The following is a 56607-nucleotide window of genomic DNA, read 5'->3' as shown; positions in this document are numbered from 1 at the left end:
CCTAAGCGATTGCTGGTTTTCATGAATTGGCTACGAGAATGCGCACATCAATCATCACCTCTGGATGAGAACGACGACCTGTCCTGATGAGGCAATCAAGCCGGCATCTGTTCGGTAAACAGCGTCACGGCGATGATGATCATGATCGCTCCGGAGAAACGACTGACCCACTGAGCGGCGGCTGGGCGTGCCTTTAGAACAACCTGTGAGCCAAAACCGACCAAGAGATAAATAACGCCACAACTGACGGTGTGGACAAGCCCGAGCGCGATCATCTGCGTCGGTACAGGCCAGGGGGCAGTGGCATCGGCAAACTGGGGCAAGAGCGCCAGGAACAGCAGGAACACTTTCGGATTCAAGCCGCTGACGCAAAGCCCCTTGAGCGCCCAGCGCAACCATGAGCCTGACGCCTGAACTTCATCGGTGTGGGGTGTGGAGGGACGGGTGAGCATGTTGATGCCCAACCAAAGCAGGTAACCCGCCCCGGCCACCGTCAGCACTGACATGACCCCAGGATGGTTGGCGACCAGGGTGCCGACACCAGCGGCTACCACCAATGTGGCAATCAGGTGGCCGGACAGCAGTCCGCCCACAGCCGGTATGACGACGCGATGCTTCAGGCCAGCGGATATCGCGTAGGCCCAATCCGCTCCGGGCGTAACGACGAACAGAAACGACACCGCCCAGAAGGCAACAAAGACACTGAAGGTCATGGCGTCACCCACGCCCGTTCATCAATCATCGCGTTATTCATCATCCCGCCTCTCATAGGCCGCCCCTCTTGTTTCCTGAAGAGGAGTACGGCTGTTAATGGATGGGGGAAGATTAATGAAATGTTGTTAGAATTAACTTTCAAATGTGGTCGTATTTTCGTCACAGTGAGGGAGATTATTCTACGTGGACAGAGCTGACCGGAAGATTCTTGCCGAGCTGCAAAAGGATGGCCGTCTTTCGGTCACTGAACTTGCCGAACGCGTCGGCTTGAGCCTTTCACCCTGTCATCGGCGAGTGCGGGCACTGGAGGACTCCGGTGTATTGCTGGGCTACCGTGCGCAGCTTGATCCCGGTGCACTGGGCCTGAATTTTTCCGCAATGGTATTTGCCACGCTCCGCGAGGGTGACCGGCAAGCCGTCGAGGCGTTCGAGGCGGCGCTCATTGAAATACCTCAGGTGGTCGATGCCCAAAGGCTGTTTGGGGAGCCGGACTACCTGCTGCACGTCATTGCCCAGGACTTGCCCGCCTTTCAAAGGCTTTACGATGAGAGCCTCTCGACATTGCCTAATGTGCAACGGCTCACCTCGACCCTGGTCATGAAGCGGGTCATTCAAGACAGACCGCTACCTTTGTGATCGGCGCGGCACATCTTCTGTTTATTTCAGGATTTTGTGGGGGGAGGCTGCTTCTGACCGGTTCTGTTGAAAAAGTGGTTCCCTTGTCTGTCAGTACAGGTGCTTCTCGGGCATGCAAAAAATGGGTATGACCGTTGAATCCACAGCAAGCAGACGTTTATCGCCGCATCACTCAGGCAAATGCAGCTTCTACAAATGCCTCTAGCGCCTTTTCTTCCAGGATTTCGATAGAGAAGTGCCCGAAGCGCTTGGGCAACCAGATAATGCGTGTCCCGGACGGGGATTGCAGGTTCGCGCGGGCCAATGGCTTTCCGTTTTCGTCTTCTGGCTGGACACCGGCGACCATCAGTTCGTCATAGGCCTTCTCGATGTCCGGCGTCGAATAGCAGTGGCGATAAATCATCCCTTCACCCGAGGAGTCCAATAGCTCCCTCAGGTTCCCGGCCAACGGCTGTACTAACATGAAACGCTCTTGACCGATCAGCGCAATCGCGTAGCGCACGTGCAGACCACCTCGCTCCCAGACAAGCGTTTTGGAGATCTTGGCGTTCAGTATCTGTACGTAGTAAGCACAGGCTTCGTCGAGATTCTTGACCAATACATCGATGTGACTGAACTTCAGTTCCATTGCATGCCTCCTGCCGCCCCTGCGTCCTATTGACCATGGATGAGAAATGGGTACCGATCTTGAGAGTGCTCAATCACAGACCGAGGTCAGCATGCCATTAACCGCTCTCTTGCGTTGCAGTGATCTTGTCGACACCAGTAATTACTACCGTGAAACTCAGTGAGTCAGAAGCAAGGGGGGGCGGCAATGCAGGCAAGAAAAGTAGGGCCGAGGGATCTGGATCATCTGTGTAAGTCATTAAGCCAGGCAGGGCTGCCCTTCAGTGATGTCAGTGAACCAGATCGACAGTTTTACCGATTCGAAGTGGATGGGGAGTGGGTGGCTTATGGAGGGCTCGAGGGTGCGGGTTCCGATCTGTTGCTTCGCTCAATAGTCGTTTGTGAGACGCATCGTGGAGAGGGGCTGGGTAAAGCGGTGTTGTCTGAACTGGAACGCTATGCGGTCTCTCAAGGCGCAGTCCGATTGCACCTGTTGACTCAAGGCGCTGCTGGTTTTTTCTCTGCCAATGGATACGAACTGCTTGGCAGGGACGAGGCGCCTGCGGCTATCACCCAGACAGTTCAATTCAAGCATTTGTGCCCTGCATCGGCGAAGTATCTGCGCAAGTTGCTTAACGGTCCCCCTTGTACTGATTAGTCATTGATGTGCATCAGCACTCCGAGTGATTGAAGCTGGCCTGATGGACGGGCTGTCGTAAAACTGTAATGTTGCGGTCATAGAATTGAAATGACTACTTAGATTTTCCTTCAGTTGGCCTTAGGCCACTTTCATGGATGAGCAAGCCCGATGCGTCGTGTCGTATTCAATCAGAAAGGTGGTGTTGGAAAATCCAGCATTGCCTGCAATCTTGCCGCTGTAAGTGCTGCCGAAGGTTACCGAACGCTGCTGGTTGACCTCGATCCCCAGGCAAACTCGACTCACTACCTCACGGGACTACTCAACGAGCGCATTCCCGCAGGCATAGCCGATTTCTTCAAACAGACACTGTCCAGCGGCTTCGAAGGCAGAAGGAATCGAGTGGCCATAACCGAGACCCTTTACGACAACCTTCACCTGGTGGCTGCCAGCCCTGAACTCTCAGACATTCAGGCAAAACTTGAGAGCAAGTTCAAGATCAACAAGCTACGCAAGTTATTGGTTGAGCTGTCCGGGGATTATGAACGCATCTATATCGACACACCTGCGTCGCTGAATTTCTACACATTCAGTGCACTGGTGGCTGCCGATCGAATACTGATTCCATTCGATTGCGACAGCTTTTCTCGTCAGGCGCTGTATCGCGTTCTTGCGCAGGTAGAAGATCTACGTAGTGATCACAACGAATCACTGGAAGTGGAAGGGGTGGTGGTCAACCAGTTCACCGAGCGCACTGGCATGCACCAAAGTCTCATTGATGAGCTGTTGGCAGAGGGTTTACCTCTGCTACCGGTTTACCTGAGCAGCTCTGTCAAGATGCGTGAATCTCACGAAGTTTCAGTCCCTCTCGTCCATTTGGCTCCTCGCCACAGGCTTTCGCTGGAGTTTGTTGGCTTGCTGGATGCCCTGGAGCGGGCCGCTTAGCTTCATCACTGATGGATTCGGCTAGCGTCGACTCAGCCGGAGTCGGCGATTCAGAACCCGTTCGTGCAGCTGAAACACTGGCGAAACATTCCAGCCTTATGATTCGCGTCACTGAAACCTGGGGGGTTGGAGATGAATCGGCCATCAAGAAGCATGCGCAAACTGCTCGACTCCGTCGCAACCAATAATGAGGTAGCGGCGCTTGATGTGATGCGCGCAGCAGAACAGCTCCAGGACGAGGTGCTTCGTCAGCGGTTGCTCAACATGATTCACCAGCTCAACCGCGATGCCAATGACTTGCGGATGGCGCGCGACGATATCCAGGGCGGCACCATAAAGCTCGCATGAGCAGTCATCTCTTCTGGATTCAGCCGGTGGATCCCGCCACCACCACAGCGAAGTTGTTCATTGTGGATTAGCGGATTGAGGTGTTGAACCGCATAGCGCGCCCACCCGATTTGTTTGTAGCCAGCACGGTCGCGTACTGGGGTTCGAAATATATTGCCACTTCATTGAGCGTGGCTCAGGCCGTCCCGAGCCACTTATCACTCAGGCGGGGAATTGGGCAATCCAGTGCCTGGCAATCTCTTCGCGCCGGCAGATCCACACCGCGTCGTGGCCTTGCACGTAATCCAGAAAACGCGCCAGCGCCATCGCACGACCAGGATGGCCACTGATCCGCCCATGCAGGCCGACGCTCATCATCTTCGGGTGGTGCGCGCCCTCCTGCCACAGCAGGTCGAAAGCATCCTTGAGCAGCCGGAAGAAGTCTTCACCGCAGGTGAAACCATTCGCCAGCAGATAGCGGGCGTCGTTGTTGACCAGCGTGTAAGGGATCACCAGGTGGGCGGGCGAGCCTGGGAGCCAATAGGGCAGGTCATCGTTGTAAGCGTCCGAGCTATAGAGAAACCCACCTTCCTCACGCAACAGGCGGCGGGTGTTCTGGCTGACCCTTCCTGTGTACCAACCTGTGGGGCGTTTACCGCAGATCTGCTCGATCACGTCGAGGGTGAGGCGGATATGGCGCCGCTCCTGGTCTTCAGGCATGTCGCGATAGTCCAGCCAACGGTAGCCATGCCCGGCAATCTCATGCCCGGCAGCGCAGAGCGCATGGCCAATCGCCGGGGTGAGTTCCAGTGCCCGGCCGACGGCGAAAGCGGTCAGCGGCAGGCCTCGGGCGTTGAACAGCTCCAGAATGCGCCACACGCCTGCGCGCGATCCGTATTCGTACATGCCCTCTACGCTCAAGTCCGGTTCCCCCACACGCGGCGGACGGCCCGGTAGCTCGTGAAGCCAGGCCTCCGACTGTGCATCGCCATTGAGGATGCATGACTCCGCGCCCTCTTCGATGTTGAGTACGAACTGGACCGCGACGCGCGCCTCACCGGGCCAGCGCGGGTGGGGTGGGCAGCCGCCATAACCGATGAGGTCGCGAGCGGACATCAGCCCAGCTCGAAAGTCGTGACGCCGAACACACGTTCGTGCGCGATCGCCGGAGGAGGGCCGAGGTACATGCGTGCGCAGCCGAAAACTTCGATCATGCCCTGTTGGTGCACGAGCGCCATCGCGGCGGGGTTGTTCTGCGGGGCATCGAGAAACAGCGGGCCACCCTGCGCAAATTCCGCCAGGCGCGCGTAGAGGGCATTGGCTGCCAGGGCGTCATCGGCGAACAAGGGGCCGATCTTGCAGCCTTCCCGGCAGCGCCTGATTACGCCATAGCCGCTTAGCCTGCCCTCGCGCCGGCAACCCACGGCGAGTGCATCGGCTTGGGCTATCCATCCGCTCAGGAAGGTTGCGCGCGCGGCGGGGAAGCAGGTGCGGTCGTAATCGACAACCTGATCGAGCGGGAAAGTGGCCAGCGGGACGATGTCCTGGTCGTCTATTTGCGAGGTCGCCGGGCGTTCGGTGATCTCGGCACGAAAACGCATGTTGCGATGGGAGAAGACGAAACCGCCCTTGGCGTAGTAGTCCTGCATCGCGAAGACGCCGTCCATGCCGATGCTCGCGCCTGGGCGCAGGCGGGCGAGGAGTCGCTCGCGGCGTGCGTGCCAGAGGGTATTGCCCAGACCTTGACCGCGATATTCAGGCCGGACGATGAAAAAGCCCATGAAACCGAATTCGCCATCGTAGGAGGTGATGGCACCGCCGCCGATCAATTCGCCGCCCCGGGACGCCGCGATGAAAGCGGCAGGGTCCGTCGCCCAGAACAGCTCGGCATCGTGGAGACCGGGATTCCAACCCTCACGGGCAGCCCAATCGACGAGCTCGTCCAGCTCGGGACGGGTCATGTTGCGTATGACCAGCTGATTCGACACCGCGAAGTTCTCCTCAGTCGCTAATCGAGCGTGTGGTCCATCCCCACTCTGAACCCTTTCGGTATAGCTTCAACCCGAGTTTTGATCCAGTTCGTCACGTCACCTGCAGAATATGTTCGGTCCCATTGAATTGTCCTGAGCGCGAGGCCCGGTTGTTTTCTGCTGCGGAAACCATGGTCGACTTTTTCAACAGAGTCGGCCGAAAGCGCTCCTTGGATGAACGTCCGGTCTTGACCAGTTCCCTTCGATACCGGCCAATTTATCCCTGCCGACCGGGTCTCTGGCAACGTTTGATAGCCAGCACCCGGCAACCCAATCCTGGGAGCGACCTGCCAACAGCGCCACATCTCAACTTCGCAAAACCCTCAAAGCAACCGTTCAATGGCAGAATCCCCTCAACTTGATCGTTTTGGAGAACACCATGCTTCGTGCGTTTGAACGAAGGCTCGACCCCTTTCCTCCTGACGAGGTACCACCGCCACCCGATGGCCTGGCTCGCTTCCTGTGGGCCTGTACGCGGGGCGCCCGCGGTTACATCCTTGCACTTGCGCTACTAAGTGCCGGTGTGTCGATTTACGAAGCCTGGCTGTTTTCCTTCCTCGGGCAGGTCGTGGACCTGCTCTCGACCTGGCAGGCAGGCGGTGAAGCGGCTGCGCAGGAAAGTCGCGTGTTGTGGGGCATGGGCATCGTAATGGTGACCAGTGTCGGGCTGGTGGCGTTGCGCACCATGGTGCAGCACCAGATATTGGCGATTAACTTGCCGTTGCGGCTGCGCTGGGACTTCCATCGCCTGATGCTGCGACAAAGCCTTTCGTTTTTTTCAGATGAGTTTTCCGGCCGAGTCACTACCAAGGTGATGCAGACTGCGCTAGCGGTGCGCGACGTGCTATTCACCCTTATCGAGATCGCACCCGGGATCGGGGTGTATTTCATTGCGATCATCGCACTGGCCGGTGGCTTCGCTCTGAAACTGATGCTGCCTTTCGTTGCCTGGGTCGTGTTGTTCGGCCTGGCCATGCTGTACTTCGTGCCCCGTCTGGGGAAAGTCGGGCAGGAACAGGCTAATGCGCGGTCGATGATGACCGGGCGTATCTCGGACGCCTACACGAACATCACTACGGTGAAGCTGTTCTCCCACTCCAATCGTGAAGCGCACTTCGCGCGCGCAGCAATGGAGGACTTCAAGCACACCGGCTTTCGCCAGATGCGCCTGGTAAGCCAGTTCGAAATCGTCAACCAGGCATTGGTGGTGGCGTTGATCATGGCAGCAGGTGGTTATGCCCTGTGGCTATGGCACCAGGGTGAGGTCGGCGCAGGTGCCGTGGCGGCAATCACCGCCATGGCGTTGCGTATCAATGGCATGTCGAACTGGATCATGTGGCAAATGACCTCGCTGTTCGAGAGCATCGGCACCGTGCAGGATGGCATGGCGACGCTGACCCAGGGCACCAAGGTGCAGGACGCGCCGGGTGCCGGCGTGCTCGTGACCTCCGGCGGCGCGGTAACCTTCGATAAGGTGAGCTTCAATTACAATGGCGAACGCCAGGTGCTCGATGGTCTGAGCCTGAGCATCCGCCCGGGCGAAAAAATCGGCTTGGTTGGCCGCTCTGGCGCCGGCAAATCCACGCTTATCAACTTGCTGCTGCGTTTCTATGACGTCGACAGCGGGGAGATTCGCATCGACGGCCAAAACATCGCGCAAGTGACGCAAGACAGCCTGCGCGGCTGCATCGGTATGGTCACGCAGGATACCTCCCTGCTGCACCGTTCCATTCGCGACAACATCGCCTACGGCCGTCCCGATGCGACCGATGCGCAAATCCGCAGCGCCGCGGCCAGTGCCCAGGCCGATGAATTCATAAGCCAATTGAGCGACCGGCAAGGCCATACCGGCTACGACACCCTTGTGGGGGAGCGGGGCATCAAGCTGTCGGGCGGCCAGCGCCAACGCGTCGCGATTGCCCGGGTGATGCTCAAGAACGCCCCGATCCTGCTTCTTGACGAGGCCACCAGCGCGCTGGACTCGGAAGTCGAAGTGGCCATTCAGGAAAGCCTCGATGAAATGATGCAGGGCAAGACGGTGATCGCCATCGCCCATCGGTTGTCCACGATTGCAGCCATGGATCGGCTCATTGTCATGGATGACGGACGCATCATCGAACAGGGCACCCACACCGAATTGCTCGGGAAGAATGGCGTCTATGCGCGGCTTTGGCAGCATCAAAGCGGCGGGTTCCTGGGGGAGGATAAGGGCGTGGTAGAAGAGGCTATGGATCAGGCGTGAGTGTGAAGGGTGCGCAGCAGGGGGAGGGGCGCCGACTGGCCGATAGCTGCCTGACGCGATGGGCAGCTACCGACCGGTTGAATCCACAACCCAAAGCTGACGGTCGGCTTGGCTCAGATTCAGGTTGAGCAAGCCGGTCTCTCACCCAACCGCTCTACCAACCTTACGAGATAACCGTCGGGATCCTGGACGATGAATTCGCGCTGGCCTACTTCTACATTGTCCGCCCGATACCAGGTGTCTTTGCATTCTCGATAGAGAGGAAATCCAACCTGATCAAGTTTTTGGATGACGGGTGCGACAGCCTCAACATCAATCTGCAGGTTGATGCCTCTTCCAAACGGCTTAGTCAACGGCGCAGTCAGCCATTGACCCGCGTCCGAATCAACCTGCTCAAGCATTACTTGAGCACCATTCAAATCAAGGTATGCAAATCCATCTTCCGGGCGTTGATAAGCTACTTTGAACTCCAGGCAATAAACCCAAAAAGCCAGGCTGCTATCCAGGTTGCTTACCATTAACTCCGGAACCAGTTTGTTACGTTCGAACATGAGATGACTTCCATTTCAAAAGGCTCATTTTTGCGGGCGGGCAGGTTCTGCACTTATGGCTTCGATTCTTCCCTTCCGAAAATCGTGCAGGAATTTACCCCTCGTGGCCGGTGACGGAAAAATTGAGTCCATCAGGCTGATCAGGGCCTGACCCGAAAGCTCAGAGCACCCCGGGCACCACCAGGGTCAACCAGGCAACACAGGGTCCCACCAGGGCAACCACCGCGCTATAGATCAGCAGACTGCGCAACACTTTTTCTCGCTCCAGCGGGGGGGTATTGGCAACCACCAGCGCACCATTGGTGGAGAACGGGCTGGTGTCGACGATGGTGGTGGAAATGGCGATAGCCGCGACCACGCCGACCGCACTGATGTGGCCCTGGCTCAAGAATGGCACGGCCAGGGGAATGATCACCCCTAGCAACGCCGTGGACGAAGCGAAGGACGAGATAATTGCGGCAGTGAAGCACAGCAGCAAAGCGACCAGCAGCGGTTCACCCAAGCCGGAGATGCCATGGGCGACATAGTCGATGGTACCGATGGTCTGCATCACTCCGATGTAAGTGATGATCCCGGTGATCAGCAGAACAGTCGACCAACTGACCTTGTCAATGGCCGCCTTCTGCGCCTTAGGTGCGAACATGGCCAGGACTACCGCGACCGTCATGGCCACCAACCCGATATTGAACTTGAACACTAATGCCGAGATCGCCAGGGCCAACAGCCCGACCAGCGTCGACAGCTTGGCCCCGTCCAGGCCGCTGAGGGTATGTAGCGGCGCACCGGCACCTGTCAGGTCAGTACGATGATAAGCAGGGGACGCCGGCGTACCACCGTGGCCAAGAATGGCCAGCGATGCACCGGCAGCATGCAATTCGGGACCGGATGGGACCACCACCAATGACAGGCGAGCGCTACGTAAACCACCGAAGACTACGAATACCACCATGGCAATCCCCAGGTTGAACAGCAGGCTGGCGATGAACAGAGTGAACGATGCATAAGGCAGCCCGGAGGACGCAACGATCTGATTGGTTATGCCACCGAAAATACTCACAGGGGAAAAACTGCCGCCTTGAGCGCCGTGAATCACCATCAGTCCCATGAGCACGGGGTTGATGCGGTACTGCACGGCGAAGTTGAGAGCAATAGGCGCGAGGATCGCAGCCACCGCAGGGCTCAGCGCACCGAAACCGGTGAGCAGCGCCGCCACCACGAACATCACCCAGGGTATCCAGGCGACATGGCCACGCACCATCAACACTGCCCGTTCGATCAGCCAGTCGATGGTACCGTTGTTCTGGGCGATGCCGAATAAATAGGTGACACCGACCAAAGTCAGGAACAGGTCACTGGGAAAACCGGCGAAAATGGTCGCCGGTGTCATGTCCATTATCACCGAACCGACGATAAAGACCGCCGCGAACGCCAGCGCGCCCATATTGATGGGCAACACGCTGGCGATGCCGAAAATGACCACTAGCACTAAAATCGACAGAATTTCATTATTCATTTCAATCTGACTCCCCGCATTCGGACGGTCCCGCAGGTACCGTCCTTGTTGTTATTGTCTCGGGATGTTTAGCAATCGACTCGCGTCGGGCCGAGCGTGACGAAACGAGGAAGCGTGGCTGGCCTGCGAAGTCGATCGTACAAACACAGAAGCTTTCAACGCTGTCGTGCTAATTGCCATTAAATGCTGCTGGTCGGCGCTCGGCAAAGGCTGCCAGTCCTTCGCCAAAGTCAGCGCTTTCGCAGGCTTGTCGGCGCAGTTCGGCAATCTGCTCCATCGCCTGCACCGGAATCGGTTGCAGGTCTTCGAGGATACGCAGCTGTTCCTTGACCGCCGCAACGGCTAGCGGCGCTTTGCAGGCGATGCCGTGCGCCAGTTCCAGCGCGGTCGCTTCCAGCACATCAGTGTCGACCAGTCGGTTGACCAGACCAAACCGTTCCGCCCGCACCGCATCGAGCTTTTGTGCAGTGAAAAACATTTCCTTCAACACGTGAATCGGCAAATTGTTGAAGAAGCGCAGCAATCCACTGGTGGTGTAGGGCAATCCAATGTTCACCGGAGTCATGGCAAAGCTTGCGCTGCGGTCCGCGACGACCATGTCGCAGCTCATTACCAGATCCACCGCGCCGCCCCACACCGAGCCGGACACCAGGGCAACCACCACGCCGGGATAGGCGCGGATGCGGCGCAATACCTGTTCGAGCGGTTTGCCATAGGCAATCGGGTCGCGGTCGTGTTGCAGTTCGCGGATATCGTGGCCGGCACTCCACACGGATTGGCCGACTTCGCTGCCGAGGATCACCACCGGGATGCGTTGTGACGCCAGTGCGATGAGACTTTCGTCGAGCGCCGTCAGCAGTTGCGCGCTGAGTGCATTGCGGTGTGTGGGGTTGCTGAAGACCAGCCGCGCGATGCGTTCATCGACCCGGTTGACGGTCACTGTTGTGGAAGAGGCTGAATTCATTGTGCGGCTCCTGTCGATTGCACGCCGGTCATGTCATCGGAATTCTGGAACACTATTTTAGCGGCGAGCAGTGCGTTGATTGATGCAGCGTCGAAACCGGCTTCGCGCAATACTTCGACGGTGTGTTCGCCAAGCAGCGGCGGTGGGCGGCTGACAACGCTGTCATTGGCGCAGAACACCGGGGTCACTACCTGACGCAGTGCACCAAGGGTCGGGTGCGTGAGTGTCTCGGTCAGTTGGCTGTGCAGCACCTGCGGGTCGTCGAAGACCTCATCGAGAGTGTTGATCGGGCCGGCGGGTAATCCTGCATCGACGAACAGCGAGGTCCACTCGCGTTTGCTGCGGGTTTTCAAACGACTTTCCAGAATCTCTCTCAATTCGTCACGACGTTCGACCCTCGCTTCATTGGTGGCGAAGCGCGAATCATCCGGCAGCTCGGGCAAATCGAGCAGTATGCACAAACGCCCCCACATGGCCGAGGTGATCGGCGCCAGATTGAGCGGGCCATCCTTTGTCTGGAACACTCCGTAAGGTGCAATCACCGAATGGGCGTTACCGGTGCGGCGCGGCACATCCCCCAGGCTGAGGTAGCGTTGGCCGTGCACACTCAGCAACCCGACCAGACTGGCCAGCAGCGACGTGCTGACATGTTGGCCACGCCCGGTGCGCTCGCGCTCGAGCAGCGCAGCCAGCACCGCTGTCACCAGCCACATGCCCGAAGTCAAATCGCCGATGGCGGTGCCGGTACGTGTCGGGTCGCCATCGACGAAACCGGTCAGGCTCATCAGCCCCGAGTAGCCTTGGGCGATCTGGTCGAAACCCGGCCAACTGCTCATCGGCCCGTCGGCGCCAAAGGCGTTAATGCTGCCCAATACCAGTCGCGGATTGCGGGCGCTGAGCACCTCATAACCGAGGCCCATGCTTTCCAGCGTGCCAGGTTTGAAGTTCTCGATGACGACATCGGCGTCATCGATCAACTGCTGGATAGTGGTCAACCCTTCGGGGGTGCGCAAGTCAATGCACATGCCGCGCTTGTTGCGGTTACACGATAAGTAGTAGGTGCTCACGCCACGGTCGAAGGGGCCCCAGGTGCGGCTCATATCACCAGTCGGGCCGGGCTCGATCTTGATCACATCGGCACCGAGGTCTGCCAGCACCATGGTGCAGAACGGCCCGGACAGTGCGCGACTCAGGTCGACGATTTTCACGCCTTGCAAAGCTTGCAAAGGGTTCTCCATTGAAGGGTTGAATACCGGCCATTGCACTAAGGCCTTTGAAGCGCCATTCGCCTGTGATGACCGTTAGCGCTTCGTGTTGTGAGACGAGTCTAGGCGCCGTATCTCATAACCTTCAAATATGATATTCCTCTACACTCATCGGAAAATCATATGGCTTGGGAGGTGCACATGGACCTGCGCCAGTTGCGGTATTTCATCAAGGTGGTCGAGTGCGGGAACATCACCCGCGCCAGTGAAACGCTGCATATCGCGCAGCCAGCCATCAGCCAGCAGATGCGCAACCTGGAACAGGACATGGGCATGCAACTGCTCGAGCGCAGCGTGCATGGCGTTGTTCCCACGGCGGCTGGGCAAACGCTTTATCGGCATGCCATCGAACTGCTGCGCCAGGCCGACGGCACCCACGAACTGCTGCGCCAGGACGCCGAATTCCCGCAAGGCAAAGTCTCGGTCGGCATGCCGTCGAGTACGGCGCGCATGCTGGCAATTCCGCTCGCACGCACGATTCGCAGCCGTTATCCGGGTATCAAGTTGGAATTGATTGATTCTCCGAGCGCCGAACTCGGACGTCTGATCACGGTAGGGCGAGTGGCACTGGCGGTGAATGTCGATGTGGTCGAAACCCGGGGCATGGCTTTCCGGCGGCTGTTAACCGAAACGCTGTACTTGGTGGCGTGGCCGGAGTTTTCATTACCGGATGAACCGGTGTCGATTGAGGCATTGGCGAAGATGCCGCTGGTGCTGCCCTGTGCTCCGAACACCATTCGCAGTCGGGTCGAATTTGCACTGCAGGAGGCCGGCCTGAAATGCGAGGTTGAATTCGAAGCCAATTCCACCGACCTGTTGTTCTCAGCCGTCAAGGCGCAGCTCGGTGTCACGATCCTGCCGTGGGCCGCGGCCCATGTTGAGCTTGTGCAACACAGGCTCAAGCTGGCCAGGATCGATCATCGACTGTTCAAGCGGGATCTTTCGCTGTGCTGGCATGACACGGTTGTAGAGAGCAATGCCGTGCAGAAGGTCAAGTCGACCATTTTCGAGCTGTTCGAGGCGTTCGAGCGGCAGCCGGGGTGGGCAGATGAACCTGTCAAAGGAAGGAACCTCCAAGACTACTGACAGGCTTTATTGGGTCGGAAGTAGTCGTTCGTGAGCGGCTGCTTTTTGCCGATTGCTGCCTGCCACGCAGGGCAGCAAATGACCATAGCGGACATGCAGAACGGCCATTACGGTGTCGGCAATCCTAGTCGATGTGCTTCTTCGCTCACATTCATCCTTGCGCCCTCCTGAAGGGGCCTCAAAATTCTATTAGCGCCTGGCTAGGGAACAACTCGAAGCCCAGGTTCAGGCAAAAGCTCAAGGTGCGGGTAAACCGGAATTTGAATGTCGGATTCTCTGAACGTTTCGCTCAGGACGGTGTAGTGGGCAAGCTCAGCGTCTTTGCTTCGAGCATTTACCCACCTGTCGTATCTTTTGCCACCTCGTCACTCAGAGAAGTTTGCACAGGAGCAAATTGAGCTTCGTTGTTGTCGATTGAACAGCGGGCAAGGTTTAGTGATAACAAAAGCACACCTTCGCCGCGCAATTTCATTCAGGTTGAGAGGTGAAAATCATGAACAGCATCATCTACATTGTCGGATTAGTAGTGGTGGTCGCGGTTGTCCTGTCGTTCCTGGGATTTGCATAACTTGTGCGTTAATCCCTCAACGTTATGTCCATTTTTTTGTCGTGGACGTTCACCTCATTATGCTTTGCGTTGATGAATGGGCGTCCCGTCTTAGGTCCCATTTGCGCAACCGAAAGACCTGGCTATGGCACGCCGGTCTGTATGTTGTTCGTGGGTGTCATCATCAATCCTTCTGACTGGGAAATGCCACACGTCGTCCTTGGTGAACATTCCGCTGCTCGCATGGCTCTATCGCAACAAGGGCTTTGGGAGTCGTAATCATGTACGAAGACCGAAAAGCGCAAGCGCTTGAGACATGGCAATCAATGCTGGCTATGCCCGAAATTCGAGCGACTGCTCAAGAGCAATACGAAGAATTACTTCGGCTTGCCGAGGACTATTCAATCAAAGGTTTCATCAATCGTGACGAGCGAAAGGGCTTGGTTATGGAGGCCACGAAGCGATATGCCCATTCGGTGGAAGATGTCCATAAAGGAGCATGAAGGCTAAAAATTTTCGCCTCGTCGTAATAGCTTCTGGTCGAGCACGCCCGGTTCTCAATCGTCAACTTTTGGCCAATTGATGCCTATCACGAGGGGCAGAGTACATCCCAAGCCATCAAGCGATTAGCAGCCGATCATGAAGGGCTGCTTCTGGCCGATTGCTGCCCGTCGCGAAGGGCTGCCATCGACCAAAAAACCATTTTTACGCATCAACCAGCGATTAGCTGCGTTCAGGTTTTCCTGCGTTTTTTATCCAGGTATCAAGCTCCGTAACCATTTTACTGACCTCGCTATCTTCCCGTTCCGAGGGGCGAACGATTGCGTTCCAGGCGATATCCAGGCCGTCATTCAGGGCCGCCCACGCAAGCTCCCCACGCTCCAGGCTGGGGGTTACCAAATCCCGTTGCAATATGCTGATTCCGTATCCTGAGCGGACCAGTTCAACGATGGCTTCGATCAACTCCACCGTGATCATGCGGCGCGGCAAGATGCTGGCGGGGGCGAAGAAACGGTCATACTCCCAGCCACTGGCGCGATCGGTCGAATACGTCACAAGGTTGTAAGTCTTGAAGTCTTCCGCATAGATATTTTTCCTTCCCGCAAGGGGATGATCGGTTGCCATGATTGCAATCAAGTCGTCCCGAAAAAGTGGCAACTTCGCGACACCGCTAGGCACCATGTCGTCATCGATAATGGATACATCCAGTCTGCCTTGCATCAGACTCGCGTAAACGTCGTTACGGGGCACGGTCACCAGTGTGATTTCGATGTCCGGCCGAAGACTTGAGTAGTGCTTGATGAATTTTGGAATCCAGCGAAATGGGCCGTAGGAGGTGACACCCATACGGACAAACGCTGTGACGCCACCAGCCATGGACCGGGCCTCGGACTCAGCCTCATTGAGTATGGCGATGATGTCTTTGGCGGCCCGTTCCAGGCGCACGCCGGCAGGGCTGAGTCTGAGCTTTCCTCCTGATCTTTCCGTCAGGCTCACGCCTAGCCGCCGCTCCGCTTCGCGTATGCGGTGACTGACGGCTGAAGGTGTCAGCCATAAACGTTCGGCCACCGCGGTGATCGAATCGACTTCCGACAAGGTTTGCAACATCACCAAGTGATCCAGCGTCAGTCTCATGGGTATACGACCTGAAAATAATTCACAAAATTGCGTAAAATTATGAGCGTGACTTGTTTTTGGTGCCGATGCAATCTGAATCCAGCAGAGCCAACGGAGACCAACAACAATGACTACCCTGCCTTTCACACCTGCGCTAACCCTGGGCGATCTCGTCGATCTCGAGCGTTACCCAATCACCGATCGCACCAGCCCCGCTTATCTCGCACTGGTCACTCACAGTCAGTCGTTGCTGGCACAAGAGGGCGTTGCGATCTTTCCGGGTTTTGTTCGCAATCCATCGGTTGTCGCGATGGCGCAGCAGACACTTGCACTGCACTCGCGCATGTTTCATTTTCGGGAAAGCCACACGGTTTATTTCAAACCTCAGGACGAAAGCGTTGATCCGGAACACCCGCTACGACGCTTGATGAACACGGCAAAAGACACTGTTGCCTATGCCGATATTCCTGCCGACCATTTGATCCGGCAGATCTATGGATCGGACGAAGTCCTTGCTTTCATCAAAGATGTTTTGGCTCTGGACACGCTCTATCGTCATGCCGATCCATTGGCCGCCCTTAACTTGCAGGGCTTCACGGCAGGGCAGGAGTTGGGGTGGCACTTTGATCGTTCCGACTTCAGCGTCACGCTGTCGCTTCAGGCTGCAAGCGCCGGTGGGGATTTCGAGTATGTGCGGATGCTGCGCAATGAAAGCGACGATTGCTATGACGCGGTCAGGCAATTCCTCGATGACTCGCAAACACAGCAGGTAGAGGTTCTGCCTCAAGTGCCCGGCACCCTGACATTGTTCCGCGGCCGCTATTCATTGCACCGGGTCACGCCGGTGGAAGGGGACAGGCTGAGGCTCAACGCGGTGTTTGCGTACGTGGACCAACCCGATGTCGAGTTCAGTGCCTATGCGCGCCAGTTGTTCTACGGGCGTACTTCTGTTGATCCATTAGCTTGAGCTTCGCCAATAACAATAAATGCAATTGATTCACGCCTTTGTTTCACGTGTTTGCGCACGCACTTGTCCATGCTAAATCTGATGGACTCGTTTGCTCCTGTGTCGCACACAACAGTTCGCTGCCCCCAATAATAATGATTCGGAGCGTCTGATCATGAAAAACAGGAAGAGTTTGTTGGCCTCTTTGCTCACCCTTGGCTTGCTTGTCGGTAGTGCTTCAAGCCAGGCCTCAGGGTGGTGTGAATCGGGCAAGTCGGTGAAATTTGCCGGGTTGAACTGGGAGAGCGGGATGCTCCTCACCGACATCATGATGATCGTGCTCAAGGATGGTTATGGCTGTACAACGGATCAGTTGGTGGGTAACACCATCATTCTCGAGACCGCACTGGCCGGCAACGACATTCAGGTGTTTGGCGAAGAGTGGATGGAGCGCAGCGAAGTCTGGAAAAAGGCGGCGGCGGCCGGAAAGGTTGTCGGGGTTGGCGCTCCGATCATTGGTGCGACTCAGGGCTGGTATGTGCCGCGTTACGTCGTTGAAGGGGACGCCAAACGTAACCGGCCGGCGCAGGCGCCCGACCTCAGGACAGTCGCGGACCTGAGCAAGTACGCGAGTGTTTTTCGCGATTCGGAAGAACCGTCCAAAGGCCGTTTCTACAACTGTCCTGCGGGTTGGATCTGTGAGCAGGACAATACCGAGATGTTGAAAGAGTATGGTCTTGAAAACACGTTCACAAACTTTCGTCCAGGTACCGGTGCGGCATTGGATGCGGCTGTCCTGTCCAGTTACAAACGCGGTGAGCCGGTGCTGTTCTACTACTGGTCACCGACGCCGCTGATGGGGCAGATCGATGCGATAAGGCTGGAGGAAAAGACCGGCGCCAACAAAGACGTCATCACCATGGTGGGACTCTCCAAGGCATTTCATGAACAGGCTCCTGAACTGGTCGCAGTACTGGAGAAGGTCAACATTCCGATCGACTTGTTGAATCAGAACCTGGCGAGGATGACCCGGGAACGCATCGAATCGCCGAAGCTGGCCAGGATGTTCCTCAAGGAACACCCGGAAATCTGGCATGCCTGGGTCGACGAATCCGCAGCAAAGAAGATCGAGGCATCGCTCTAATCGGCCTCAAGGGCAAGGACGCCCGCCCTCTGTAACGCTCCTATGAACACAATCTCTTGACTGTTTCTACACAGGAACGGCGCCTCTTTGCGTCCGGGAAATCACGAACATGATCAAATCACGAGCGGCCGTCGCCTTCGCGGCGAACCAGCCTCTGCAAATTGTCGAAGTCGATGTAGCGCCGCCGCAAGCCGGTGAGGTGCTGGTACGCATTGTTGCGACAGGTGTCTGCCATACCGATGCGTTTACGTTATCCGGCGCCGATCCCGAAGGGATCTTCCCCGTTATTCTTGGCCACGAAGGTGGCGGTATCGTCGAAGCGGTTGGCGAGGGGGTAACTTCACTGGCGGTGGGCGACCATGTGATCCCGCTCTACACCCCGGAATGTGGCGAGTGCAAATTCTGCACCTCCGGCAAGACCAATCTTTGTCAGAAAATCCGTGCCACTCAAGGCAAAGGTTTGATGCCAGATGGCACCAGCCGATTCTCTTACGAAGGGCAGCCTGTCTTTCACTACATGGGCACCTCGACGTTCTCCGAATACACCGTGCTTCCCGAAATTTCCCTGGCCAAAATCCCCAAGGATGCGCCACTGGAGAAGGTCTGCCTGCTCGGTTGCGGTGTGACCACCGGCATTGGCGCGGTGATCAATACGGCCAAGGTGGAGGAGGGAGCCAGCGTGGCAATCTTCGGTCTGGGTGGCATCGGGCTGGCAGCCATTATCGGTGCGACCATGGCCAAGGCCGGCCGGATCATCGCGATCGATATCAACCCGGCCAAGTTCGAGATTGCCAGGCAACTGGGCGCTACCGACTTCATCAACCCCAAGGATTATGACAGGCCGATCCAGGACGTGATCATCGAGATGACCGAGGGCGGTGTGGACTATTCCTTCGAATGCATTGGCAACGTCCATCTGATGCGCGCCGCCCTGGAGTGCTGCCACAAGGGCTGGGGTGAGTCGGTGATCATTGGCGTCGCTGGCGCCGGTCAGGAAATCAGTACCCGTCCTTTCCAACTGGTGACCGGGCGCATCTGGCGCGGCTCGGCATTTGGCGGTGTGAAAGGACGTAGCGAGCTACCCAGCTATGTCGAGAACGCGCAAAAGGGCGACATTCCACTGGATAGTTTCATTACCCACACCATGGGGCTGGAGGAGATCAACAGAGCCTTCGACCTGATGCGCCAAGGCGAAAGCATCCGCACCGTTATCCATTTCGATCGCTGACTCAACAGGTTTGGCGAAACCCGTCAGGGCCAGTCAAAGGCGCGAAAACCTGCAACATCAACCCAGCATATCTACACCAAAGAGAGCACAAAGATGACCATTTTCACTCATGTGACCGTCGGTACCAACGACCTGCAAAAAGCGCGCAGCTTCTATGACAATGTCCTGGGTACCCTGGGCCAAAAACGCATCGCTGATCTGGACGACAAGGGGTCGATCTGGGGGGAGAGCGCTCCGTCCTTCTTCGTGCTGAAACCGGCGAACGGCGCCCCGGCCAGCGTGGGTAACGGTGTCACCATCAGCTTCGAAGCGCCGAATCGTGCGGCCATTGACGCTTTCCACGCCGCGGCGCTGGCCAGTGGCGGCACCGACGAAGGTGCACCGGGTCCGCGAGGCTGGGCACCTGACGCCTATGCGGCTTACGCGCGGGATCTCGATGGGAACAAGCTGGCTGCGTACTGTTTCAAGCCTGCCTAAGCTTCAAGACGAGGCATCATTAGATGCTTCGTCATTAGCCCTTACTCGCAAGGATTAGTAATCCGTAAGGTTGCAATGGTGGCTTGAACAAGCCCGTTTAACCTTGGTGTTCGAACGACAGCTTCTGGCCGATTTCTGCCTGTCACGAGGGGCAGCAATATGCAATTACCCAGCTGATTGAATCGTTGCTCAAGGCTTTCTTTTGCAATGCGACTTGGGCGCACCGTATCCCCAAGTGATTATGGTCTCGGCCTGATGCTCCCAAAGCGTTTCATTGCGCCCAAGGTACTTTATGCCACTGCCACTTGGCTGCTGGTACATCAGCGATACGCTGTCGCCACGCTCGGCGATTAATGTCGGCGGATCGGTTTTGAAGAACATGACAGTCACCTCTCTAGCAGGGTTGCCGTCGCATTCGTAATAGACAGGCCCAGTGCCCGAGACCAGTCGGTAGCGTGCTTGCAACTCGGCGATGCGGTGCTGGTATTCCATGCGCAAGCATGCACTGACGTCATCACTCTTCCAGCACTCGTCGCGTCCCTTGATCCATCCACGTTGTTCTGCTTTTAGCCGGGGAGGATGCTCGTTGCCGGCCTTAATACTCGCACTGGCATAAACTGCCGACAGATTGCGATCGAGCGCGGATAACGCCTTGTCCTCACATATCATCGCTTCGATACCGCCAGGCTCCACTCTGGCGCAATCGTATGAAGGGCCAGGTGTCACATTGGCAGTCGACGATTTTTCCGTGCCGCCCCCAGTCGGCTGCATTGCATTGATATGCTGATCAATGTACTGGCACCACTGTTCGGAGCTTCGTTCAGGGACGTTTGCTCCATCGCGAACCCCTAACTTGAATTCGATCACCGATTTCCATTCGTCGGAGCCTATATCTGGCCCGTGCCCTTGCGCATCGGATGTGTGCAGTATCTTATCGATCGATTGATACCACGGGTAAGTGCATATGGATTGCGCCTGAGCAACGCCTGTGGCGCCAGCCAATAACAAAACCAAATATTTGCTCATGCGCGGTCCCTTTTGATTTATGCAGTCGCCAAGCACCGAGCGACCAAGGCGGACGTTCACGGGGACAGCGCTCTGACCGCAGGCAACGGCCGTACTATAATTAATTTCTGTCAATGTTTGCGTGACGAGCGCTCCAAAGCGAATCAGGTATCCATAGCGTTCACCTGACAGGCAGAGGGCGACACAGCAAATGGGATGGACGGTACGTCTGATTAAGCGACAGAGGGTTCAGCCATGAAAATTCACTCCTTCCAGCATTACTCCCATGGTCTGGAAATGGCCGTTCACGATGCATGGATTACCGCCAAGGTGAAGTCGGCCCTGGCATTTTCCGATCCGACCCTTAGCCTGCATATCAATGTCAAAACCCATGCGGGCATAGTGGGGTTAAGCGGCCGCGTCAACACTCATAGACAGTGTGAACAGGCCATTGTTCTGGCTCGTTCGGTTCATGGTGTCGCCGAAGTCGATGCCAGCGACTTGCAGACCCATGTGTTCACGCCAGGGAGTTTTCCAGAAGCGCCCAACGCCGAAGAGAGCACTGAGCGCCGGCCACAATCGTCAACAAAGATGGACGACAAATGATAATGGCAACATTGTAGGCGCCGCGCTCCCGGTCGGGAACCGAGGGCGGAGGGAAGCTGAATGCCAATGTGCCCCAGAGTGAATCGCCCATGGTTTCGTGGACATTTCCGACTGGCTGCTTATGGCCGGTTTCTGCCGGTCACCACCGGCGAGACGTGTGGACTGGTCAAGCGGCGTTCCAACAGACCATTCGTCTCACCAGGGTCTGTTGACGTTTCGCTCCGAACCGCCGCGATCAGGGAAACATGACTGCCGCCACGAGGTACAGCAGCAACGCCAGCAGCAACACCACGGTGAAACCCAGGTGGATCGCCAGCAGGGTCGCCAGCACGGCCGCCACCACCGATACGCTGGCGTTGACGCCCCAGGCGATCGGCACCAGTGCTTCGGCGCGCGCGGAGACGCGCCCGAGTCCGAGCGGAAACGGCATGCCCATGGCGAACGCCAGCGGCGCTACCAGCGCGGCGCAGATGCCGAACCTGGCGAGGGTCCCCACCGGCGCCAGCAGCTGGAACAACGGGGGCAGGGCGATCAGGTAGAGCAGGGCGATCGCGCAGATCGCCAGGACTGGCCGTGCGAGCGGATGACGGGGCCCCACACCCGTTCCAATGTCCCCCCGCCGCCGGCCGGAGTAACGGCTGCCGAGGCCAGCGAAGATCAGGAACGCGCTGAGCGTTACCGCCACCGAATACAACGGGTGGCTGAGGAACAGGGTGAACTTCTGGATGAAGGCGATTTCCACGAACATGAAGGCGAAGCCGATGGCGGCGAAGTAGGACACGACCCGAAGTTCGAACCTGGCCAAAGCCGCATTTCGAGAGCGCCGCTGGCGCCGCCGCGCCACCCATAACGGCGCCAGGATCAGCAGCACGGCGGCCACGCTGGACTGCAGCAGCGTGGCGATCAGCACCGGATAGCCCCACTCCAACATTGACAGGCCGCCCTGCGCCTTCAGCGCCAACAGTTCCGGCAGCGAGCGCCACTTGAAGAAGTGGAAGAAATACGGCCGATCATCCGTAGTCGGACGCACGTCGAACTTGTAGCGCGCCAGGAACTCCGCGCGCTCGCCGGACAGCAGGGCCTGCGCCGCTTCGAAGAACCAGGGCCGGTCGAGCAGGTTGTAGCGGTTCGCCTCGGCCACGGTCATCCCGGGGTAGTAGGCCAGGTCGAAGGAGCGCGCCCGGCAGAATTCCCGCAGCACGGCGATGCCGGCGTCGTCGAAATCCCTGTTGCTGACCAGCAGCGTCGCGGTCTTCCAGCCGCGGATCATGACGATGCGGCGCGCCGCGCTGGCCTGCCCGTCGCGCTCGATGGCCGCGGCCGCGGTGGCCAGCAGCCTGGGAACATCGCGCGGCGGCAGGGTGACCCAGCGGGTGATGGCCAACAAGCCGCCGGGCGCGAGATGGCGCAGGTACTCGGCGAAGGCATCCACCGTGTACAGGTAGTTCTCGGACAGCGCATGCAGGCCGCCCGAGGCAGTGCCGAAGGAGTCCAGCAGGGCGATCTGGATCAGGTCGTAAGGCACGCCGCGCGAAGCCACCAGGCCGCGCGCCTCGCCGATCAGCACACGGACGTTGGGCGCGCTGTACGGCTTGCCGGAGAAGTCGGCGAAGCGGCGCTGGACCAGATCGATCACCTGCGGGTTCAGTTCGATGGCATCCACCGCGCTGGCGTCGTGGTAGATCGCCTGCAGCACATCGGCGCCGGCGCCGCTGCCCAGCACCAGCACGCGGGGTTGGCGCAGCAAGTGATAGGGCAGAGCTGAGGTCAGGTAGTCCAGGTAGGCGAGCGGCTCGCGGCGCCCGTCATAGCGGTTCAGCACGGAAAGGCCGTCGCCGTCGGTAAAGATGGCCAGTTGTGCGGGCGGTTCCTGTGTCGCGTTGAGGCTTAGGCCAGGCGCGTAGCGCAGGGGAATGGTCGGGCTGTCGACGACCGTGAGCAGACCCAGCGGACTCCAGGTCTGGGCGATTGCGCGCGCATCCTTGATACGCAGCGTCTGGCTCAGTTCCTTGTACTCGGAGGGCGACAGGGCGATCCAGCGCCCGGGCACGCCGGCCGGCACCGCGACTGCCGCCGCCAGCAGCAACGGCGCGAGCCAGCGCCTATGCCCGGTGCAAGCCATTCCGGCCAGCGCCCCGGCGGCGATGCCGGTGCCGCCCAGCAGCCGCAGCGCATCGACGGGCGTCAGGGCGAACAGCGCGGCGACGACCGCCAGGCTGCCCACGCCGGCGCCGAGAATGTCGAAGGCGTAGATCCGGTGAATCTGTTCCTGAAAGCAGGTGAAGGTCAGGCAGATGCACACCGCCGCGCAGAAGAACGGCACGAACAGCAGCAGGTAGATCATCAGCAGGCGTGCCGACTGCCGCGCGTCCCAGAGGATCTCGAGGGGATTGAACGGAACCTGCTGGGCCAGGCTGAAGCAGGCGATGGCGCTCAGCCCGAACAACACCGCGCCGCCGATGAACACGCCGTGGAAGCGCGGCGCCAGCACAGGCCGTGCCAGCGCCACAGCGGTGCCGGCAGCGCCGTAGCCGAGCAGCGCGACGCTGATCATCATGTAGGCGAAATGGTGCCACTGGATGATCGAAAGCAGTCGCAGCAGCAGCACCTCATAGCCGAGCGCGGAGGCAGACAGCAGTGCCAGGGCGAGCAAGGGCGGCGAATGCATGCTCAACCGCCTCCGACCAGCGGCACGAAGCTCACAGGCAGCACCTGCCGGGTGGACACACTGCCATCGCCGGCCTTCTCGATCAGCAGCAGGTACTGGATCATGAACGGCGCGCCGACCGGGATTACCATCCGTCCGCCGGCCTTGAGCTGGGCGATCAGTGGCGGCGGCACATGGCTGGCGGCGGCGGTGACGAGGATGGCGTCGTAAGGCCCGTGCTCGGGCCAGCCGTGGTAGCCATCGCCCAGCCGGGCCTGCACCTTCGCATATCCCAGACGGCCCAAGCGCTCCCCGGCCTGCACTGCCAGCGGCTCGATGATCTCCATCGTATAGACCGCCTGCGCCAGCTCGGCGAGGATCGCCGCCTGGTAGCCCGAGCCAGTGCCGATCTCGAGTACCACGTCGCCGGGCCCGACCTGCGTCAGGTCGGTCATCAAGGCGACGATGTACGGCTGGGAGATGGTCTGGCCGTAGCCGATCGGCAGCGGACGATTTTCGTAGGCGTAGGGCACCTCGTCGGGCGGGACGAACTTATGGCGTGGCACCTTGGCCATCGCGGCCAACACCGGCGCGGCAAACTCGACTCTGCCGGTTTCGTCGCGGGTGACGGACGACATGTTGGCGATCTCCCACACCATGGCATCGCGCAACGGCGCGAACGGGTCGTCGGCATGCAGACCGGCAGATGCCAACGCCAGAGCGATGGCAGGCGCCAGGATGCGCGTCAGGAGCATCACCGGCTTCACAATGACTCCTCCGCCTGAGGAATAGTCGAATCGTATGGCCGGCGGGCTGACTCGGCAAGCCGGGGGTGCCGGCGACCAAATCAGGCTGCGGCGACTGCCCGAGAAAACATCGCAACCCGTAACTGCACTGATAGCACCCAGCCAGTTCAAGCGGTGATACAAAAGTGAATGCGATTGTCAGCCGATTGCTGCCTATAAGGAGCCCTTCGCACTGACCTCATAACACTCCTCCAACCCCTGGAATGACCAGCAGCGCCGCCAAGCCGATCAGTGCCGTGCCAATGAGTCTGTCGATAACCTGCTGCTTTTCCAGCATTCGCCGGCGCAACGCTTCAGCGGAGAAAAACAGTGCCACGAAACTGAACCACGCCCAATGGGTGAACGACATAAACAGGCCGTACGCAAAGTTTGCGGTTAGCGAACTGCCTGTGTGCACCACTTGGCTATATGTCGCCACCACGAACAACATGGTTTTAGGGTTGAGCGCGTTAGTGAAAAAGCCAGTACGAAATGCTTCCCAGGATGAAGGGGCTGAGGCGTTGGCGCCACCAAATGTCAACGAAGAAGTACTGGTCAGGGACTTGATACCCAGATAAATGAGGTATCCGGCGCCCAGCAACTTCATTGCCATGAACAGCAAGGGTGATTGAGTGAAGATCACTGCAGCGCCGAACACTGTGTAGAAAACGTGAATCTGGACGCCACAGGCGATACCCAGTGCGGCCATCAAACCGCTGCGTCGTCCATATGCATAACTGTTGCGGGTGACCATGGCGAAGTCAGAGCCGGGGCTGATAACTGCCAGGATGGAAATGGCAGCAACTAGAAGCAATTCGTTCATGAAGACTCTCCGGCGCAATGGATGCCCATGCCGCGAACGGCAGTAATTGCACTTGCGCTACGTTTTTGCACAGATTGAGGGTGGGTGGCAGCTTCACTTGCTCGCGGCACTTACATCACCCAGTGGTATTTGGCTTCGCATAACATTCATGCAATGCCTGTAATCATTGATGGTTGTGCGTGCAGATGGGGCGATTGGAGGTCATGATGGAGAATTGCCACCGATAAAAAAAACGATTTATAGTCCTCGAAACCTGTGAGTAATCATCGTCAATATGAATTTGCCTCCTTTGGCTGCGTTTCGTTTTTTCAACGTTGCGGCCCAGACTCAAAGCTTCGTGAGAGCCGCTCAGCAGCTGCACGTCACCCATGGCGCAGTCAGCCGCCAGGTTCGATTGTTGGAGGAGGCAATAGGGGTCGAACTTTTTGATCGGCGCAACCGTGCGATCTTTCTCAACCGTGCTGGCCGCCTTCTGTACGACGTTACCGGGCCCATGTTCGAACAATTGGAAAGTGCTGTTTACCGGTTGCAGGGAGAAGTCCGTGAGGACGTACTCGTACTATCGTGTGAACCTACCATCGCAATGAAATGGCTGATCCCGCGACTGCCTGACTTCCATGCCGCTCACCCGCACCTTCAAGTCCAACTGTTGGCGGCCGGTGGTCCTATAGACTTCGCGCGCTCAGGTGCGGATCTGGCCATTCGACGTGATGATTTTCACTTGGATCAATCAATCCACAGCGTGACGATTTGTGAGGAATGGATTGGACCTGTGTGCACCCCGTCCAATAGTCTCGATAAAAGGAAATCGCAAGGAGTGCGCTTGCTACGTAGCCAGACACGCCCGTTGGCCTGGGACAACTGGCTGCGCCTTTCGGAAATGGCTATGCCTAATGCTGGCTCGGTCGACTATGAGCATTTCTATCTGTGTATTCAGGCAGCAACTGCGGGGTTGGGGATCAGTGTGGTGTCCTTTCTCATGGTTCAGGATGAACTCAGGTCCGGACAACTGATCGCACCGTTTGGCTTTATCCAGGACGGGTCGGCCTATTGCCTACTGTCACCCAGGCCTTTTGAGGAAAGTGCCAAGTGCACCGCTTTCAGGGATTGGGTCACAAAGCAGATGGGCCTATGCACAAAACAGATCAAGAGTGATTTGGGCCGAGCGTGAGTAGTGCGAGCGTCTTTTTTGCACGCGGCTACGTCACTGGGCCCTGAATCTTCTGCGCAAAACACGGATTGCAATCACAGGCACGAACTTTTCTGCGGTGGAAACCGAAGCTGACTTTCTCAACAGAATCGACCCAAATCCGACACTCATAAAATACTCCTTCTGCTCCGAGAAGCAGCCAATCACGTCAGGCAACGATCCAATAACTGCCTGCAGGAAGTGTCTATAGAGTTTGGGTCAATTCAGCGAGCCAGCGACAACGCGCAGAAAGTCTGTCGTAGTTCAGCGCATGATCATGCCTTTGCAAACAGGGTGGTTGCTAACAAGCTCCGTTCAACTTCACTTGCAAGTCTGAGGATGGTTTCCTCGTCACCAAATTTGCCAACTATCTGCATCCCGATTGGAAGGCCGTTCTCCATGATCCCGACGGGGATACTGATGGCCGGCTGGCCGGTCAAGTTGAAAACTTCGGTGAAGGGAGAAAATGCGTAAGCGTTTTTATACCACTCGTCCAGATGCCTTTCCCCTGTGGCGACAAAACCACCAATCAGTGGTGGAGCAAGCGCTACCGTTGGCGTGATGAGGACGTCGATATCGGTGAAGCTATCGGCCATGTCGTGGCTTACTTTGTTCTGGGTGGCCCGTGCATGGTGTACATCCAGTGCCGTTCTCTGAGTCGAGCATTTGTAAAACTCATAGGTAATCCATTCAACATCTTTTGCCGAGATCGGATAACCGCGAGTTTGGGCTTTGTGTTCCATCAAGGCCTCAATTTCCATCTGCCAGAATAATGCAGCAGCTGCACCGGCTTTGGTCATGTCTGGCCAATTGAACGGGCGTAATTCATGGCCGTCTTTACTTAAAAAATCCACAGCATTCAATATGGCTTTGTGGATGGTCTCATCGATACTCGAGCCATCTGGACGGGCGCAGGCAAAGGCGATTTTGAGTCGTGGCGACCTCGTCTTCAGGCATTCGAGCCAAGAGGGAGGGGCGGGGGGAGCAGCATAAGGCGCGCCTGGTTCATAGCCAGACAGGACATCCAGCAGCAATGCGCTATCGCGGACGGTCCTGGTCAGTACATGCTCGGAATCAAGGCCACCAACAAACTCACCGACATGAGGACCTACAGGGGTGCGTCCCCTGCTTGGCTTCAGTCCAACCACACCACAAACGGAAGCCGGAACCCTGATCGACCCGCCACAGTCGGTGCCGTGTGCAACGGGCACCATGCCTGCGCCCACGGCACAGGCGGATCCTCCACTTGACCCACCAGAAGCGTACTGCGGATTCCTGGGGTTTCGACAAGGGCCTTGCCATTCAGGCTCTGTCACAAAGTCTCCTGCAAACTCAGGTGTTTTGGTTTTCCCGAGAATGATTGCCCCGGCATTACGCAATCGACTCACAAACTCACTGTCGACCTGAGCGGGGACGGCATCTTCGTACAATCGCGAACCGTGCCTGGTTGCAAAGCCTTTTACATCGATATTGGTGTCCTTTATCAGGATCGGCACACCTGCGAGTGGTCCTGCCTTGGGATCTAGCGCCGCTCGCTGTGCGCCTTCGATATCGATTGCAACGACCGCGCCCAAGGCAGGGTCCTGGATTTCAATTTCTCTGGCTGCCAGGTTGACCAACTCCAGCGGAGTGACTTCACCGGACTTCAACCGTTGAACGAGGCCCACGGCATCAAGACTTTTAAACTCTTCAGGTGTCATTTCTACGCCTCCAGATCATAACCAAGTACGTTGTTGAGGAACTCGTAAGCCAAACGACGCGAATCATCGATCGTGTCCGGGTTGCAATCGACCGCAGCCCTCAACCATAAGCCGTCGATGAAGATCGCGATCATTTGCGCCTTGGAATGGGCTATTGCCTTGTCCATGCTTTTTGACAAGGCATGGAAAAGTAAGGAGTGGCTCCTGCGCGCAACGATGTTCTGTACCCGCTGCAGTTTGGGGGACTGCGGTACCTGGGCCCAGAAAGCGAGCCAGGCCGCAACATTGTCTCGCGTCAGGTTCAAGGCACTGACGTTCCCGTCCACAAACGCGAGAACACGCTCAGCGGGTGTTGCGGACTTCCGCAGGCGCGCAAAGATCTCGGCATTTATGCGTTTGTTCAGCTCTCTCAAGGTGGCTTCAAGCAAAGCATTCTTGTCCGAGAAATAGTGGTGGACGATGCCGTTGGCCAACCCCGCACGGGCGCTGACCTGAGCCATGCTGGTACCCGCCATGCCTTGCTCACCAATGAGGGTGAGCGTCGCCTCAACGAGCTGCTTCCTTCTGATTTCCTGCATTCCGACCTTTGGCATGGGGGGCTCTCTTTTTTCATTGGACACTCAATGAAAAAAAAGTTATCACTAGATTCTCCAAAAAACAAGAGAATGCAAGGGGATCCGGTATGAAAAGCAGTGCTATCGGTTGTGCCGTGCTGTTGATGACATTCCAGGGGATTGCCGGCGCCGCGGACCCTGTGGGGTGTCGCGCGCCTCAGTTCGCAGAGGTGGGATGGACCGACATCACGTTGACGACGTCTTTGACCACAGCAGTATTGGAAGGACTGGGCTACGCCCCAAAAGTCATAACGTTATCGACGGGAATTGCCTACAAGGCGATGGAAGGCAAGAGTATCGACGTGTTCCTCGGAACATGGGATCCCGCATTGATCGAGGCGGCTCAGCCTTACTACAACAACAAGTCGATTCAGACAGTGCGAGTGAACCTCACGGGCGCAAAATTTACCTTGGCGGTTCCGCGATACGTCTATGAGCAAGGTGTAAAAAGCTATGCTGACCTGGATACTTACAAGTCAAAGTTTGGCGGGAAAATCTATGGAGTAGAGCCAGGCGGAAACAAACCGATCCAGAACCTCATCGCGGATAACGCGTATAACCTGGGTAGCTGGAGCCTGGTTGAGTCCAGTGAGAAGGGCATGCTGACTCAAGTCGGCAGGCAAATCAGAAAGAACGACTGGATTGTGTTTCTGGGCTGGGCACCTCACCCAATGAACAAGAATATTGAACTGGAATATTTGTCAGGCGGTGACAAGTACTACGGAGCAAATTTCGGCGCATCGTCGGTGCGGACCGACGTACGTACGGGATATCTGGAGGAATGCCCTAACGTGGGCCAACTCCTGAAAAATCTGGAGTTTTCCATCGATGCCGAAAACACCATGATGGACTACGTAATCAATGGTGGCCTTGACCCACGCTCTGCGGTAAAAAAATGGCTGAGTGCCCATCCCGAATGGCTTGATAGAACGTTGCTTGATGTTCAAACAGTGGAAGGTCAACCTGGGCTCGCGGCGGTAAAGTCTTATATGGATACTGCGTCCAAATAGACGACACTTCTCAACAAATTGAATCTCCCCGGGCTCTATAGACCGGGAGCATCCTTATCGGCGCAGCGCCTAGGCCCCATGTGCTAGGCGCGAGCGGCGTATCGATCCGGCTACCGCCCAACCGCAATGTCCAAAAATGAATTCCCCTTGGGGTTTCAAACACTTTTGAACCTTTAAGCCCCCCTTCCCACAACTCAGCAGCGACCTGCCAGCCGCTCGACAGAAGTCGCAATTCAATCCCGAGCAATCTTGTCATTTGCCAAGGCTTAGGGCAGGGTCGATACCACTGAGATCCCTGCCAAAGGAGTCACCCATGTCAAAGCTATATCCCAGTATCGATCCCGAGGGGCTGGTCGAGTACTCAGTGGTCTACACCGACCGCTCGCTCAACCACATGTCGCAGTCATTTCAAGGCGTGATGAAGAACATTTCCAAGACCCTGAAACAGGTCTACAACGCCCAGGCTGTTGCGGTGGTCCCGGGCAGCGGCACATTCGGCATGGAAGCGGTGGCACGACAGTTTGCCACCGGCCAGCAATGCCTGGTGATACGCAACGGCTGGTTCAGTTATCGCTGGAGCCAGATCCTTGAGATGGGCAACATCCCGGCGGCCACCACGGTGCTCAAAGCCCGACCGGTCGACACTGGTCGCCAGGCTGCCTACGCTCCACCTCCTCTGGACGAAGTGCTGGCAGCCATTGCGGCGCAGAAACCGCAGATTGTCTTCGCCCCCCACGTTGAAACCTCATCAGGGATTATCCTGCCCGACGAGTACCTGCGGGCCGTCGGCGACGCCGTGCATGCGGTGGGTGGCCTGTTCGTGCTGGACTGCATCGCCTCAGGCACGATTTGGGTTGATATGCACAAATGCGCAGTCGACCTGCTGATCAGCGCACCGCAGAAAGGCTGGAGCGCCTCCCCTTGCTGCGCCCTGGTGATGCTCAGTGCTTTGGCCCTAGAGCGCATCGAGCAGACGCAGAGCAGCAGCTTCGCCTGCGATCTGAAAAAGTGGCTTCAGATCATGCAGGCCTACGAACAGGGCGGACATGCCTACCATGCGACCATGCCCAGCGATTCCCTCGCGCGATTCAACGAAGTGATGAAAGAGACGCAAGCCTACGGTTTCGACAAGGTCCGCGGCGAACAACAGGCTCTGGGCGATCGGGTGCGCGCAATGTTGACCGGCAAAGGCATCAAAAGCGTGGCCGCAGCCGGCTTTCAGGCTCCTGGCGTAGTGGTGAGTTACACCGATGATGCCGACATCAAGAGCGGTAAGAAATTTGCCAGCCACGGCCTGCAGATCGCCGCCGGAGTGCCATTGCAATGCGACGAGCCGGCCGATTTCCAGACCTTTCGCATCGGTCTGTTCGGACTCGAAAAGCTGCACAATATCGAGCGCACGGTCAGCACCCTCGAGAAGGCACTGGACGAGGTGATGGATAACTAAGCGCTCATCTCGGCGTCATCAATGTCGTATTTAAACGCTACAGTGATGTTGCCAGAAAGTAGTCAGGCGTATTAGTTGGAGGAGTGGCAATGACAATAATCGATGTGAAATCCCGATTCCAAGCAAAGCTTCTTCGTCCGGCAAAGCCCGGTAATGATACGTCCTGGGCGTTCGCAGTACTGCCAAGAGACGCGAGTGAACCGCTTCCGAGGCGGGGAAGGACGACAGTTGAAGGCACAATCAATGGGCACCATTTCCAGGCAACCCTTGAGCCCGATGGTCAGCTGAGCCATTGGCTGAAGGTAAGTAGCGAGTTACTCGACGCCGCAGGTGTGGCCGTTGGGGATATCGTTACACTCGAGCTAACCCCTGTGAAAAAGGAACCCGAGCCTGACATCCCGGCAGATTTTGAGGAAGCACTGGCAGCCACTCCTGAGGCTCGTAAAGTTTGGAATAATACAACGACCATCGCACGAGTAGACTGGATCCACTGGATTACTTCAGCCAAGCAACTCAAGACGCGCGAAAAGCGAATTGGTGATGCCTGCGATATGCTTGCAACCGGCAAGAAGCAGGTTTGCTGTTTCGACCAGTCCGGCTATTACAGTAAGGCCTTCCGTGCGCCCGAGGCAGAAAACTCTTAAATGGAATGTTCCGTTGAATACGCCTGACGATTTTTGGTTGACTGACTTCCTCAGGGCGTGAAGCGGTCATCCGGCGAATCATGAGGTCGACGCCAAAAGGACTTAGCCGTCGTCAGCCACCGCGCATAACTTGCATCAGCTGTTGCACCGCGATGGCTTCGACGGCACCTTCACTGGCACCCGCTTCAAAAACAGCGCAACAAGCCGATGCGTCGCCGTCGCGGATACGGTAGACAGCAATGACACTGCCTGGCCCGCAGCCTGTGTGCCCGCATAGGGAATGTCCGCCGTCAATCGACCCTTGCATCACACCTAGGCCATAGCCCGGAATGATCCATGGGCGCCCGGGAATCGGGCCGCCCAATGTTCGTGCTGTCTGCATTTCCTGGAGCAAGCCCGTGGAGATTAGTTCACCGCAGAGGAGTCGATCCAGAAATAGCGCTGCTTGGGAAATTGGGCCGAACAGCAAGCCATGATAGACCCACGCAGGGTCATAATTTGAGGTGCTTCCAAGATGGGTCTTTTGTAAGTCTGCTCGCGTTTTAGCAAAGTGAATGTTCGACAGGCCCAGAGGAGTAAGTGCACGTTGAGTCACCGCATCATCAAGCGTCAGATCAGTTAGCCGTTCAATAAGCCTGCCGATGAGCAAGTAGCCAACATTCGAGTAATGCCAATCGGTTCCGGGATTGCATCGAAGTCGAGCAGCGTCAAGGCGTTGCATCATTTCATCTGCCGACCAGGCTGGCTCACTGTTCGTAACAGCGGCGTGGTACTCCGCAAGTTCACCGTAATCGGCCAGGCCTGCTTCATGCCGCAGTAGCTGGCGTAACGTGAAAGGCTGATCAGAAATTGGGTCGTCCAGTCCGATGAGCCCGTCACGTACCAACGACAGGGCTGTCGCAGCCAGGACTGTTTTCGTAAAACTCCACCAGGGGGCCATCAGTTCTAACCGGTCAGGCGTTTGTGGCTGACCATTTGATACGAGTGAACTGAGCATTGGCTTCCTTGGAATGTTGAGCGGATCGACAGCTCGACAAGATATCTTATTCACTCTTCTTCGCCAGAGTGAAAAGTCAGCCGTTTGTACTGTCCTGAACGACTGCTCTTGGCCGTTTTGCGCCCTGCGTGAAGAACAGCAACAGATCGTGCCTGGATGTTGGGGGTGGTAAAAAATGGTACTGGTCGCAACGGTCGTTGCAGCAGGAACTTCAGGGTATTGGCCAGGTCAATAGCGGCCCTGTATCGCAAATGCCGAGCAGCGTTGTGGTCTGTTTTACGGCAGTGCCGTTTGAATTCAGTCGAGTCCGCCCCCTGATGCCAACCAAGAGTTTTCTGCCGGGCCTCATCCTGGTGTTCTGCGCTGTCCCGTCGCTTTGTTCGGTTGCTGCCGAACGAAGCGCGCCGGCGCGGAGTAACAGCGCATCAACCACCCTGATCGAAACCGCCTCGCGCCAGTATGAAAATGGCCAACTGGACCAGGCCGCCGCCACGCTGGAGCGTGCCCTGCATATCCAGCCGAACAATCCCGCGACGTTGCATTACCTGGGTGTGTTGCGCCTTCAGCAGGGGCAGTACCAGCAGGCTGAAACCCTGGCGGCGCGCTCGAACATACGGGTTGGTCGCAACGTCGAGCTCCGCAACCGCAACTTCCAATTGATCCAGGCGGCGCAGCAGGCCCAATCTTCGGGTACCCCACCCAATGCAAAAGAGGGCGTGGTCGCAGTACAGAAGGGGCTGGTGGAGGAGGCCCAAAGGCGTCGCGAAGCGGAAGTGGCCGTTGCTGAGCAATCCACTCCGGACACTGGGAACGACGCTGGCAACTTGGCTCGCGCAGAGGCATATCGGGGGCTGGATGCGCCGTCGGCTGGCAGAGCCGGGCCTGAAGGAAAATTACAAATGGCTAATGTCGAGCCAGAGCGGGCGTACGCTGAGGTCGAGATTCCCCGCGGCCATATGCCGCGTCCGGGCAAATGCCGAATCTGGTTTCCTGATCGCCCGGCGGGGCATCAGCCCGCACCCGGCAAATGCAAGAAGCTGCGACATCGGGTTCCCCCGGGGGCCTACCTGGTGCGCGGTTGAGTTTATGCAGACATCTACCCCAACGACGCCACGCTATTGAGCAAGGTCTTGACCAGTTGCGCCTGGCGCGTGGCGCCAGTCTTGGCGAATACACCGCGCAAGTGAGCGCGCACGGTGTTGCGCGAAACCCCGAGTGCCTCGGCTGTCTCATCGAGGGTCTGGCCGTCCATGACCAGCATGGCCACTTCGGTTTCCGTGCGGGTCAGTTGGAACAGGCTACGCAGCAGGTCACGCGAGGCTTGTGGCGAGTCGGCGGGATCGCGGATGAACACCACCACTGCCGGGCGTCGGGCGCTGTTGTGGGTCTGGTAGTTCATGGCAATCGGGCGCAGCAGCAGGTTCAGCGGCATCTCACCGCTGGGCCGCGACAGGGTCAGGACTTGCAGGTCGTCGAGGCCGCGGGGGCGTTGTTTCAACACGGCCTGGATGGCCTGCTGCAGTGTGCGGTTCTCATGGTTGGCGAAGGCACAGAGCTTGTCGTGCTTGCACTCCAGACCGTCATGGCTGTCGAACAGGCGCTGGGCGGCACGGTTGCAGCGCATCATCCGGCCGTTCTCGTCGAGGATGGCCGTGCCCACCATCAGGCGGTCGATGGTTGCCGCGTAGAGCTGGCGTTCGGCATCCAGTTGATCCACCGCCGAGTGCAGGTCCACCGCCTGTTGCAGGTGCGGCAGCAACAGGCGGATCAGGTTGATCTGCGCCGGGGTGAACGCTTCGCTGGCGTGGTCGCGGCAGGCGAACAGTGCGCAGTGCATGCCGGCGGCGGTGCGCATGTTGGCCACCAGCACATCGCGCAGGTCCAGGGGGTGCAGGTAGTTGCGGTAGAAATCATGGGCCAGCCAGGCCTCCGTGCCTAGCACCTGGTCGGCACTGGCCACCTGGTCCGCGGGCCAGTCGAGGAACGGGCAGATCGAATAGAAGTGTTCGCTGTAAGAGGGCTCGCCGGGCAACAGCGCGCCATGCACCGAGGCATTGACGATCAGCCCGGGGCGTTCATGGTCGGGGTTGCGCAGCACCAGGGTGAAGAAGCTGGCGGCGAATCGCTGGCGCAGGGCTTCCAGCAAACTGGCCCAGGGCGTGGGCTCCAGCGTGCCGTGGTAGACCAGCCCGAGCAGGTTGCTGAGCTCGGCAGAGGGGATGTCGATGCTGGCGTGCAGGTCCGGGCAGGTGGAAAAGGGCAGGGTCATGCGCGCCTCTTTGGCTGCGTGTTGTCATGGGCGAGTATCGACCGGGGTCACGGCGGCAAAATCGTCCGTTTGGCCTAGGCACTGACGGGCGCAGCGCATGCCCAAGGGGCAGGCTGCGCCCGGTAGCTCTTACAGCGCCAGCAGGGCTTCGACTATGCGTTCGGCGGCGGCCTCGGCAGACTCGTGCCGGGTGTCGATATGGATATCCGGCGCCACTGGCGGCTGGTAGGGCGAGTCGATGCCGGTGAAGTTCTTCAGCTCACCACGCCGGGCCTTGAGGTACAGGCCCTTGGGGTCGCGCTGCTCGGCCAGGGCCAGCGGCGCATCGATGAAGATCTCGAGGAAGTTGCCGTCACCGGCCAGGCTGCGGGCCATGTCACGCTCGGCCCGGAACGGCGAGATGAACGAGACCAGGGTGATCAGTCCGGCATCGAGCATCAGCCTGGCCACCTCAGCGACCCGGCGGATATTTTCCACCCGGTCGGCTTCGGTAAAGCCCAGGTCGCGGTTCAGGCCGTGGCGCACGTTGTCGCCGTCGAGCAGATAGGTGTGCCGGCCCAGGGCATGCAGCTTGCGCTCGACCAGGTTGGCGATGGTCGATTTACCCGCGCCGGACAAACCGGTAAACCACAGCACCCGTGGCGACTGGCCCTTGAGCGCGGCGTGGGCCTCGCGGTTGACGTCGATGGCCTGCCAGTGCACGTTCTGCGCACGACGCAAGGCGAAGTGCAGCATGCCGGCACCGACCGTGCGATTGCTCAGGCGGTCGATAACGATAAAGCCCCCGGTATCGCGGTTGTCGGCATAAGCATCGAAGGCGATCGGCCGGTCCAGGTGCAGGTTGCATACGCCAATGCCGTTCAGCTCCAGGGTCTTGGCCGCCAGGTGCTCGAGGCTATTCACATCGACCCGGTGTTTGAGGTTGGCGCAGCTCATGCCGACGGTGCGGCAACCGATCTTCATCAGGTACGGGCGCCCCGGCAGCAGGGGCTGTTCGTCCATCCATACCAGGGTCGCTTCGAACTGGTCGGCCACCGCCGGCGGGGTGTCGGCCAGGGCGATCAGGTCGCCGCGGCTGATATCGATCTCGTCCTTGAGGGTCAGGGTCACGGCCTGGCCGCACAGGGCTTGCTGCTGCTCCCCGGCGCTGCCAAGGATGCCGGTGATCTCGCTCTGCTGGCCCGAGGGCAGCACCCGGATGCGCTCGCCGACGCGCACGCTGCCAGCCACGACGTTACCGCAATAGCCACGAAAATCCAGGTTCGGCCGGTTCACCCACTGCACCGGCAGACGGAACGCTGCCTGGCTCTGCCGGTCCTGCTCCAGCGGTACGTCTTCAAGGTAGGCAAGCAGGCTCGGGCCCTGGTACCAAGGCGTGTTGGGGCTGGCCTGGAGCATGTTGTCGCCGCGCAGCGCCGACAGCGGGATGCACTGGATATCCTGCAGGCCGATCTGTGCGGCGAAGGCGCGATACTCGGCTTCGATGCGCTCGAACACCGCCTGGGAGTAGTCCACCAGGTCGAGCTTGTTGATCGCCACCACCACCTTGCGGATGCCCAGCAGCGACACCAGGTAACTGTGCCGGCGGGTCTGGGTCAGCAAGCCCTGGCGGGCGTCGATGAGGATCACCGCCAGGTCGGCGGTGGACGCGCCGGTGACCATGTTGCGGGTGTACTGTTCGTGGCCGGGGGTGTCGGCGACGATGAACTTGCGCTTGTCGGTGGCAAAGAAGCGATAAGCTACATCGATGGTGATGCCTTGCTCGCGCTCGGCGCTCAGGCCGTCGACCAGCAGGGCGAAATCCAGTTCGTCACCCTGGGTGCCGAGCTTTTTCGAGTCGGCTTCAAGCTGGCCAAGCTGGTCCTCGAATAACACCTTGGATTCATACAGCAGTCGGCCGATCAGGGTGCTCTTGCCGTCGTCGACACTGCCACAGGTGATGAAGCGCAGCAGCTGCTTGTTCTGCTGTTGTTGCAGGTAGGGCGTCAGGTCGCCATTGCGTGCGTCGGTGATTGCGTTCATCAGAAATACCCCTCTTGTTTTTTCTTCTCCATGGAGCCCGCCGAGTCGCTGTCGATCAGGCGGCCCTGGCGTTCCGAGGTGCGGCTGACCAGCATTTCGCCGATGATCGCCGGCAGGTTGTCGGCGTCACTGTCGATGGCGCCGGTCAACGGGTAGCAGCCCAGGGTGCGGAAGCGCACCTTGCGCAGTTCCGGGGTTTCTCCGGGCAGCAGCGGCAGGCGCTCGTCGTCGACCATGATCAGCGTGCCGTCACGGCGTACCACCGGGCGCTCCTTGGCGAAGTACAAGGGCACGATGGGGATCTGTTCCAGGTAGATGTATTGCCAGATATCCAGCTCGGTCCAGTTCGACAGCGGGAACACCCGCAGGCTTTCACCCTTGCGCTTGCGTGTGTTGTACAGGTGCCAGAGCTCCGGGCGCTGCTGCTTGGGGTCCCAGCGGTGCTGCTCGGAGCGCAGCGAAAACACCCGCTCCTTGGCCCGCGACTTTTCCTCGTCGCGCCGGGCGCCGCCGAACGCGGCATCGAAACCGTAGTGGTCCAGGGCCTGCTTCAGGCCCTGGGTCTTCCACACATCGGTGTGCAAGGCCGAGCCGTGGATGAAAGGGTCGATGGCCTTTTCCACGCCTTCGGGGTTGATGTGCACCAGCAGTTCCAGGCCCAGGCGTTCGGCGGTCTGGTCGCGAAAGGCGATCATTTCGCGAAACTTCCAGGTGGTGTCCACGTGCAGCAGGGGGAAGGGCGGCTTGCCCGGGGCGAAGGCTTTCATCGCCAGGTGCAGCATGACCGCGCTGTCCTTGCCGATGGAGTAGAGCATCACCGGGTTTTCACACTCGGCCACCACTTCACGGATGATCTGGATGCTTTCCGCTTCCAGCCATTGCAGATGAGTCAACATCGAATACCTCCTCGAGTTCTGCCGGGATTGGCGCCGGCTGAACACCACGGTAGGTAAAGCACCGCCGGCACTTCTTCGTCTGCTTGGACGAAGAGGCGCCGGCAGCTGCAGGTCACGCGACGGACGCGTACAGCGTCTCGACACGGATCTTGAGGGCGTGGGCAACGGCATCGAACCCTTGTTTGACCCAAGCGCCATGATCGGTCATGACCTGGTCGGCGGTGGCGCCGAGGAACTGGTCGGTGGTGTGGTAGCGGCAACTGGCCGCGCCGGTGGGCTCGATGTGCTGCTCGCGACGGGCAGCGTCGGGATTGTCGGCGTTGGCATACATCTCCCAGGCGAGTAACCGGTGGGGTTCGAAGTCAGCCAGGTACTCGATCACGTGCAGCAGTTCACCAGGTCGTCCCGGATCGGGCAGAAACAGATTGACCGGTTCGCCCAGTCGCAAGCTGGACTCGACCTTGACGGTGTAGGGGTTCCACTGCGGATAACGCACCAGGTCGATCAGTACCGACCAGACAAATTCGGCCGGTGCGGCGATGTCCACGGTCACTGAACGGACCAGATTTTTCTCTGCGGTCATGGGTAACTCCTCTGAGGATGACTGCGCGCCACGAACTGCGGCGGGAAGTAAGCCATGGGCTCAGGCGCGATCCTCGCCGCTCACGGCGCACGGCTCCTCGTCCGTGCGGACTAGCAGGCGATTTAGTCCGCTTGGACGAAGAATCGGCAAGGGGGTGCTCCCTAAGGTCACTGGCAGCGGCGGACTTTCCGCCAACAGAGGAGACCGACATGGTTACAGACAGGATTGATCAGGAGGTGCTCAGCGGCGAAAGCTGGAACCTCTTCTGCGAGCAACTGCGGCGCAGCGGCGAGCAAATATTGCGCGCCGAGGCTCCGGCCGATGTGCAGACCCGCGCCGAAGGATTTCGCTATCTCACGCGTTTGCTGCGCATTGCACTGGAAATGCACCTGGAATTTGCCGATCCGGACTTCCCGGGCTTCATCACTCCCTCCCATGAAACCGCGAAAATTGGCGCCGACAACCCCGATAATCTGTATAGCTATGCGCGCCTCAACGGCGCGCACGAGTATCGGGTCAGCGGCCAGCGCGGCAGTGTTGCCTACCTCAGTTTCGGTTCCCAGAAGGGGGGCTACGAAACGGATGGCAAGATGATCCAGACCGGCTTTCTCGATGCAGGCATGTTGCAGTCGGATGCCGAAGGCAACTTCGAAATCATCCTCAGCCAGCATCCACCCGGCATCGGTAACTGGCTGCGGCTCGAACCGCAGAGCAATGCCTTGATTGTCCGCCAAACCTTTCTGGACCGTAGCAGCGAGCAGCCGGCGCAACTGCGCATTGAACGCCTCAATGCCCGCCAGACACCCGAACCGCTGAATGCGCCGCGCTTGCAACAAAGCCTGCAGCGGGTGGGAAGTTTCGTCGAGAACACCGCGCGGTTATTCGCCGACTGGGCTCAGGGTTATCAGAAACACACCAATCAACTGCCCGCCGCCGACCAGGCACTGTGCCAGTCGGTGGGGGGCGACCCGAACATTTTCTATTACCACTCCTACTGGGCTCTGGCTGATGACGAGGCATTGCTGATCGAGGTCGATCAGGTGCCCGACTGCGATTTCTGGAACGTGCAGATCAACAACTACTGGATGGAGTCGCTCGACTACCGCTACCACCGCATCTGTCTGAACAAACAGTCGGCGCAACTGGAGGCGGATGGCCGCTTGCGCATGATCCTCTGCTGCGTTGACCCTGGTCTGGCGAACTGGCTGGAAACTGCCGGCCATCCCCATGGCACCCTCTGCCTGCGATGGGTGGGAGCAAAGCAGCCGGTGCAGCCAACGACACGCGTGGTCAAACTCAATGATCTGAAGGAGCTTGTGCGATGAGTGCCAATGACTTCGCCCTGGATGCCTTGCTGGCTGAAGCTTGCGCACGTGCGGGCGGCCTCGACGATTTCGGCCCCGGCGATTTTCGCCAGGGCCTGGTGGTGCTGGCTGACGCCCTGGAAAAAGAAGCGCGGCTATCAGTGTCGGGGCGCGGACTGTTGCGTGAGAAACTGTTGGCGCAACTGGTCAACCGTCTGATCATCGAGGATCACTGTCGGCGTTACCCACAAATCCTCGAGCTGGAAATCAACGACCCACTGGTGATCGTCGGCCTGCCACGCACCGGCACCACGCTGCTGCAACGCACCCTGGCGGTGGACCCGCAGTTCAGCAAGGCGCAGTGGTGGGAAACCCGCTACCCGGCGCCCCTCGATGGGGAGACCCTGGAGCAGCCGTTGCAGCGCCTAGGTCGGGCGCGCGCCGAAGTGGCGGCGATGGTCGAGTTCCTTCCGCAATTGCTGGCCATTCACCCACTGGACGCCGAGCAGCCCGACGAAGAGTTCATGCTGATGGAGCACTCGTTCCTCTGCGCCATGGACTCCTACGTCAACGTCCCCAGCTACACCACCTGGCTCGACCGTCAGGACCAGACTCAGGTCTACCGTTACCTCAAGCGCTCCCTGCAGTTCCTGCAATGGCAGCAGGCACGCCGTGGCATCGCCCCCGGCCGGCGCTGGTTGCTCAAGAGCCCGCAGCACCTGCATACCCTGGAGCTGTTGTTCGAAGTGTTCCCCGGTGCGCAAGTGGTGCTCACCCATCGCGAACCGGCCAGGACCATTCCCTCGCTGGCCAGCTTCATCCATACCCTGTGGCAGCTGTACAGCGACCAGGCCGATGCCCAAGCCGTCGGCGAGCAGTGGAACCGGCGCATGGCGCGGGCCTTGCGCCATGCCATGGCGGTGCGCGAAGGCATGCCGGCCGGGCGCTTTCTCGATGTGCAGTTCGAAGACACCCTGGCCGCGCCCCAGGCAGTGGTCGAGCGCATCTATCGCTTCGCCGGCCTTGAATGCACGGCAAAGGTTCAGGCAGAGATGGGCCAATGGTTGTCCGTCAATGGCCGGGAAAAACGCGCTGCCCATCACTACAGCCCTGACCAGTTCGGCCTCAGCGATGCGCTGCTGCAGCGTGACTACGCCGAGTACCGCGCCCGGCATCTGAGCGCCTGAGCCTGCCCCATAACAATAAGAGGATTCATCCCATGCTGCTTAAAGACAAAGTCGTGATGGTCTCGGGCGTCGGCCCCGGGCTGGGTATCAAACTGGCCCTGGAGGCCGCGCGCGAAGGGGCGCGGGCCGTGGCCATCGGCGCCCGCGACAAGGGCCGACTGCTTGAGGCGCAACAGCGCATCAAGGCGGTCGCCGGGCATTGCGAAGTACTGTGCGTGGCCACCGATATCACCGATGTGCAGGCCTGCAATCGTTTCGCCGAAGCCACCCTCGAGCAATTCGGCCGTATCGATGCGCTGATCAACAGCGCCTTTTCCCATGGCGGTTTCCAGGCGGTGGACGAGGCGGACAACGACCCGCTGCGCGAGGCCCTGGAGGTCAACCTGCTGGGCTCGCTGAACATGAGCCGCGCGGTGCTGGCGCCAATGCGCGCGCAGGGCGCGGGGGCGATCGTCATGATCAACACCCTGGGCGTGCGCAAACCGTATCAGGGTGGGGCGGCCTATGCCGCGTCGAAAAGCGCCCTGGCAGCCAGCGTGCGCTACCTGGCCAGCGAGCAGGCGGCCCACGGTTTGCGGGTCAACGCTCTGGCCTGTGGCTGGATGTGGGGCGAGCCGGTGCAAGCCCTGGTACGCCAGAGTGCTGCCGCCCGGGGTGTCAGCGAAGAACAGGTGCGCGCCGAGTTCAGTGCCGGTATCCCCGGCGGGCGCATGCGCAGCGACGAGGAGTGCGCCCGCGCTGCGTTGTTTCTGGCATCGGACTACGCCAGTGCGATCAATGGTGCGCAACTCGATGCCAACGGCGGCGAAGTCATGTACTGAGGAGCAGGGCAGATGAACACAATCGATCACTGCGCTTTCAACGGCGATGCCGACGGTCTGTGCGCCCTGCAGCAGTTGCGCCTGGCGGGTGAACTGGATCCGCAGGTGCGCCTGGTCAGCGGGGTCAAGCGCGACATCGAGTTGTTGCGCCGGGTCCAGGCCGGGCCCGGCGAGCGGGTCACCGTGCTGGACGTGGCCCACGAGCAGAACCGCGAGGCCACCCGGCGCCTGCTCGACGCCGGCGCCCGGGTACGCTACTTCGACCACCACTTTGCTGGCGAACTGCCGCGGCATCCGGCATTCGAGTCCTTCATCGACACGGCCGCCCAGGTGTGCACCAGCCTGCTGGTCAACACCTACCTGGACGGGCGTCATCACCGCTGGGCGGTGGCGGCTGCCTTTGGTGACGGCCTGGCCGGTCCGGCCCGGGTGCTGGCGTCGCAGCATGGCCTGGCCAGCAACGAGGTGCAGGCCCTGGAGGAACTGGGCCTGCTGCTCAACTACAACGCCTATGGCGACAGCCTGTCGGACCTGCACTTCGAGCCGCTGGCGCTGGCCGCCGAGCTGCTGCCTTATCACGACCCGCTGGACTTCATCCGCCACAGCACAAGCTTCACCACCCTGCGCACCGGCCACGCCGCCGACATGGCTGCAGCCGCAGGTCTTGAACCCTGGCACGAGGGACGGGGCGCGCAGCTGTACCGCCTGCCCGCGCAACCCTGGGCGCGGCGGGTCAGTGGTGTGCTGGCCAACCAACTGGCGGCCGGTGCGCCACGTAAGGCGATCGGCTTGCTCAGCGCCAGGGCGGACGGTGACTGGGCGTTCAGCCTGCGGGTACCGGAAGAGGCCGGGCTGACGGCGGATGCCTTCTGCCGGCAGTTTCCAACGGGGGGCGGGCGCAAGCGTGCTGCCGGGATCAACCGTCTGGCCGACGCGCAATTGAAGGAAGTCGCCGCACGCCTGCTCGATTGCTATCGCTGAGCAAAGGGCAACGCCCGGACCGGATCTGTCGGGGTGTTGCTTGCCACCAAAAGTCAGCGGTTCAAGCACCTGAACCGCTTGATCCAATATAGCTTGAACGCAGTCTTATATTCCATAAAGCTAGTACAAACTATTTTTATAGTGCGTTTTAATCTATTCAGTATTTTGAATCGATTGGAGCACTTGTCTGTGAACACTAAGGCGCTTTTACCATTTGGCTTGGCATTACTGGCTACCTGCTCGACGGCTTTCGCGGGCGCCACCCTGGATCGCGTAACCAGCAGCGGGGAGCTGACCGGCGTTCTGATGGAAAGCTATCCGCCATTCTCCTTTCTCAATGAACAGAACCAACTGGACGGGTTTGACGTCGATGTCGCCAAGGCCGTTGCGCAACGGCTAGGGGTGAAGCTGAAGCTGCAGACACCGTCTTGGGATGTCATCGCTGCCGGCCGCTGGAACGGACGATATGACATCTGCGTCTGCTCGATGACCCCGAGCAAGGCACGGGCCGAAGTGTTCGACTTTCCGGTGGAGTATTACCAGTCACCGGCCGTGATCGTGGTCAATGCCAAAGACAAGAACATTGTCACGGGCAAGGATCTGTCAGGTAAAAAAGTCGGCGTGATCAGTGCGTCGACCTATGAAGCCTATTTGAACAAGGATCTGGTGATTGAGGGCGCCGAGGACAAGCCGTTGAGCTATCCATTCGAAAGCGTCCAGATCGCGCCATACGACAACGAAACGGTAGCTTTCCAGGATCTGGCCTTGGGCACGGGCGTGCGCCTGGATGCCATGGTCACCAACCTCATCACTGCTCGCGAACGCATCGCCCAGGATCCTCGCTTTAAAATTGCCGGCGACACGCTGTATGCAGAGCCCAATGTGGTAGCGATCGAAAAGGGTGATCCGCAATGGAATGCCAAAGTCACTGAGGTTGTCACCCAGCTCAAGGCCGACGGCACATTAAGCAAGATTTCACAGAAGTGGATCGGTGCCGATATCAGCCAATGACAGCCCTCAATCCACACCCGGCCAAGACGGCTGTCGCCCCCGAAACCGAGACGCGTCGTTTCAGCCCGATACCTGGTTTTCGCACTCGCCTGTATTTGACCTGGGCAGTGCTGTTTGGCCTGTGCGTCATGTTTTTCATGAGCTTCGATCTGAAGTTCTCGATCATTGTGCAGAAGCTGCCCAATCTGGTCGGCCTGCATTTGGGGCCTGACGGTTTCTTGCAAGGCGCCGCGCTGACACTGTTCCTGTGCTTCTGTTCGATCTGGCTTTCGTTGCTCCTTGGCTTCGTGACGGCACTGGCGCGCCTGTCTCGCAGTGCAGTGGCTTTCGGCGTTGCCAGTTTCTATGCGTCTTTCTTTCGCGGTACTCCACTGTTGATCCAGATCCTGCTGATCTACCTGGGGCTGCCGCAGTTGGGTGTCGTGCCGGGCGCCATCAGCGCGGGAATCATTGCGCTGTCGCTCAATTACGGTGCCTACCTCAGCGAGATTTTTCGTGCCGGCATCATGGCTGTAGCACCCGGACAGCGCGAAGCGGCGATGGCTCTGGGGCTGGGGCCGGCGGCAACGTTCCTGCACATCGTCCTGCCGCAAGCCATGCGCACGATCATTCCCCCGACAACCAGTCAGTTCATTTCAATGCTCAAGGACTCATCGTTGATATCGGTGATGGGTGTCTGGGAAGTGATGTTCCTGGCGCAGTCGTACGGTCGCTCGTCTTACCGCTACATCGAAATGCTCACCACCGCAGCCGTTATCTATTGGCTCCTTTCCATTGGACTGGAGTTGATACAGAACCGTCTTGAACGCCACTACGGCAAAGGTTTCAAGCATCAGCGCTGACCCGTCCGTTTAATGACTTTTTACAGGTACTACGATGTCCGATCCAAAACCTCTGTTGTTTGCGTTATACGAGCAAGCCAGCGTTGGCTGTGGTGGCGCGCCGAGCCTCTGGACGCACCCGGCTGACGAGCGACTGACCATCAACTCGCTGGGCTACTGGTCGAACCTGGCACGCATCGCCGACCAGGCTCATCTCGACATGCTGTTTTTTGGTGATGTGCTGGGTTTCTACGATGTGTTTGGCGGTAATGCCGACGCGGCCATGAAGTGGGCGGTGGAAGCACCGGCCAACGACCCGTTGATGATCATCCCGGCATTGGCCGCCGTGACGGAAAACCTCGCCTTCGGCGTCACTGTCACCACCAGTTACGAGCATCCTTTCACCCACGCCCGGCGCTTCAGCACGCTGGACCACCTGACCAATGGCCGGGTCGGCTGGAACATCGTCACCTCCTACCTGACCAGCGCCGCTCGCAACTTCGGCCTGGAGCAGATGATCAAGCACGATGATCGCTATGAACGCGCAGATGAATTTCTCGATGTGGTCTACAAACTCTGGGAAGGCAGCTGGGCAAACGATGCCGTGGTTGCCGACAAGTCTCGCCAGGTCTATGCCAAGGGCGATCGCGTGCGACCGATCAATCATGTTGGCGAGCATTACCGGGTGGCCGGGCCGCATTTGACATCCCCGTCACCGCAACGCACACCCTTGCTGATCCAGGCCGGTTGGTCAGGCCGCGGCCGCGAGTTTGCGGCCAAGCACGCCGAACTGATTTTCATCGCCAAGTCCAACCCGCTGGAGATTCGCCAGGGATTGGAAGATATATGGACGCAGGCCAGGGCACGGGGGCGTCATGCCGGGGATGTCAAATCACTGACGGTACTTCGCATCGTCACAGCCAGGACCGAGATCGAAGCCCAACGTAAATATGACGAACTGCAAAGCAACTATCACTTGCAGGCGCAACTGGTGAGCTATGCCGGTGATACCGGTATCGACATCAGCCGCTACGCGGACAGCGACGCGTTGTCCACTCACACCGAAGGCATGACTTCCTATGTGATGCGCCCTGATGGCAGTGGCAAGCCCTTGACCGCCGGCGATGTCAAACAGCGCTTTGCCAATGTCACCCGGGGCAGTGATCTGATTTTGGTGGGAACGCCGCAACAAGTGGCCGATCGGATCGAAGAGCACGCCCGTATTTCCGGCACCAGCGGCTACATGCTCAACCCGCTGATCAGCCCGGGCAGCCTTGAGGACTTCGTTGAACTGATCATTCCTGAACTGCAAAAACGCGGCTTGTATCGTACCCAGCCACAGAGCGGTACTTTCCGTTCGCGGTTACGGGACGATGGCGCCAGCCATTTACCGGACTCTGCCTACGGCGCCTCATTCCGCTTTGATAAAGGTTTTTAGGGCGCGACAGTCCTGAAAAAAAAGCGGCTCTCCAGAGGCTAATGCCAGTCAGCTAATCCCGGGACACTGTGGGAGCGGGCTTGCCCGCGAAGAGGCCGGTACATCCAACAGAGATACTGGCTGACCCACCGCTATCGCGAGCAAGCCCGCTCCCACAGTTTTGACTTTCAGTGAACGCCAATCCTGCGGCTGGTCACAATCCCTGTGGGAGCGGGCTTGCCCGCGAAGAGGCCGGCACATTCAACAGCGATACTGGCTGACCCACCACTATCGCGAGCAAGCTCGCTCCCACAGTTTTGATCTTCAGTGAATGCCAATACTGCGGTTGGCCACCATCCCTGTGGGAGCGGGCTTGCCCGCGAAGAGGCCGGCACATTCAACAGAGATGTTGGCTGACCCACCGCTATCGTGAGCAAGCTCGCTCCCACAGTTTTGATCTTCAGTGAACGCCAATCCTGCGGTTGGCCACCATCCCTGTGGGCGCGGGCTTGCCCGCGAAGAGGCCGGCACATCCAACAGAGATACTGGCTGACCCACCGCTATCGCGAGCAAGCTCGCTCCCACAGTTTTGATCTTCAGTGAACGCCAATCCTGCGGTTGGCCACCATCCCTGTGGGAGCAGGCTTGCCCGCGAAGAGGCCGGCACATTCAACAGCGATATTGGCTGACCCACCGCTATCGCGAGCAAGCTCGCTCCCACAGTTTTGATCTTCAGTGAACGCCAATCCTGCGGCTGGTCACAATCCCTGTGGGAGCGGGCTTGCTCGCGAAGAGGCCGGCACATTCAACAGAGATACTGGCTGACCCACTTCTATTGCGAGCAAGCTCGCTCCCACAGTTTTGATCTTCAGTGAACGCCAATCCTGCGGTTGGTCACCATCCCTGTGGGAGCGGGCTTGCCCGCGAAGAGGCCGGCACATCCAACAGAGATACTGGCTGACCCACCGCTATCGCGAGCAAGCTCGCTCCCACAGTTTTGACTTTCAGTGAACGCCAATCCTGCGGCTAGTCACAATCCCGGTGGGAGCGGGCTTGCTCGCGAAGAGGTCGGCACATCCAACAAAGATATTGGCTGACCCACCGCTATCGCGAGCAAGCTCGCTCCCACAGTTTTGATCTTCAGTGAGCGCCAATCCTGCGGCTGGTCACCATCCCTGTGGGAGCGGGCTTGCCCGCGAAGAGGCCGGCACATTCAACAGAGATACTGGCTGACCCACCGCTATCGCGAGCAAGCTCGCTTCCGCAGTTTTGATCTTCAGTGAACGCCAATCCAACGACCGGCCACCATCCCTGTGGGAGCGGGCTTGCTCGCGAAGAGGCCGGCACATCCAACAGAGATATTGGCTGACCCACCGCTATCGCGAGCAAGCTCGCTCCCACAGTTTTGATCTTCAGTGAATGCTAATCCTGCGGTTGGCCACCATCCCTGTGGGAGCAGGCTTGCCCGCGAAGAGGCCGGCACATCCAACAGAGATGTTGGCTGACCCACCGCTATCGCGAGCAAGCTCGCTCCCACAGTTTTGATCTTCAGTGAACGCCAAACCTGCGGTTGGCCACCATCCCTGTGGGCGCGGGCTTGCCCGCGAAGAGGCCGGTACATCCAACAGAGATACTGGCTGACCCACCGCTATCGCGAGCAAGCTCGCTCCCACAGTTTGACCTGATTACTTCAAGTACCACCCCCAAGGCTGGTCGCTGACGTACTCGGTCACCTGTTTGACCTCCAGGTAATTGTGTAGCCCCCATTGGCCCAGTTCGCGGCCGATGCCGCTGTGTTTCATGCCGCCCCAGGGGGCTTCGACGAAGGTCGGTTGCGAGCAGTTGACCCAGACGATCCCTGCACGCAACTGGTTGGCGACCCGGGCGGTGCGTTGCAAGTCCGCGCTCATCACGGCAGCGGCCAGGCCGAAGCGACTGGCGTTGGCCATTTGCAGCGCTTGCTCTTCGGTCTTGAAGCGCTTGATGCACAGCACCGGGCCGAACACTTCTTCGCGCCACAGAATGCTGCTGTGACCAGGCTCGTCGAAAATCGCTGGCTCGACGAAGTAACCTTCGCGCAAGTGCGCCGGTCGCCGTCCGCCCGTGAGCAAACGGGCGCCACTGGCCAGGCCCTGGTCGATGAAGCCGAGCACCTTGTCGTACTGGCCCTGGCTGACCAGCGGACCGAGCAGCACGCCGGGCTGCATGCCTGGGCCAATGCTGATCTTGCGGGTTTCCTCCACCAGCCGTTCGATCAGGCGCGCAGCGATGGTTTCCTGCACCAGCAGACGAGACGTGGCGCTGCACACCTGGCCCTGGTTCCAGAAAATCCCGAACAAAATCCACTCCACGGCGGCTTCGACATCGGCGTCGTCGAACACGATAAAGGCAGACTTGCCCCCCAGTTCCAGGCTTATGTTCTTGATGTCGCGGGCCGCTGCCGACATGATTTTCGCGCCGGTGGGCACGCTGCCGGTGAAGGCCAGTTTGTCCACCCCCGGATGCTCAGTGAGCGGGCTGCCGGCATCGGCGCCGAGGCCGGTGACCAGGTTCAACACCCCGGCGGGCAAGCCGATACGATCGGCGGCGGCAGCCAGTTCCAGGGCGGTCAGCGGCGTCAGTTCCGACGGCTTCAACACCACAGTGGCCCCGGCAGCCAAAGCCGGCGCAACCTTCCACGCGGCCATCAGCAGCGGGTAGTTCCAGGGAATGATCTGCCCGGCCACGCCAATCGGTTCGTGGCGGATGCGGCAGCGGAAACGCGCGTCCGGCAAGTCCAGCGGCTGATCTTGTTGCTTATCCAGTTCGCGGGCCAACCCGGCATAGTAACGAAAGCAACCAATAGCATCGCCAATGTCCCACTGCGCTTCGGGCAAGGGTTTGCCGTTGTCGCGCACTTCCAGTTCCGCCAGCGCCTGCTGGCCACTTTCCAGTTCATCGGCCAGCGCCTCCAGCCATTGCCCGCGCTCGGCGCCGCTGGTCTGGCCCCAGCCATTGTCGAAGGCACGCCGGGCCGCACGCACGGCATGATCGACGTCTTCTTCGGTGCCTGCCGCCACGCGGTGGAAGGCCTGTTCGGTAGCCGGATCAATCACGTCCAGATAGCCGCCCAGGTCCGGGCTGACCCATTCGCCGTTGATATAGAGCTGATCACGCATGGTGCGACTCCTGGACGCCGGTGCGGCGGTTTTGCAGATGGCGGGAAGTGAACAGCAGGGCCAGCGACACGCAGATGATTACCGTGGAAATTGCGTTGATCTCCGGCGTCACGCCACGGCGGATGGAGGAAAAGATGTAGATCGGCAACGTCGTTTCGGAACCGGCAACGAAGAACGCGATGATGAAATCGTCGAAGCTGAAGGTGAACGCCAACAGGAACCCGGCCATGATCGCAGGACTGATCTGCGGCAGGGTCACCCGCCAGAAGGTGTCCATCGGTGGCGCGTACAGGTCCGCCGAGGCTTCCAGCAAGGCCTTGTCCAGGGAATCGACGCGGCTGCGCACGATCACCATCACCAGTGCCATGGTGAAAAGCGAATGCGCGGCGATCACGGTGAAGAACCCCATGTTCAACTTCGGTACCGTCGGCAACCAGCTCGCCAGCAACGGGTTGATCAGGTCGAACAGGCTGATGAAGGCAATCAGCGTCGAGATGCCGATGACGATGCCCGGCACGATGATCGCGCAATAGGTCAGGGCATCGAACAGCATCCGCACCTTGGCGCCGCAACGCTGCAGGCCGAACACCGCCAGGGTGCCGAACAGCGTGGCGATCACCGCCGAACTGAAGGCGATCAGCGCGCTGTTGCCCAGAGCTTCCATGATGAACGGGTTGCCGAATGCGGTGCCGAACCATTGCACCGAGCAGCACTGGAACGCCAGGCCACTGCGCCCGGCGTTGAAGCTGAACAGGACGATCAAGGCAATCGGCGCGTAGAGAAACAGGTACAGCGAGGTTGAATAGCTGCGCAGCCACATGTCACAGGCCTCCGTCGGCAGGGCGGCCGCCGTAGCGCGCCACCAGTTTCAAATACACGCCGATGATCAGCAGCATCATCGCCACCAACGTCATGGCCAGCGCACTGCCGAACGGCCAGTTGCGCGATTGCAGGAACAGGTCGACCAGCGCGTTGCCGACAAAGAACACTTTGCCGCCGCCGAGAATGGCCGGGATCAGGAACTCGCCCATCAGCAGGATGAATACCAGCATCACCCCGGTGATGATCCCCGGCGCGGACAGCGGCAGGGTGATCCGGCGGAAGCTTTCGAAGGCGCTGGCACCGAGGTCCGCCGAGGCTTCGAGCAGGCGTTTGTCGAGTTTTTCCAGGCTGACGTAGATCGGGAACACCATCAGCGGCAGGTAGCCGTAGACGATGCCGATCAGCACCGCCCACGGCGTGTTGATCAGCCGTACATCCTCAAGACCCAGGCTGGCCAGTAGCGCCGGGATGCCCTTGCCGCTGAGGATGAAAATCCACGCGTAGGTGCGGATCAGGAAACTGGTCCAGAACGGCACGATCACCAGGGTCAGCAACAGCGAGCGGTTCCTTGTGACCTTGACCGCAAGGAAGTACGCCAATGGATAAGCCGCCACCAGGCACACCAGGGTGCCCAGCGGCGCCAACATCAGCGTGTTGCTGAACGCCGCGCCGCGAGAACCGAGGTTCAGGTAGTTGGCCAGTGTGAAGCCACCGGCGTAACCGCCCACGGCGCTGCGCTCGCCGAAACTGAAGACCAGGATGATCACCAGCGGCATCAACAACAGCAGCAGGAACCACAGGGTCGAAGGCAAGAGCATCAGCAGGGTAATGCGCCGGCCGAGGCTGCGCCGTTGGCGAACCTCGACCGACAGGGCATGGCCCGGCTGCACCGTTTGCGGGTGGGCGGCGGCATTCATGGGTGACTCCTCATTGGCCATGGTCAAGCGATCAGGCGGACTTGAAACGCGCCATCAGTTCGGCGCGCGCCGGGCTGGTCAGCGTCGCGGCGGCACCGAACTCCAGCGGGCTCAGGGCCTCGGCGGCCGGGTACATGATCGGATCGTCGAGCATCGCCACAGGCAGCAGCGCGTCGACACGCTTGTCGCCGCTCGGGTAGCCGTGGCTCAGCACTTCCAGCTTGTTGTGCTGCGGGTCGAGCAGGTAGTTGATGAAGGCATAGGCGGCGTCCTTGTGTTCCGAACTTTTCGGAATCGCGAAGAAGTCGCTCCACAGTTCGCCACCTTCCTTACCTAGTTCGAACTGCATTTGCGCGTTGTCGCGGTGCAGTTGCGAGGCGTCGCCGGTCCACGACATGGCCAGCCAGGCATCGCCGCTGCGCATCGACGGCTGGATGTCGGAGTTGATCGCGAACAGGTGTGGTTTGACCTCGATCAGCAGCTTTTCGGCATCGGCCAGTTCTTTCGGGTCCAGGGAGTTGAAGCTGTAGCCAAAGCTTTTCAGCGCGTTGCCGATGGCGGTCAACTGGTAGTCGTGGACCATTGTCCGGCCACTGGCCGGGCCTTGGGCGGCGGCCCAGAATTCCTTCCAGCTGGCTGGGCCGTTTTTCAGTTTGCCGGCGTCGTAGAGCATGCCGGTGGTGCCCCAGTTTTTCGGTACCGCGTAGACCTTGCCGTCCACCGTGCCCTGGGCCATGAACTTTTGCTGGAACGCCGAGGCGTCGAAGTTGGGGATGCGCGACAGGTCCAGCGGCTCGATCAGGCCCAGGCCGACGTAGGTGCTGATGGTGTAGTTGGTCGGCACCAGCACGTCCCAGCCACTGCCGCCGGCCTGTAATTTGGCGAGCATTTCCTCGTTGGAACCGAACACGCTCATCGACACCCGGGCGCCTGTGGTCTTGCCGAAGGCGTCGAGGTTTTCCTGGCTGTGGTAGTTCGGCCAGGTCGCCAGCGACAGGCGATCACCGAGCTTGGTTTGCTCGGCGGCTTCTGCGGTGGAGGTCAGCAGGCCGGGCATGTTGGTCGCGACCACGGCGGCGGCGATCCCAAGGCCCGTGCGGCCAAGGAACTCACGGCGGCTGATCGAGCCGTTCTGCCAGCTGCGCAGGGTTTTTATAAAAGTCTTCTGGTCCATAGCACGCTCCACATCCGGTTGATGAAACGAATCGATGATTTACAACGCCATGGCCAGGCCATTGGCGTGATCCCAGCCGACGCGCACTGCCGCGCCGTGTTCGAATGCATTGGCGCCGTGATCCTGCTGGCGCGGCACCCGCACGCAAACCACGCCAAAGGCCTGGGTGCGCACGCGGTACTCGGTGGAATTGCCCAGATAAATGCGATCTTCGACGCAGCCCGGCAGCTTCACTTCCCGGGTCATCTCGGCGTTGGCCCCGGCGATGCTGATCAGCTCAGGCCGCACCGCAATGCAACCGGCGGCGTTGGCGCTCAGGGCTTTGCCGGTGGGGGTGAGGGGGCTGGTCAGTTCCAGCCCTTGCTCGGTGCGCAGCACCACGGAGTTGCCGTTGAGCTGGCGCACGGTGCCGTCGAACAGATTGGACTCGCCGATAAAATCCGCCACATAGCGGCTGGCCGGGGCTTCATAGAGTTGTTCCGGAGTGGCGGTCTGGATGATCGAACCGTTGTGCATCACGCTGATGCTGTCGCTCATCGACAGGGCTTCTTCCTGGTCGTGGGTGACCAGCACGAAGGTGATGTCGACCTCGCGCTGCAAACGCAGCAATTCCGATTGCATCTCCTTGCGCAGCTTGCGGTCCAGCGCAGCCAGTGGTTCGTCGAGCAGCAACACCGTCGGCTTGTTCACCAGCGCACGGGCGAGGGCGACACGCTGTTGCTGGCCGCCGGACAGTTCGCTCGGCTTGCGCTGGCCGAAGCCGCTCAGGCGTACCATCTCCAGCGCCTCATCGGCCATGCGCAGTTGCTGTTTTTTGTCAGGGCGCGGGGTGCGATAGCGCAGGCCGTAGGCAATGTTCTGCGCCACGGTCAGGTGCGGGAACAGCGCGTAATGCTGGAACACCATGTTCACCGGTCGCTCGAAGGCCGGCACGCCGGCAACGCTCTTGCCGGCCAAGCGGACCTCGCCGCTGGTGGGCTGTTCGAAGCCGGCGATCATGCGCAAGGTGGTGGTCTTGCCACAGCCCGAGCCGCCGAGGAAGGAATGAAACGAGCCACGGCGCACCGCGAAATCCAGACCGCCGACGGCCTGCACCTCGCCATAGCGTTTGACCACATTGCAGAATTCGATATCGCTTGGCGGGGTGTTGTTCACGAGACGGGCTCCCTTGCAGTGATGAATCAGTGCGTTGGGGGCCAAACTAGCAATCGGGGTTTTGCGGTGTATATATCCCTTGGGGGATAGAAGCGGATTGTCGTAGGAGCGAGCTTGCTCGCGATGGACCCAAGCGCACTGCGTTGAGCCAGTCATCACGCGTAATCGTTAACGACCATCGCGAGCGGGCTCGCTCCTACAGGGATTTGAGGTGAATACAAATTTTGTTTACACCGCCGACCATTGTGGGAGCGAGCTTGCTCGCGATGGCGGTGTGTCAGACACATGGATGTTGAATGTAAGGCCGCAATCGCGAGCGAGCTCGCTCCCACAAGGGATTATTGCCAACCGACAGGTATTAACCTGCAAACTGAGCCCAGGGGCGCTGGATCAGCTTGATCCGCCCTGACCACAATCTCCAGATCACCGATAGAACTGTGGGAGCGAGCTTGCTCGCGATGGCGGTGTGTCAGACACATGGATGTTGAATGTAAGGCCGCAATCGCGAGCAAGCCCGCTCCCACAGGGGGGGCTGCTAGCCGACAGGGATCAGGCTTGCAGCTTGAGGCCGGGGGCCTGCAACGGATCCTCCGTCAGCTCTCGAATAAACAACCCCAGCAACTCCGACTGGCTGCCGATGCCCAGCTTGGCGTAGATGTTCTTGCGGTGAATCTTTACCGTGCCGGGGCTGATGTTCAGTTGTTCGGCCACTGAGGCGCTGGAGTGGCCGCGCAGCAACAGTTGAACGATTTCCTGCTCGCGCCCGGTGAGGATGTGCGCACCGAACTGGTCGAAGGCTTCGCGGATCTTGAAGTCCAGGTCCTGCGCCGGTCGCGGTTCCTGAGCCTGACGCAAGCGCCAGGCCTCATTGATGACCTGCTCGACCACCGCTTGCGCGCACTCGACCAGTTGCATTTCGTCCCGGCTGAATGCACAGCTGGCGCTGGAGCGCATCAGCGACAACACCGCCATGGCGCCACCGCCGAGGTCGACGAAGAACGCCACTTCCTCGGCCAGTCCGGTTTGCTGGTAATAGGTCAGGAAGTATTCGCCGAGGTAGAAGTGGTCGGGGGCGAACTGGCGCAGACGCCACAGCCCCGGCGCTTGCCCGCGTGTACAGGCCAGGTAGAAGGGATCGAGCAGGTAAGGCCCGCACTGATAGTCGTCGACATACACCGCCCGCTTGTCCGCCGAGAACGTATCGAACAACGCCAGTGGCCGGTGATTGCCTTCGTAGACAAACAACACGAAATGATCGACCGGGCAGATTTGCCGAAGCCAATGGCTCAACCCCGACAACCGCCCATGCCCGGCAGGCAGGTCGAGCAGGTGGGCGACACCGGTGGTCCAGAGTTTCAGTTCCTTGGGGCGCATGGCGGCTACAGGCAGAAGAGGATGGCCTTTGGATGCACAAAGTACGCCATGGCGGTATTGCCCGTGTGAAGCGCGGCGGTTGGCGGTGCGTCGTGGCAAAGACGCACCGCAACAGGGCTTGGTGTTACCGAGTGCTACAGGGCAGGTATCAAAAATGATCGGCTGAATCCTTTAGCGAGCACTCCGAGTCGAAGGCAACAGGATCGTCAGAATTCCCAGCAAAGGCAGGAACGAACACAGCGTGTACACGTACTCGATGCCATGGATATCCGCCAGGTGCCCCAGCAGCGCGGCACCGATCCCGCCGAAACCGAACATCAGGCCGAAGAACACCCCGGCGATCATGCCGACGTTACCGGGCACCAGTTCCTGGGCGAAGACCACGATGGCCGAGAACGCCGAGGCGAGGATGAAGCCGATGATCATACTCAGCACACCCGTCCAGAACAGGTCGACGTAGGGCAGGGCGAGGGTGAAGGGCGCGGCGCCGAGGATGGAAAACCAGATCACCTGCTTGCGGCCGATCCGGTCGCCGATCGGGCCACCAAAGAACGTGCCCGCCGCGACGGCGCCAAGAAACAGGAACAGGTACAGCTGCGAACTGGCCACCGACAGGTCGAACTTCTCGATCAGGTAGAAGGTGAAGTAACTGGTGAAGCTGGCCATGTAGAAGTATTTGGAGAACACCAGCAGCGCCAGCACCACCAGGGCGAATGTCACCCGCCGTTTCGACAGGCCGTGGGTGGCCTTGCTGCCTTGCTTGAGCTTGAACAGGTTCAGGTGATTGCGATACCAGCGGCTCAGGCCGTACTGCACGAGGATGGCAAACACTGCGAACAGGCCGAACCAGGCGACGTTGCCCTGGCCATAGGGAATGATGATCGCGGCGGCCAACAGCGGACCGAAGGCGCTACCGGCGTTGCCACCAACCTGGAAGGTCGACTGCGCCAGGCCGTAGCGACCGCCCGAAGCCAGGCGCGCCACCCGCGAGGTCTCCGGGTGAAAGGTCGACGAACCAACCCCCACCAGCGCCGAGGCCACGAGAATGGCCGGGAAGCTGCCGACCATCGACAGCATCAGAATACCGATCAGGGTGCAGACCATGCCGGCCGGCAACAGCCACGGTTTGGGATGACGGTCGGTGTAGAAACCGATCCACGGTTGCAGCAGCGAGGCGGTGAGCTGGAAGGTCAGGGTGATCAGGCCGACCTGGGTGAAACTCAGGCCATAACTGGCCTTGAGCATCGGGTAGATCGACGGCAGCACGGCCTGGATCAGGTCGTTGATCAGGTGCGCCAGCGCACAGGCGCCGATGACGCGCATGACCATGGGGCTGGCCTGGCTGGCCACCGAAGCGGTGGGTGAGGGAGAGCTCAGGGTAGTGGTCGACATAGGCGAGTTTCCGGATAAAAACGCGAACTGCGAACGCAAGGCGCAGCCAATTTCAGGGTTCGGCGTTATCCTAGGGGCCTCAATGGCGCCCGTCTCGCGCAACTCGGGCGTGGACCATCGCAAAAAGGGCGTCATGATCAAACCATTGCAGACATTTCTCGCGGAGATCGACCAGGGCGGCTGGAGCGTACGCAGCAGTGCGACCGACTACCCGGAAAACTGGTTCATCCCGCCGCACTCCCATGAAAAGCATCAACTGATCTATGCCATCGAAGGCGTGATGGTGGTGCACGCCGCCACCAGCCAATGGACGGTGCCGCCGAGCCGTGGCATCTGGATGCCGAGCGGTGAAGTGCATTCG

General features: G+C 59.3%; 53 protein-coding genes (2 of these 53 running past the window's edge). 26 read left to right on the top strand and 27 right to left on the bottom strand.

The genetic code is table 11. From position 1 onward, the window contains the following. Positions 1-87 carry the 3' portion of a DNA-binding transcriptional regulator DsdC gene (gene dsdC, locus ABIE16_RS22680; protein WP_057716629.1) on the top strand. The gene continues 882 nt to the left of window position 1, outside the view, so only the last 87 of its 969 coding nucleotides appear in the window; the start codon falls outside the window, past its left edge; its stop codon occupies positions 85-87. An 8-nt stretch (positions 88-95) separates the two neighbouring features. Here the strand turns inward: dsdC and ABIE16_RS22675 are convergent, their stop codons facing one another. Then, entirely contained in the window at positions 96-713 is a 618-nt protein-coding gene (locus ABIE16_RS22675; RefSeq protein ID WP_429521984.1) for a LysE family translocator, read from the bottom strand. A gap of 184 nt (positions 714-897) precedes the next feature. On the opposite strand from ABIE16_RS22675, the gene ABIE16_RS22670 reads away from it, so the two are divergent. Beyond that, complete coding sequence (locus ABIE16_RS22670; RefSeq protein WP_429521983.1) at positions 898-1350, top strand: Lrp/AsnC family transcriptional regulator; 453 nt, start codon at positions 898-900, stop codon at positions 1348-1350. A gap of 172 nt (positions 1351-1522) precedes the next feature. On the opposite strand, the gene ABIE16_RS22665 is transcribed toward ABIE16_RS22670, so the two are convergent. Beyond that, positions 1523-1978, bottom strand: coding sequence for a VOC family protein (locus ABIE16_RS22665; RefSeq protein WP_349736163.1), 456 nt, complete (start codon positions 1976-1978; stop codon positions 1523-1525). A 186-nt stretch (positions 1979-2164) separates the two neighbouring features. Between ABIE16_RS22665 and arsN2 the strand changes: the two genes are divergently transcribed. The 3 genes from arsN2 (at position 2165) to ABIE16_RS22650 (ending at position 3886) form a co-directional block, all read left to right on the top strand. Next, positions 2165-2614: an arsenic resistance N-acetyltransferase ArsN2 gene (arsN2, locus tag ABIE16_RS22660; protein ID WP_349736164.1), complete on the top strand. Its 450-nt coding sequence runs from the start codon at positions 2165-2167 to the stop codon at positions 2612-2614. Between the two features lie 150 nt (positions 2615-2764). Beyond that, entirely contained in the window at positions 2765-3538 is a 774-nt protein-coding gene (locus ABIE16_RS22655; protein WP_057715304.1) for a ParA family protein, read from the top strand. A gap of 132 nt (positions 3539-3670) precedes the next feature. After that, the gene (locus ABIE16_RS22650; protein ID WP_057715303.1) at positions 3671-3886 is read left to right on the top strand and encodes a hypothetical protein; all 216 of its coding nucleotides are present in this window, start codon (positions 3671-3673) and stop codon (positions 3884-3886) included. A 201-nt stretch (positions 3887-4087) separates the two neighbouring features. On the opposite strand, the gene puuE is transcribed toward ABIE16_RS22650, so the two are convergent. Together puuE and ABIE16_RS22640 are read right to left on the bottom strand one after the other, a co-directional pair. After that, the gene (gene puuE, locus ABIE16_RS22645; protein WP_429521982.1) at positions 4088-4981 is read right to left on the bottom strand and encodes an allantoinase PuuE; all 894 of its coding nucleotides are present in this window, start codon (positions 4979-4981) and stop codon (positions 4088-4090) included. Continuing rightward, a complete protein-coding gene (locus tag ABIE16_RS22640) occupies positions 4981-5853 on the bottom strand; it encodes a GNAT family N-acetyltransferase (protein ID WP_429521981.1) in 873 nt (290 codons plus the stop codon). Before ABIE16_RS22640 ends, puuE begins: the two co-directional genes overlap by 1 nt. A 421-nt stretch (positions 5854-6274) precedes the next feature. Between ABIE16_RS22640 and ABIE16_RS22635 the strand changes: the two genes are divergently transcribed. After that, entirely contained in the window at positions 6275-8137 is a 1863-nt protein-coding gene (locus ABIE16_RS22635; RefSeq protein ID WP_429521980.1) for an ABC transporter ATP-binding protein, read from the top strand. A gap of 119 nt (positions 8138-8256) precedes the next feature. Here ABIE16_RS22635 and ABIE16_RS22630 read toward each other — a convergent pair whose 3' ends face one another. The 4 genes from ABIE16_RS22630 to ABIE16_RS22615 form a co-directional block, all read right to left on the bottom strand. Continuing rightward, on the bottom strand, positions 8257-8688 hold the full coding sequence (locus ABIE16_RS22630) for a bleomycin resistance protein (RefSeq protein WP_429521979.1): 432 nt from the start codon (positions 8686-8688) through the stop codon (positions 8257-8259). Between the two features lie 160 nt (positions 8689-8848). Then, positions 8849-10201, bottom strand: a complete 1353-nt coding sequence (locus tag ABIE16_RS22625) for an SLC13 family permease (RefSeq protein WP_429521978.1) — start codon at positions 10199-10201, stop codon at positions 8849-8851. A 169-nt stretch (positions 10202-10370) separates the two neighbouring features. Then, positions 10371-11165, bottom strand: coding sequence for a methylmalonyl-CoA decarboxylase (gene scpB, locus ABIE16_RS22620; protein WP_090454900.1), 795 nt, complete (start codon positions 11163-11165; stop codon positions 10371-10373). Further along, positions 11162-12391, bottom strand: a complete 1230-nt coding sequence (locus tag ABIE16_RS22615) for a CaiB/BaiF CoA transferase family protein (protein ID WP_429521977.1) — start codon at positions 12389-12391, stop codon at positions 11162-11164. Before ABIE16_RS22615 ends, scpB begins: the two co-directional genes overlap by 4 nt. A gap of 180 nt (positions 12392-12571) precedes the next feature. Between ABIE16_RS22615 and ABIE16_RS22610 the strand changes: the two genes are divergently transcribed. Together ABIE16_RS22610 and ABIE16_RS22605 are read left to right on the top strand one after the other, a co-directional pair. After that, the gene (locus ABIE16_RS22610) at positions 12572-13516 is read left to right on the top strand and encodes a LysR substrate-binding domain-containing protein (protein WP_429521976.1); all 945 of its coding nucleotides are present in this window, start codon (positions 12572-12574) and stop codon (positions 13514-13516) included. Positions 13517-14344: 828 nt separating this feature from the next. Beyond that, positions 14345-14566 carry a hypothetical protein gene (locus ABIE16_RS22605; RefSeq protein ID WP_057715294.1) on the top strand — a complete coding sequence of 74 codons (222 nt, stop codon included), beginning with the start codon at positions 14345-14347 and terminating at the stop codon, positions 14564-14566. 220 nt (positions 14567-14786) lie between these two features. On the opposite strand, the gene ABIE16_RS22600 is transcribed toward ABIE16_RS22605, so the two are convergent. Continuing rightward, positions 14787-15698, bottom strand: coding sequence for a LysR family transcriptional regulator (locus ABIE16_RS22600; RefSeq protein ID WP_429521975.1), 912 nt, complete (start codon positions 15696-15698; stop codon positions 14787-14789). A 109-nt stretch (positions 15699-15807) separates the two neighbouring features. On the opposite strand from ABIE16_RS22600, the gene ABIE16_RS22595 reads away from it, so the two are divergent. The 4 genes from ABIE16_RS22595 (at position 15808) to ABIE16_RS22580 (ending at position 19475) form a co-directional block, all read left to right on the top strand. Beyond that, complete coding sequence (locus tag ABIE16_RS22595; RefSeq protein WP_090454904.1) at positions 15808-16647, top strand: HalD/BesD family halogenase; 840 nt, start codon at positions 15808-15810, stop codon at positions 16645-16647. A gap of 154 nt (positions 16648-16801) precedes the next feature. Further along, positions 16802-17770 carry an ABC transporter substrate-binding protein gene (locus ABIE16_RS22590; RefSeq protein ID WP_429521974.1) on the top strand — a complete coding sequence of 323 codons (969 nt, stop codon included), beginning with the start codon at positions 16802-16804 and terminating at the stop codon, positions 17768-17770. Between the two features lie 109 nt (positions 17771-17879). After that, the gene (locus ABIE16_RS22585; protein WP_090454906.1) at positions 17880-18998 is read left to right on the top strand and encodes an S-(hydroxymethyl)glutathione dehydrogenase/class III alcohol dehydrogenase; all 1119 of its coding nucleotides are present in this window, start codon (positions 17880-17882) and stop codon (positions 18996-18998) included. A gap of 93 nt (positions 18999-19091) precedes the next feature. Next, positions 19092-19475 (top strand): VOC family protein, encoded by a 384-nt coding sequence (locus ABIE16_RS22580; protein WP_057715289.1) that lies wholly within the window; start codon positions 19092-19094, stop codon positions 19473-19475. A gap of 189 nt (positions 19476-19664) precedes the next feature. Here the strand turns inward: ABIE16_RS22580 and ABIE16_RS22575 are convergent, their stop codons facing one another. Beyond that, complete coding sequence (locus ABIE16_RS22575; RefSeq protein ID WP_429521973.1) at positions 19665-20501, bottom strand: MliC family protein; 837 nt, start codon at positions 20499-20501, stop codon at positions 19665-19667. A gap of 234 nt (positions 20502-20735) precedes the next feature. Between ABIE16_RS22575 and ABIE16_RS22570 the strand changes: the two genes are divergently transcribed. Then, positions 20736-21086 (top strand): BON domain-containing protein, encoded by a 351-nt coding sequence (locus ABIE16_RS22570; RefSeq protein ID WP_057715287.1) that lies wholly within the window; start codon positions 20736-20738, stop codon positions 21084-21086. A gap of 235 nt (positions 21087-21321) precedes the next feature. Here ABIE16_RS22570 and ABIE16_RS22565 read toward each other — a convergent pair whose 3' ends face one another. From ABIE16_RS22565 to ABIE16_RS22555, 3 genes are all read right to left on the bottom strand, one after another. Continuing rightward, a complete protein-coding gene (locus tag ABIE16_RS22565) occupies positions 21322-23754 on the bottom strand; it encodes a spermidine synthase (protein ID WP_429521972.1) in 2433 nt (810 codons plus the stop codon). Between the two features lie 2 nt (positions 23755-23756). Beyond that, positions 23757-24500: a protein-L-isoaspartate(D-aspartate) O-methyltransferase gene (locus ABIE16_RS22560; protein WP_429521971.1), complete on the bottom strand. Its 744-nt coding sequence runs from the start codon at positions 24498-24500 to the stop codon at positions 23757-23759. 217 nt (positions 24501-24717) lie between these two features. Beyond that, complete coding sequence (locus ABIE16_RS22555) at positions 24718-25341, bottom strand: LysE family translocator (RefSeq protein WP_057715285.1); 624 nt, start codon at positions 25339-25341, stop codon at positions 24718-24720. 274 nt (positions 25342-25615) lie between these two features. Here ABIE16_RS22555 and ABIE16_RS22550 point away from each other — a divergent pair, with 274 nt between their 5' ends. Next, positions 25616-26512 (top strand): LysR substrate-binding domain-containing protein, encoded by an 897-nt coding sequence (locus tag ABIE16_RS22550; protein WP_429521970.1) that lies wholly within the window; start codon positions 25616-25618, stop codon positions 26510-26512. A 293-nt stretch (positions 26513-26805) separates the two neighbouring features. Here ABIE16_RS22550 and ABIE16_RS22545 read toward each other — a convergent pair whose 3' ends face one another. Beyond that, positions 26806-28230, bottom strand: a complete 1425-nt coding sequence (locus tag ABIE16_RS22545; protein ID WP_340315798.1) for an amidase — start codon at positions 28228-28230, stop codon at positions 26806-26808. A gap of 2 nt (positions 28231-28232) precedes the next feature. Further along, on the bottom strand, positions 28233-28823 hold the full coding sequence (gene betI, locus ABIE16_RS22540; protein WP_057715282.1) for a transcriptional regulator BetI: 591 nt from the start codon (positions 28821-28823) through the stop codon (positions 28233-28235). An 89-nt stretch (positions 28824-28912) separates the two neighbouring features. Between betI and choX the strand changes: the two genes are divergently transcribed. From choX to ABIE16_RS22525, 3 genes are all read left to right on the top strand, one after another. After that, positions 28913-29854 carry a choline ABC transporter substrate-binding protein gene (gene choX / locus ABIE16_RS22535; RefSeq protein WP_057715281.1) on the top strand — a complete coding sequence of 314 codons (942 nt, stop codon included), beginning with the start codon at positions 28913-28915 and terminating at the stop codon, positions 29852-29854. A gap of 313 nt (positions 29855-30167) precedes the next feature. Next, positions 30168-31301, top strand: a complete 1134-nt coding sequence (locus tag ABIE16_RS22530; protein ID WP_223502080.1) for an aminotransferase class V-fold PLP-dependent enzyme — start codon at positions 30168-30170, stop codon at positions 31299-31301. Between the two features lie 89 nt (positions 31302-31390). Next, positions 31391-31945 (top strand): YdeI/OmpD-associated family protein, encoded by a 555-nt coding sequence (locus ABIE16_RS22525; RefSeq protein ID WP_429521969.1) that lies wholly within the window; start codon positions 31391-31393, stop codon positions 31943-31945. A gap of 112 nt (positions 31946-32057) precedes the next feature. Here the strand turns inward: ABIE16_RS22525 and ABIE16_RS22520 are convergent, their stop codons facing one another. Beyond that, positions 32058-32942 (bottom strand): serine hydrolase domain-containing protein, encoded by an 885-nt coding sequence (locus ABIE16_RS22520; RefSeq protein WP_429522077.1) that lies wholly within the window; start codon positions 32940-32942, stop codon positions 32058-32060. A gap of 317 nt (positions 32943-33259) precedes the next feature. On the opposite strand from ABIE16_RS22520, the gene ABIE16_RS22515 reads away from it, so the two are divergent. Beyond that, the gene (locus ABIE16_RS22515) at positions 33260-34024 is read left to right on the top strand and encodes a tetratricopeptide repeat protein (RefSeq protein WP_429522076.1); all 765 of its coding nucleotides are present in this window, start codon (positions 33260-33262) and stop codon (positions 34022-34024) included. A 14-nt stretch (positions 34025-34038) separates the two neighbouring features. On the opposite strand, the gene ABIE16_RS22510 is transcribed toward ABIE16_RS22515, so the two are convergent. The 4 genes from ABIE16_RS22510 to ABIE16_RS22495 all read right to left on the bottom strand — a co-directional run bounded on the left by ABIE16_RS22510 (position 34039) and on the right by ABIE16_RS22495 (position 38712). Further along, positions 34039-35211, bottom strand: a complete 1173-nt coding sequence (locus tag ABIE16_RS22510) for a helix-turn-helix transcriptional regulator (protein WP_154862271.1) — start codon at positions 35209-35211, stop codon at positions 34039-34041. Positions 35212-35340: 129 nt separating this feature from the next. Then, positions 35341-37233 (bottom strand): sulfate adenylyltransferase subunit CysN, encoded by a 1893-nt coding sequence (gene cysN / locus ABIE16_RS22505; RefSeq protein WP_057715276.1) that lies wholly within the window; start codon positions 37231-37233, stop codon positions 35341-35343. Beyond that, positions 37233-38300, bottom strand: coding sequence for a sulfate adenylyltransferase subunit CysD (gene cysD, locus ABIE16_RS22500; RefSeq protein ID WP_256353645.1), 1068 nt, complete (start codon positions 38298-38300; stop codon positions 37233-37235). Before cysD ends, cysN begins: the two co-directional genes overlap by 1 nt. Then, positions 38242-38712 carry an SRPBCC domain-containing protein gene (locus ABIE16_RS22495; RefSeq protein WP_057715274.1) on the bottom strand — a complete coding sequence of 157 codons (471 nt, stop codon included), beginning with the start codon at positions 38710-38712 and terminating at the stop codon, positions 38242-38244. Before ABIE16_RS22495 ends, cysD begins: the two co-directional genes overlap by 59 nt. Before the next feature lie 209 nt (positions 38713-38921). On the opposite strand from ABIE16_RS22495, the gene ABIE16_RS22490 reads away from it, so the two are divergent. From ABIE16_RS22490 to ABIE16_RS22460, 7 genes are all read left to right on the top strand, one after another. Continuing rightward, positions 38922-40037 carry a DUF1214 domain-containing protein gene (locus ABIE16_RS22490; protein WP_159389773.1) on the top strand — a complete coding sequence of 372 codons (1116 nt, stop codon included), beginning with the start codon at positions 38922-38924 and terminating at the stop codon, positions 40035-40037. Beyond that, the gene (locus tag ABIE16_RS22485) at positions 40034-41203 is read left to right on the top strand and encodes a sulfotransferase family protein (RefSeq protein ID WP_218498302.1); all 1170 of its coding nucleotides are present in this window, start codon (positions 40034-40036) and stop codon (positions 41201-41203) included. The genes ABIE16_RS22490 and ABIE16_RS22485 overlap by 4 nt, the downstream gene beginning before the upstream one ends. A gap of 32 nt (positions 41204-41235) precedes the next feature. Beyond that, entirely contained in the window at positions 41236-42024 is a 789-nt protein-coding gene (locus ABIE16_RS22480) for an SDR family oxidoreductase (protein WP_223502086.1), read from the top strand. A 12-nt stretch (positions 42025-42036) separates the two neighbouring features. Next, the gene (locus ABIE16_RS22475; protein ID WP_429521968.1) at positions 42037-43005 is read left to right on the top strand and encodes a DHH family phosphoesterase; all 969 of its coding nucleotides are present in this window, start codon (positions 42037-42039) and stop codon (positions 43003-43005) included. 189 nt (positions 43006-43194) lie between these two features. Further along, entirely contained in the window at positions 43195-44016 is an 822-nt protein-coding gene (locus ABIE16_RS22470) for an ABC transporter substrate-binding protein (RefSeq protein ID WP_429522075.1), read from the top strand. Continuing rightward, positions 44013-44858, top strand: coding sequence for an amino acid ABC transporter permease (locus ABIE16_RS22465; protein ID WP_154910494.1), 846 nt, complete (start codon positions 44013-44015; stop codon positions 44856-44858). The genes ABIE16_RS22470 and ABIE16_RS22465 overlap by 4 nt, the downstream gene beginning before the upstream one ends. A 34-nt stretch (positions 44859-44892) precedes the next feature. Beyond that, positions 44893-46275, top strand: coding sequence for an LLM class flavin-dependent oxidoreductase (locus ABIE16_RS22460; protein WP_057715267.1), 1383 nt, complete (start codon positions 44893-44895; stop codon positions 46273-46275). A 1664-nt stretch (positions 46276-47939) separates the two neighbouring features. Here the strand turns inward: ABIE16_RS22460 and ABIE16_RS22455 are convergent. The 7 genes from ABIE16_RS22455 to ABIE16_RS22425 all read right to left on the bottom strand — a co-directional run bounded on the left by ABIE16_RS22455 (position 47940) and on the right by ABIE16_RS22425 (position 56246). Further along, positions 47940-49412 (bottom strand): aldehyde dehydrogenase family protein, encoded by a 1473-nt coding sequence (locus ABIE16_RS22455; RefSeq protein ID WP_429521967.1) that lies wholly within the window; start codon positions 49410-49412, stop codon positions 47940-47942. After that, the gene (locus tag ABIE16_RS22450; RefSeq protein ID WP_057715265.1) at positions 49405-50232 is read right to left on the bottom strand and encodes an ABC transporter permease; all 828 of its coding nucleotides are present in this window, start codon (positions 50230-50232) and stop codon (positions 49405-49407) included. Before ABIE16_RS22450 ends, ABIE16_RS22455 begins: the two co-directional genes overlap by 8 nt. 1 nt (position 50233) lies before the next feature. After that, positions 50234-51151 (bottom strand): ABC transporter permease, encoded by a 918-nt coding sequence (locus ABIE16_RS22445; protein ID WP_057715264.1) that lies wholly within the window; start codon positions 51149-51151, stop codon positions 50234-50236. Positions 51152-51182: 31 nt separating this feature from the next. Beyond that, positions 51183-52325 carry an ABC transporter substrate-binding protein gene (locus tag ABIE16_RS22440; protein WP_429521966.1) on the bottom strand — a complete coding sequence of 381 codons (1143 nt, stop codon included), beginning with the start codon at positions 52323-52325 and terminating at the stop codon, positions 51183-51185. Positions 52326-52364: 39 nt separating this feature from the next. Further along, positions 52365-53480 carry an ABC transporter ATP-binding protein gene (locus tag ABIE16_RS22435; RefSeq protein WP_429521965.1) on the bottom strand — a complete coding sequence of 372 codons (1116 nt, stop codon included), beginning with the start codon at positions 53478-53480 and terminating at the stop codon, positions 52365-52367. A 549-nt stretch (positions 53481-54029) separates the two neighbouring features. Further along, the gene (locus ABIE16_RS22430) at positions 54030-54854 is read right to left on the bottom strand and encodes a response regulator transcription factor (protein WP_057715261.1); all 825 of its coding nucleotides are present in this window, start codon (positions 54852-54854) and stop codon (positions 54030-54032) included. Between the two features lie 171 nt (positions 54855-55025). After that, complete coding sequence (locus tag ABIE16_RS22425; RefSeq protein ID WP_429521964.1) at positions 55026-56246, bottom strand: MFS transporter; 1221 nt, start codon at positions 56244-56246, stop codon at positions 55026-55028. Between the two features lie 133 nt (positions 56247-56379). Between ABIE16_RS22425 and ABIE16_RS22420 the strand changes: the two genes are divergently transcribed. Next, on the top strand, positions 56380-56607 hold the start of the coding sequence (locus ABIE16_RS22420) for an AraC family transcriptional regulator (protein WP_429521963.1). It continues 546 nt past the right edge of the window; only the first 228 of its 774 coding nucleotides appear in the window; its start codon is at positions 56380-56382; the stop codon falls past the right edge of the window.

It is taken from the genome of Pseudomonas sp. 2725, from assembly GCF_050434585.1.
Taxonomy (GTDB): Bacteria; Pseudomonadota; Gammaproteobacteria; order Pseudomonadales; family Pseudomonadaceae; genus Aquipseudomonas; species Aquipseudomonas jessenii.
The sequence above is the reverse complement of the archived record's forward strand: the minus strand, read 5'-3'. Positions and strand labels throughout refer to the sequence as shown.

What these genes read in the sequence shown, in the direction of transcription:
- ABIE16_RS22675 (WP_429521984.1), bottom strand. Translation starts at nt 713, where the DNA reads ATGACCTTCAGTGTCTTTGTTGCCTTCTGGGCGGTGTCGTTTCTGTTC.
- ABIE16_RS22665 (WP_349736163.1), bottom strand. Translation starts at nt 1,978, where the DNA reads ATGGAACTGAAGTTCAGTCACATCGATGTATTGGTCAAGAATCTCGAC.
- arsN2 (WP_349736164.1), top strand. Translation starts at nt 2,165, where the DNA reads ATGCAGGCAAGAAAAGTAGGGCCGAGGGATCTGGATCATCTGTGTAAG.
- ABIE16_RS22655 (WP_057715304.1), top strand. Translation starts at nt 2,765, where the DNA reads ATGCGTCGTGTCGTATTCAATCAGAAAGGTGGTGTTGGAAAATCCAGC.
- ABIE16_RS22650 (WP_057715303.1), top strand. Translation starts at nt 3,671, where the DNA reads ATGAATCGGCCATCAAGAAGCATGCGCAAACTGCTCGACTCCGTCGCA.
- puuE (WP_429521982.1), bottom strand. Translation starts at nt 4,981, where the DNA reads ATGTCCGCTCGCGACCTCATCGGTTATGGCGGCTGCCCACCCCACCCG.
- ABIE16_RS22635 (WP_429521980.1), top strand. Translation starts at nt 6,275, where the DNA reads ATGCTTCGTGCGTTTGAACGAAGGCTCGACCCCTTTCCTCCTGACGAG.
- ABIE16_RS22630 (WP_429521979.1), bottom strand. Translation starts at nt 8,688, where the DNA reads ATGTTCGAACGTAACAAACTGGTTCCGGAGTTAATGGTAAGCAACCTG.
- ABIE16_RS22625 (WP_429521978.1), bottom strand. Translation starts at nt 10,201, where the DNA reads ATGAATAATGAAATTCTGTCGATTTTAGTGCTAGTGGTCATTTTCGGC.
- scpB (WP_090454900.1), bottom strand. Translation starts at nt 11,165, where the DNA reads ATGAATTCAGCCTCTTCCACAACAGTGACCGTCAACCGGGTCGATGAA.
- ABIE16_RS22610 (WP_429521976.1), top strand. Translation starts at nt 12,572, where the DNA reads ATGGACCTGCGCCAGTTGCGGTATTTCATCAAGGTGGTCGAGTGCGGG.
- ABIE16_RS22605 (WP_057715294.1), top strand. Translation starts at nt 14,345, where the DNA reads ATGTACGAAGACCGAAAAGCGCAAGCGCTTGAGACATGGCAATCAATG.
- ABIE16_RS22600 (WP_429521975.1), bottom strand. Translation starts at nt 15,698, where the DNA reads ATGAGACTGACGCTGGATCACTTGGTGATGTTGCAAACCTTGTCGGAA.
- ABIE16_RS22595 (WP_090454904.1), top strand. Translation starts at nt 15,808, where the DNA reads ATGACTACCCTGCCTTTCACACCTGCGCTAACCCTGGGCGATCTCGTC.
- ABIE16_RS22590 (WP_429521974.1), top strand. Translation starts at nt 16,802, where the DNA reads ATGAAAAACAGGAAGAGTTTGTTGGCCTCTTTGCTCACCCTTGGCTTG.
- ABIE16_RS22585 (WP_090454906.1), top strand. Translation starts at nt 17,880, where the DNA reads ATGATCAAATCACGAGCGGCCGTCGCCTTCGCGGCGAACCAGCCTCTG.
- ABIE16_RS22580 (WP_057715289.1), top strand. Translation starts at nt 19,092, where the DNA reads ATGACCATTTTCACTCATGTGACCGTCGGTACCAACGACCTGCAAAAA.
- ABIE16_RS22575 (WP_429521973.1), bottom strand. Translation starts at nt 20,501, where the DNA reads ATGAGCAAATATTTGGTTTTGTTATTGGCTGGCGCCACAGGCGTTGCT.
- ABIE16_RS22570 (WP_057715287.1), top strand. Translation starts at nt 20,736, where the DNA reads ATGAAAATTCACTCCTTCCAGCATTACTCCCATGGTCTGGAAATGGCC.
- ABIE16_RS22565 (WP_429521972.1), bottom strand. Translation starts at nt 23,754, where the DNA reads ATGCATTCGCCGCCCTTGCTCGCCCTGGCACTGCTGTCTGCCTCCGCG.
- ABIE16_RS22555 (WP_057715285.1), bottom strand. Translation starts at nt 25,341, where the DNA reads ATGAACGAATTGCTTCTAGTTGCTGCCATTTCCATCCTGGCAGTTATC.
- ABIE16_RS22550 (WP_429521970.1), top strand. Translation starts at nt 25,616, where the DNA reads ATGAATTTGCCTCCTTTGGCTGCGTTTCGTTTTTTCAACGTTGCGGCC.
- ABIE16_RS22545 (WP_340315798.1), bottom strand. Translation starts at nt 28,230, where the DNA reads ATGACACCTGAAGAGTTTAAAAGTCTTGATGCCGTGGGCCTCGTTCAA.
- betI (WP_057715282.1), bottom strand. Translation starts at nt 28,823, where the DNA reads ATGCCAAAGGTCGGAATGCAGGAAATCAGAAGGAAGCAGCTCGTTGAG.
- choX (WP_057715281.1), top strand. Translation starts at nt 28,913, where the DNA reads ATGAAAAGCAGTGCTATCGGTTGTGCCGTGCTGTTGATGACATTCCAG.
- ABIE16_RS22530 (WP_223502080.1), top strand. Translation starts at nt 30,168, where the DNA reads ATGTCAAAGCTATATCCCAGTATCGATCCCGAGGGGCTGGTCGAGTAC.
- ABIE16_RS22525 (WP_429521969.1), top strand. Translation starts at nt 31,391, where the DNA reads ATGACAATAATCGATGTGAAATCCCGATTCCAAGCAAAGCTTCTTCGT.
- ABIE16_RS22520 (WP_429522077.1), bottom strand. Translation starts at nt 32,942, where the DNA reads ATGCTCAGTTCACTCGTATCAAATGGTCAGCCACAAACGCCTGACCGG.
- ABIE16_RS22515 (WP_429522076.1), top strand. Translation starts at nt 33,260, where the DNA reads ATGCCAACCAAGAGTTTTCTGCCGGGCCTCATCCTGGTGTTCTGCGCT.
- ABIE16_RS22510 (WP_154862271.1), bottom strand. Translation starts at nt 35,211, where the DNA reads ATGACCCTGCCCTTTTCCACCTGCCCGGACCTGCACGCCAGCATCGAC.
- cysN (WP_057715276.1), bottom strand. Translation starts at nt 37,233, where the DNA reads ATGAACGCAATCACCGACGCACGCAATGGCGACCTGACGCCCTACCTG.
- cysD (WP_256353645.1), bottom strand. Translation starts at nt 38,300, where the DNA reads ATGCCGTTGCCCACGCCCTCAAGATCCGTGTCGAGACGCTGTACGCGT.
- ABIE16_RS22495 (WP_057715274.1), bottom strand. Translation starts at nt 38,712, where the DNA reads ATGACCGCAGAGAAAAATCTGGTCCGTTCAGTGACCGTGGACATCGCC.
- ABIE16_RS22490 (WP_159389773.1), top strand. Translation starts at nt 38,922, where the DNA reads ATGGTTACAGACAGGATTGATCAGGAGGTGCTCAGCGGCGAAAGCTGG.
- ABIE16_RS22485 (WP_218498302.1), top strand. Translation starts at nt 40,034, where the DNA reads ATGAGTGCCAATGACTTCGCCCTGGATGCCTTGCTGGCTGAAGCTTGC.
- ABIE16_RS22480 (WP_223502086.1), top strand. Translation starts at nt 41,236, where the DNA reads ATGCTGCTTAAAGACAAAGTCGTGATGGTCTCGGGCGTCGGCCCCGGG.
- ABIE16_RS22475 (WP_429521968.1), top strand. Translation starts at nt 42,037, where the DNA reads ATGAACACAATCGATCACTGCGCTTTCAACGGCGATGCCGACGGTCTG.
- ABIE16_RS22465 (WP_154910494.1), top strand. Translation starts at nt 44,013, where the DNA reads ATGACAGCCCTCAATCCACACCCGGCCAAGACGGCTGTCGCCCCCGAA.
- ABIE16_RS22460 (WP_057715267.1), top strand. Translation starts at nt 44,893, where the DNA reads ATGTCCGATCCAAAACCTCTGTTGTTTGCGTTATACGAGCAAGCCAGC.
- ABIE16_RS22455 (WP_429521967.1), bottom strand. Translation starts at nt 49,412, where the DNA reads ATGCGTGATCAGCTCTATATCAACGGCGAATGGGTCAGCCCGGACCTG.
- ABIE16_RS22450 (WP_057715265.1), bottom strand. Translation starts at nt 50,232, where the DNA reads ATGTGGCTGCGCAGCTATTCAACCTCGCTGTACCTGTTTCTCTACGCG.
- ABIE16_RS22445 (WP_057715264.1), bottom strand. Translation starts at nt 51,151, where the DNA reads ATGAATGCCGCCGCCCACCCGCAAACGGTGCAGCCGGGCCATGCCCTG.
- ABIE16_RS22440 (WP_429521966.1), bottom strand. Translation starts at nt 52,325, where the DNA reads ATGGACCAGAAGACTTTTATAAAAACCCTGCGCAGCTGGCAGAACGGC.
- ABIE16_RS22430 (WP_057715261.1), bottom strand. Translation starts at nt 54,854, where the DNA reads ATGCGCCCCAAGGAACTGAAACTCTGGACCACCGGTGTCGCCCACCTG.
- ABIE16_RS22425 (WP_429521964.1), bottom strand. Translation starts at nt 56,246, where the DNA reads ATGTCGACCACTACCCTGAGCTCTCCCTCACCCACCGCTTCGGTGGCC.